The sequence below is a fragment of the Acinetobacter sp. UBA5984 genome (assembly GCF_002429925.1).
In the GTDB taxonomy this organism is placed as follows: domain Bacteria; phylum Pseudomonadota; class Gammaproteobacteria; order Pseudomonadales; family Moraxellaceae; genus Acinetobacter; species Acinetobacter variabilis.
In genome coordinates, this window is the sequence record NZ_DJBE01000042.1 from 1 (window position 1) to 57,421 (window position 57,421).

Below are 57,421 nucleotides of genomic sequence, written 5' to 3' on the forward strand. Positions count from 1 at the left end.
GGTGGTGTATCAAAAAGTATGCTAAAAAAAAGCAGGTTGAATTTTGATAAAATAGAGAAATGCAAATAACTCTAGAAATCAAATGTCCAACCTGCCTCAGTGACAGTATAAAGAAAAATGGCATCAAAGTAGATGGGAAACAAAACTACCAATGCAAAGACTGCAAACGTCAGTTTATTGGTGACCATGCTCTGAGCTATCTAGGATGTAATTCTGGCATTACTCGTAAAATATTACAGTGAATGGTCAGAGGCAGCGGTATACGAGATATCGCTAAAGTTGAGCGCATTAGTATCGGTAAAGTCTTACGGACTTTAACTGAATCGGCCTATCAAATTCAGCCTAAACAAAGTCATTATGAATCTCTCGAAGTAGATGAATTCTGGACTTTTGTTGGAAATAAAAATAATAAACAATGGCTTATTTACGCCTACCATCGAGAAACAGGTGAGATTGTTGCTTATGTTTGGGGTAAGAGAGATTTAGCTACAGTCCAAAGGTTGAAGACAAAGCTTAAACAATTAGGTATTCACTACACCCGAATTGCAAGTGATCATTGGGACAGTTTCATCACTGCTTTTAAAAACTGCAAGCAAAGTATTGGTAAGTTATTTACTGTAGGAATTGAAGGTAATAATTGCAAAATAAGGCATCGAATAAGGCGTGGTTTTAGAAGAAGTTGTAATTTCTCCAAAAAGCTTGAAAACCATTTTAAAGCCTTCGACTTAACCTTCTTTTACATCAATAATGGCTTCATTTAATGTCAGCATACTTTTTAAAACACCACCAAAAACCGATGTATAAACATCGGTTTTTTAATTTTTTACTTAGTTATGCAGGCGTAGCTAGATTTCCGACTTTAAGTAAGCTCACTTGCTCTTGTTGTCTTTGCATAATAATTTTACCATTACACACACTTAAAATAGCTTTTACTTGATTAGCAACAACTTCATAATCATTTTTAGCCGGCATAATTATAAAACTGGCAGGACGTCCGACCTCAATCCCGTATTGATCCCCTAAACATAAAGTCTTGGCTGAATTATCTGAAACAAAATCCAAGCAACGTTGTAAGTCTTCGTAACCCAGCATATGACAGATATGTAAGCCAGCATCCAGAATACGAATAATATTACCGTTTCCTACTGGATACCAAGGATCACGAATTGAATCCTGAGCAAAACAAATATTCATGCCTGCACGGTCAATTTCTGGTACACGGGTCAAACCTCGGCGCTTTGGATAGCTATCAAATCTTCCTTGCAAATGAATACTTTCTGTAGGGCACGAAATAAAGTTAATTTTAGAACGTTTTAGTAAGCGGAATAACTTGTAACAATAGGCATTGTCATAAGATCCCATGGCTGTAGTATGGCTAGCTGTTACACGTTCCCCCATACCTCGTACATGTGCTTCATCTGCCAAAACTTCCAAAAAGCGAGATGCTGGATCATCAATCTCATCACAGTGTACATCCACCAGACAGTTATATTTTTCAGCTAAATCCATCAAGAAATGAACTGAACTTACACCTTTTTCACGGGTATATTCAAAATGTGGAATGCCACCAACTACATCAGCACCAAGCTTTACGGCTTCCTCCATTAAAGCACGACCATTTTTAAATGACTCAATACCTTCTTGTGGAAATGCTACAATCTGCAAATTCACTTTATCTTTGATTTCTTCTTTAACTTCAAGCATAGCTCGCATTGCAGTTAAGCTTGGATCAGTGACATCGACATGTGTACGCACATGTTGAATACCATGCTCAATGAGCATATCTAGCGTTTTTAAAGCACGTAGTTTAGTATCTTCAAAAGTGATCGTGGCTTTACGTTGCCCCCAACGTTCAATCCCTTCAAAGAGTGTACCTGACATATTCCACTCAGGCTCACCCGCAGTGAGTACAGCATCTAAATGAATGTGTGGATCAACTAAAGGAGCCATAACTAATTGTTGTTGTGCATCGATAGTATCTACATCAACTGTTTGAATGAGACTAGCCTGTTTTTCAATGGCTTCAAAGATGCCATTGTTGTAAGTAATACTAAATAGCCCTTCTTGTTGACGTAAAACTGCATTGATAATTTTCATGTTGGTTCCTTTTAAAATAATTAATGACTCATGTGCCAGATCAGTAATGCCATTGAAGCATTTAGACGGAAATTTGCCTCAGTTAAGACCTGATTTGTCAGTGATTCAATTTTTTGAATCCGTTGGTTTAAGGTGTTTCTATGGATACCAAGTCGTTTGGCTGTATCATTTAAGTTGCCATTTTCTTTAAGCCAGGCATCTAACGTTTCGAGTAGTACAAATGGATGCTTTTTATCGCTAATGAGAATACCCAAGGTTTCATGCATGAATTGCTGCAATACGCTTTTGTTCGGAATCGCTTTTAAAAGTTTTAGCACCCCCAAATCACGATATTGGCAAATACTATTTTTCATCTGCATTTCAAAAGCAATTTCCTGAGCTTGGGATGCTTCCCAAAATCCTCGTTGAAATGCCACTGCAGAATTCACTTCATTTGATAACCCTGCAAAGACCTTAAGGTTATTATCAAGTTGACTCATTTGATCGATCACTTCTATGAGTGATTTTTTCCACGCATCGATATCATGATCATCAAGGTTGAGTACCAAACTAAACTGATCCCCCTGACGGATGACTGGAATTTTCTGCTTCCACTGTTTGGACCATTTTTCCAAGGCTTCATAACACTGTTGTTTAATTCTGAAAAAATGATTTTCATGCACAGCATCAGTATCGGTATGAAACAAGGCATGAATATTGTGTAAGCGCAGTACTGTAATCACATGACGTCCAAGTAAGTTAATTTTTAACTGTTTGGCACGAAGTTGAATTGTCTCTACCGATGGAAAATCCCCTGTCAGTAATTGAGAGATTACATCTTCACTCGATTTTTTGACTTGAGAAAACTGAACTAGCTGTGTACCAATCGCATGCGTAACTTCAACCATCTTCAAACTGTAAGGTTGCTCAATTAACGGTAAACCAAGCTCATTTGCGCGTGAAATAAGTTTAGGTGGAATTTCATGGATATATTCCTGACCTGTCATAATGACAAGCGCAGCTACATTTCGTTCATATGCCTGTTCAAGTAAACCTAAGAGATTATTTTCATCACGGGTATAGTTGATTCCCGTAACAAATACAATCTCTCCACCCTCAATCCATTCAGCGATTCCTTCATTTTCTGCTACATAGAACCAGCGGACAGGCCGATGAATATTTTCTGTTCCACCACATAATTTTAGTGGGTAAAGTGAAGGTAGATTAAGGATATCTTGAACGGTCATATTCATCGCATTACTCCACTGCATCTACTATATTTAAGACAGATGATTCCTGACGTAATGGGAATAAATAATTCAACACACTATAAGTGGTACATGCCACCACAATACCCACAATAGGTGCAATCCATGGTGATACATAGGCAACAATTGCGCCTGTGAAATAAGCAATTAAACCAATCCAGTTAAAATTAGGAATATTTGCTTCAGCTAATAATGGATATTTTCCTTTATGACGAATCCAGTAATCCGCCATGATCACACCACCAAGTGGAGGAATAATTGCGCCAAGGAGTAATAAGAACGGAATCAATAGCTCATACATACCAGCAGCAGCTAAAATGATCCCCGCAACAGCAGCTACAAGCACCATGGTTTTACGGCGTTCACTTCTTACCATATGGCAAGCAGCAGTTGAAACACTATAGATTGCTGGGCCTTGGATCGTCCATAAGTTCAGGCAAAGCATCACTACTGCAGCAATAGATAACCCTTGTAAGACTAAGACCTCTACAATATCGGGTTGTTGATAAACGATTGCCATCCAAGCGCCTGCTAGGACCATTAGACCATTACCAATTACAAAGCTCACTAGACATGCCCAAATCGCGATTTTTCCGCTCTTAGACATGCGCGTCCAATTGGTAATTTGTGTTGCACCACTAGCAAAGGTACCAAATACCATGGTAATGGCTGTTGCCAATGTGAGTGTTTCTGTCGGTTGAACACTAGTTAAACCAGTCCATCCACCAATTTCTTTGGTCGCCAAGACAATAGAAGTAACGAGCAAAATAAACATTAAAGGAATCGATACACGGGATAGATATTCAAGTCCTTTAAAGCCAACAATTGCTGTAATGGAAAAACCGAGTCCAAATAGCACCATCAAAGGAATGAGTAAACTGTCAGAAAATCCTAATATTTTTCCAAGTGAAATCGCCAGAGTTGCTGTTCCCCAAGCAAACCAGCCTAATTCAGCAAAACCTAAAATAAAGTCTGATAATTTACTGCCCCAGTTGCCAAAGCAGAAACGTCCCATTAGAACTGTATTTAAGCCACTACGTGCAGAAATAAATCCCAAGGTCGCGGCATAAGTTCCTAATAGCAAGTTGCCTATGGCTACAATCCACAAAATATCAGTGAACTCAAAAGCCACCCCAATTTTTCCACCAGCGAACATAGTTCCTGTGAAAAAAGTAAAACTAAATAACACTAAGGCTATTGGGAAAAAGCCTTTACGTTGTGAAAGTGGTGTTTCTGTTAAAGGCGACTCTGCATGCGCGCTCATATTCAACACTCCTACTATTCAATTAAAATTTTTGAGCGCTGTATTGCAAGAGCTATGCCAATTTTTTAACATTTAAATTTATTTAGGTTAAATTGTTAAATGTGGGCAATTTGCACATATTTTTACTTTTCATGCAGAGTAAATGGGTAAAATACTGTGCTTTAATAACATTCAGTGATTTTATTTTGTGCATTTTAGAAACTGTAAATATTACAGAACATGCTGATATTAACGGACAGATAAGGAGACTATTACAAATGTAAAATTTCGGGTTGTTTTTCTATTTTTGTTTGATCTTACTCATTTCGACGCTCTTGTATGTCAGATGTCATTTTTCTCTTTCTTGAACGCTTTTTTCTTGGCAGTAAATGGATTTTTTGCACAAAGATGTGAAAACTTGTCCCCCATTTTCATAGCAAAAATTTCACTTATTTATTAATACATAGTTTTTAAATAGTTTGAAGAAAAAGCATATGCATGCTTTTGAAGATTCAATTCCAACGCTCATTGAACTTAAAAATCTAGGATACAAATTGGCGATCTGCTCCAATGCAGCGACACCTTATGGTGAAAGAGCACAAGCATACTTCCGCTTTTAGATGCCTATGCATGGAGTTTCAAGGTAGGCACCTATAAGCCTGATTCGATGATATATCAATACTTTTTAAATCAATTGCAATGCCACCCCAATGAAGTTCTGTTCATTGGTGATACTCAAATTGCTGATGTGGATGGGCCTCAAAATTTAGGAATGTCTGCACAAATTATTGATCGTAAAAGTGGTGAAAAGCTTGCCAACGTTCTCAGGGCGTTTATTTAAAAAATTAAAAAAAGTAAGTCATTTTTAAATTTTTTAAGCTGATTCAATAGATACCAAATATGGTACTTAACTCATGATATTGAGGATTTAAGTACCAAATTTTGTACCTAACAAATGGGATTAAATCATTAATTCAGTAAGCATAAATATGATTTTTTTATTTCATAATTTTTTTGAATAACCATTTTTTTGAAGTTTTAAACGAAACGAGTTTTTAAAAAATGTCATGTACTAAGTTTTCCACATGACGATTTATGACTAGGGAAATTTATGCCTAGCCGTGAATAATTTTTAGATCAGCTCAATTGGCTAAGTAATTTTATGCAAAACGAAATTTTAGATGTTCTTTTAGAACTAGGGCTTACAGCTATCGATTGGGTAGATTCTTCAGTGTTCTCAAAGCTTACAGGCATTGAAGAACAAAAACTGACACATCGGCGAAAAAATTGGCCACAAGATTTAGTTTGGACAAAACAAGATGGAAATATTTACTACTCACTTAGAGGTTATAACCAATGGTTGACAGAACAAACTCAAAAACGTTACCAACCGGCGTTAGAATTAGGGAGAATGCACTCGAAATCAACTTCACCTCTAAAAAGCAGCGCTACTACATTACACTCCCACACCCGCCGACTGCGGAAGGTATCCGTACAGCCGCTAAAATTAGAAGTGACTTCATAAATAAAGCCAAATGGGGGATTTTAACTGAGAATGATATAGCACAAGCAAAAGGCCTTGATGTTACAGAAACTGAATCAATGGATGGTCAGCAAGTCTTATTTCAAGATGTTGCACAAAAATTTTTAAAGTTTTCGATTGCCAATAAAGATTCAAAAAATGGCTATCGCAAAATTTTAGAATGTCATTGGATGCCTTATTTTGCATTAACACCAATAGCCAATATCACGACTGAAGATATTGAGGAAGTCATTATCGATCGTAATTTTCAAACAGCGAAAACATTTAATAATTGCGCCACGCCTTTACGTGGAGTTTTCGAGTTGGCTGTTAAGCATAATCAGATTTCTGTAAACCCTATGAATAAAATTAAGAATCGTAAGGTTCAGGTGGAAACACCTGACCCCTTCACACGTAAGGAGATGGAAGCCTTACTAGCTTGGCTCGACAAAAGCTTACATGATGAGGACAAATTTTATCGGTGGTATTTTGAGTTTGCCTTCTGGACAGGCTGTAGACCTTCCGAAATGATTGCTCTTAGAGAAAGTGATATCGATTGGTTCAATGGCACATTCAAAGTTAACAAAAGCCGTGTACGTGGTTTAGAAAAAAAGGTGACAAAAACACATACGTCTCGAGAAGTATATCTGAATGAACGATCAACTCTGGCTTTGAAAGCTTTGCTTCAATTTAAAAAGGATCAAGGCTACCAAACAGACTATGTGATGCTATGTCCCAAGACTAAGGAACCCTTCTTTAATGAAAAACCACCTAGAGAGCGTCTTGTAGAAGCGATGAAAGCGTGTTCTATACGTCACCGCCCTGCATACAATGCAAGGCATACTTATGCGACGATGTTGCTGATGGATGGCGTCAATCCAATGTTTGTAGCCGATCAACTTAGACATGGCCTACAAATGCTGATCAAACGCTATACAAAATGGTTGCATGGGGATAAAAATAAGCAAGAAATTTCGAAACTTAGCGTAACTCGTACAGCCTAAATACGTCGAAATCAAAAGCTCTTGCAATGAAAAATGTGGCAAATGTGTGGCAATAAAAAGATGGCGTCAATTGAACTTACATTTTAAGTTTTTGATTAATATAAATAAATTAATTTAATAAAAATCATATGATACATATTGTGATACAAATCAAGTTTTATAAGACTGAATAATTTCTATTCGATAAGCAAATTATTTTATGCTAAAAATAAAGAATCTTTAAATTTAAACATCTTATAAATATATGAACTTAGAACAAGAAATCATAGATTACCTTAAAGACCATACTGTTTTAGAAGCCGTAGATGAGTTTGCTAGTAAAAATTATGGGGATGTTGAAGTAACTAATGCTTTTGTAAATCTACATAACTCTTCTAAGATTGATCTTTTTAAAGAGTTTTTTAATCTCAAAAATAATAAAGGTTTTAGATTTTTTAGTAGTCGTCATCTTTTGGAGGAAGCATTGCCAAATTTAGAAGTACAAAACATTGGTCAAATGTTAGTTACATTAGATAAGCTGATACAAGAAGCTGGAAATGATATGGCGGCAGGTACACCAGTATCCTCATTTGGAAAGCTTCTAGAAACCAACTTTGAATTTGCCAAGAACGTTTTAAATCATTTAAAGTCACATGATTACTCGACCAACTTTTTAACAAAAACGCTTATATCTATATCCTTTGCAGATTTAGAGTTTGCAATTGATCAATCAGAAGAAATCATCCAAGAGAAATTACCTACCAAAGTTGGTTATGCCATTTTAGCTCTAGGACAAATGAATTATAAAGATAATGATCACTTATGCACTAAGGTGATTAAACTTATTTGTTCGTACCCACATCAAGATGAAGATCATCATACACAAGCTTTAATAATTAAATCGCTTTTGGAAATCTCAAAAAATCAACTTAATTCTTATCAAGAAATTGAACAAAAAATTACCTCAATAATCAAGGGTAACTCTTATGAAGTGAGTTCAATCCATACTTGTATGACTCAACTCTTTTGTGATCATAAAGCTTTGCCAACTGAGATAAAAACTCTACTTTTGGAGATGATTCCATATATTGATTCTTCTGCAAATGGAACTATTCATTATCTCGACTTAGCAATCCCTTATCTCTACGAAGAATCAGAAACAAAAATTATCCAATTGCTAGAAAGTCTTTTTATTCGATCTGATTTTAAAATAGATATTTCACAATTCCCTTCATTGAGAAGCTATCTTTATGACAATTTAGATAAATTATCCTCTTTAATAACACGCTGGTTCCTTTCTAAATCGATTCCATTAAATAGGTATGCATCTGATCTTATAGATAGCAATGAAGTTGAATTAGCTTTTGATATGGCACAACTTACTGAAGCATCCTCTACAGCTCATCTATTTTTAGCCAAAAAAGCATGTGGCTGGTATTTTATGAATCCAACTGTAGCCATCTCTTTGATTCATTCTGTATACAAATCTTGTCCTATAGAGCAAGCCGAAGATATACAAGAAATTATTTTCAATCCTTTAATGATTAGCTACCCTCGAAAAGTTACTGAATTCCTGAATAAACATAAGGACGGATTAGAGCAAGATAAACTTGAAATTATCGAAAATTTATTAAAAAAATTAGAAGATTATCATGATGCTCTTAGAGCTAGTAACAACATTAAAGAGTTAAGAGTTGGGCAAACAGAGGACTTTACATACCGAAGACACCAACAACAAATGATGAATAAAGCATATGCAGAATCTAGAAAAAATTCTTTATTTGGATCTTTGTTTACCGAGAATACTCTTTTATATGGAAAGAATACTGCTTTCATTATCCAAACTGGAGAAGGAAGCCAACGACAGACTATGCCATTACATTCTTTTAGCCATAGTATAGATTTTCCTTCAATGGAAATTTTAGATTCTACCTCATTACATTACGCATTAATCAAATTCAAATTAGAAGGGGCTAGCAAGTGAAATTAATTATTAAAGAATATCTAGCTAGCCTTAAAGAACGAAATGAGCTTGATGCTCTGTTACCAACTCTTCTATCTCAAATGGGGCTTACTATTCTATCCGAGCCTAGTATTGGCAACCGTCAATTTGGAGTTGATATTTCGGCTGTAGGTTCAATTAATAATGAGCCTGAAGCCATCTACTTATTTTCTATCAAAGCGGGAAATTTAGGACGACAAGATTGGAATAGTGGAAATGCCCAAGATTTAAGACCGTCTCTAGATGAAATTTTAGATGTTTATATCCCTACTCATTTACCAAGTGAGTATAAAGATCTTCCAATTATCATCTGTCTTACTTTTGGAGGAGACTTAAAGCAAGAAATTGAAATAAATTTAAGTCAATATACCCAAGCCAAAGAAACAGATCAGATTAAGTTTGCTGTTTGGAATGGTGACCGTATTTCTGGGTATCTAGAAAAATACCTTATTAATGAACAATTATTTTTACAAGATGATTTAAAGTCTTTATTGCGAAAATCATTAGCTATGGTTGATCAACCTGAAATAAGTTTTCAACATTTTTCGAGATTAATCCAAAAGTTATTCCAAGACTTACAAAGTCAATCCATTAAAAATCAATTAACTACTCTACGTCAAAGTTATCTAGCACTAGGCATACTCAATTCATGGTGTTTATCTGAAAATAATATTGAAAGTTCTTACCTGTCAGCAGAAAGATTAATTTTACATAGTTGGCAAGTTGTAAAATCATTCGCATCTAAAAATACTGCTGATGCTAGAAAAATAAAGAATATTTTTAAATCCTTAACTCTACTCTATCTATCTATTTCAGATTCTTATTATCAGAGACTTTTACCTCATTTTTCATCTCTACATGCTATTTCCAATGCGGTACATGGAAACTGTGATGTTGATATCAATCTACGATTATTTGATGTCATCGGAAGGATTTCTCTCTTTGGTATATGGGTCGATTGGGCTTTTGATAGAATGTATCGCAACTCAGCCGATCAAAATATTATTGAAGATGCATCTAGAACTCATGGAGAAATCAGCGAAGCTCTTAAAAAGTTGATCATGAATAATCCATTGCTTTTCCATCCGTATAAAGATGATCAAGCTATTGATATAGGATTAACAGCCTTTTACTGGTTAAAGAACAACGAAAATGATGGAGATCTAGAAGGATGGCTATCAGGAATTACACGAACCATACTTGGAGCATTCACACATAACAAAAGATACCCTTCCAACATACATGACTATTTAGAATTAGTTTTGCATCCTATCGATGATTCTCAAGAGTATAGAGAAAGTGTCACAAAAGGTTCCATCCTTTATCCGCTATTAGGTTTCTTTGCCGAAGTATTTAAAAATTCCGAAATGCATTTGGATATTAAAAAAATCACGACTGAATTTATCCCTAAATGTACCCTACAAATTTGGCATCCTGATGCGGACACCGAAACTCATTTATATTCCAACAGCGATACCCACGGTCTAGGAATCACAGGTATATCGAATGAGACAAGAGAAACTCCATTTAATCAAATCAAAGAGAATTGCTCACTAGATAAATACATCCTTGAACTATCAGCGGTGAAATGTGATCACTTTCCTATTATTTTGACTGCTTGTAGACATTATCGACTACCAATTCCATATCATTTTTATTTTCAACTACTAGGAGTTGACATCTATAAAGATGAGACTAAAGATCAAGAAACTGAACATGAAGTATAAGAGAACTATTTTTGCACCAATTTTTTTAAATGGTATATACACGATACTTTAATGTTTTTCTAAGACTTCGCTCTTTTTGATTCCACTTTAGGGTAAGTTTAGGTTAAGCAATTGTTAAGTAGTCAGTGTCTAATATCCCAATAAAGTATATATAAGTTATTAGGCAGACTCATTTCATATAAAACGCCGTGAACCTTACTATTAAAGGCTACGGCGTTTTTGTAGCTATAAATCAACTACAGCAATTTTACGAGTAATGCCTAAAGTTTTTAGCCAAATTACAAACTGCATTCACCACCAATCTATTCAGTTCGGCATTCATTTCTATATCAGGAGTCAACGTTCTCAAATTCCGATGTGAATCCAAATATGGTTCTTTCTCCATCCCATAGGCATCAATTTTGTTCATATAGACACACACTTGGTGACTCGATGCTTCTGCTTTTAGATGTGTAAATCGAAGCCCTTTAAAGCTATCCAACAACAATTGTCTGATGTTTGAAAATGAGTTATTCAAGCGTTTCAGTATGGACTCTTTAATATTCTTCTCCGCACGAATTCGCCATTCACTCTCTTTCAACGGCGTACAATTTTGATCCGTCTGCTTTTGGTATATATGCCAATACTCATCAGCTAATCTATGATTGATTCCGATATTAAAACCATCTTTTAACTTTCTATGGAGCGCAATTGGATTAACAGGAATAGGGATAAATACGCCTGTTTGCGTTTTAAAGACCCTTAAATTATTTGTAGTACTAGGAAGTCTCAAGGACTTTAAAAGCGCCGTAGCAAGCCCTAGATGCTTGTATCCGTAGAAGTCTAAAGCGACCTCTAACTCTACAATTTTCATACTGTGATGAAGTAACCCAAAATGATCTAAACATCTCAGACGTTCATTTAACAGCTTAAGCGAATTCATGTCGTGCAAACGAATCACATAGCCATTCAAGCTTTCTGTAATGTAATGTCTAATCCCTGTTTTCTCAGTTAAAAACTTTTTAATATCGTGTCGAGTACATGGTTTTGTAATTTCAAAATAAAGATCTAAAAAATCCACTCTCGCTCTGATTTTAATATTCATGGCTTTAAAATCGTAGCTATTAATATTGGAATAGATCTTTGTTTCTAACTCATCAGCATGTTTAGCATTTTCTGCATATCGTTGCTCTAATGCTCTCCATGTATCGAATGACACCACCTCCCCCACATGAAAACTAAATCCACTCTCCCGACACGACTCTTCACATCGGTCAGACCTTGCTTTTAATAAATTCAGCTCAAACCGAATTTCATTTAACTTGGTATAAAAATCCGTAGCGGTAAGTTTCTCTTCATCAATTTGATACAACCGATTCATCAAAGCTTGATAGTCATCACCAACTTTTAAATTCAACATAATGCACAACCTATTTTTTGGATAAAAAAAACGGTTCAATCCATTGAACCGTTTCGCCATCAATATTCCTTAATTAATCAATTAAAGAACTCTCAAGCCTTTTAATTTCCGCATCCACATCCTCGTTTAACTTATCTAACAGACGATTAAATGACTCACTATCTTTAAGAGATCCCGTCATTAATTCATCAAAGTTCGGCTCAGGAATTAAGTGCTCTAACTCCTCCCAATTAATTTCCAAATTAAGATCTTGCCAATGATCCGATGCTTTAACTTTTTCAAGTACAGTCAAAGCAACTTTGGTAGCTACGTTTTTTTCCATGTCCATGATGATCTCCTTAAGGACTTAGTGTTTTGTATGAGTAGTTGACGCCCGAATGAAGGCATCAAGTGTTAATTGGGTATAAGCAACTTTGATATTTCTTAGCTCAAATCGAAGTTTGTAAACTTCTTTTGAAGTCCGATTATTTGCCAAAAATGAATACCACTGTTTCTCAGTTTTAAAAGGCAACTTTTCGGCTAAATACTCTGAAGCTTGTGATCTTGTGAACCATGTCATTTGACCAATCATACTTGCCCCTTTCTTTTATTGTGCCATGCCACTAATTCGTCATAGCTAAAGAAAACTGGAGCTTGTCTCGATTCGCCGTATTTGATCGGCTTGGGAAATAAAGGATCTCTACGAGCAAGTAGTCGCAATGTATCTCTCGATATATCTAACATTTGACATGCTTTCGAATAGGAGATTTGGAGGGGATTCATTTGTTAACTCTCACCTTACTTGATGTGAGAATTCTGAAATATTTTTTTAATCAAGGAAATTTAGTTGCGTGGGAAGTTCCCACGCAATGCCACGTATTATTTTACTTTAGAAAAAAGTTTATCTAACTCTTTCCATTTTCTAATTGTGTCTTCGTTTGGAATAGTAATATGACCTTTGATTCCTAATTGAGATTTATTCTTTTGTATTTTTCCCAACTTCTTAGTTAAGTGAATTTGTATATTCATTCCTAATTCTTTCTTGGTTATAGAAGGATTTTTCTTAATTTCCTTACGTGCAATCCACAAACCAATATCTTTAATCGTTCTTGCTTTTTTAGTATGGCTTACGATTCCTTTAATGTTAGGTTTTCTTAGTGGTGAAGGAATATTTTTAATTTGCTGTAAATCAAAGAGTAATTCTAAAACACTAAGATCTAATCCCAAATTAGTACTATTCAAGACTTCAGCTAATTCAATCGGATTTCCTGAAAAATCATCATTATAAGGTTCATCTAGTAATACATATTCAAAAGTTTCCTTTGGATAGCTTTTCACTGATGTGACCTGAATTTTTCCTTTTATATTCTGAAAACAATTCAGAAGTTCATTGAGATTAATTGAATCAGTGTCTACTTTGTAAATCTTTTGATCATCGTACTCAATTCCTAATACAAAATATTCATCATCGTCACCTAACTGACTGACTTGCAAAAATTGATTTTTATACTTTGAATTAAGCTTAATTAAAACATCTAAATATCCATTGCTAATATAGTGCAGGATAGTGAATTCATTTGAAGTTTGCTTTGTAGCTTTACCTATTTCCGTTATTGCATCCAAAAAGTTTACTAACACTTTTTTAACCTACTTTCTTGCTAAACTGAATCACTTTTATATCCGCCAACTCTTCAAGATAGTCGGCATACCATTGCATCAAACGTGCACGATCTTCTAAATATTGTGCTTTGTTATATACGCCTGCTACGCCATCTTTGACGTGAGCAAGTGCAGATTCAATATGGCGCTCATCAAAGCCTTTATTGTTTAAGATCGTACTGGCAATATGTCTAAATCCGTGTGGTGTCTGACGTCCCTCATACCCAAGACGGCGCAAAGCCATAATAAAGACCGTATCCGATTTAGGCTTATTTTTATTTGATCTACTCGGAAATAGGTAATCTGACTCTGGATGAATGCTTTTAAGTTCTAGAAGCAATTTAACGGCTTGCTTTGATAATGGAATAGTATGTTCACGGCGCTTCTTCATACGAAAGTCAGGAATAGTCCAAAGCGCGTTTTCTAAATCAAATTCTTCCCACTTCGCTTCACGCAATTCACTTGGTCTAGTAAATAACAAGGTAAGCAATTGCAATCCAATTCGACTATCTAACGTAGGATAATTATTTATTGCTCGAAGAAGTGCTGGCAATTCATTTTCCGACACATGAGCCATATTTTCTTTTTTACCTTGAATAAGGTATTTCTGCATTCCTTCTAATGGATTGTAATCAATGCGCCCTGTAACCTTTGCATAGTCATAAATATCACGACACATTGCACACATACGCTTAACTTGCTCATAAATCTTTTGTTCAAGCTGAATGCGCTTTAGATGCTCCATCCATTCAATGGGTCGGATAGAAACAAATAAGCGTTTACCGAACATTGGGAAGATATGCTTTTCTAATGCACCTTTGTTACGTGTCATGGTATCGGCTACCCATTGCGTCTGCTTGGTATCAAGCCACTCACGAGCTAAAGCTTCAAAAGTAGCATTATTGGTTTCAAGCTCTTTTATCTTTCGCTCTTGTTTGCTCACAATAGGATTTTCGCCGTTGCCGATGTCATTCAATAATTCTTGAGCTTTCTTTCGAGCAAGCTTGCCTTTAATCGCAGGATAACCACCTAAGCCAACCCAAGACCACTTCCCATCAGGCTTTTTATATCTTAATTGCCAAGACTTGTTTCCATTCTTCTGTACAAAGAAATACAGCCCATTGCCATCTAACTCCCGATAATCCTTATCTTCAGGTTTTAGATTTTCCAATACGGTATCTGATAAAGGGCGCTTTTTAATATCCGAACGCTTCATTGTGTATCACAGTGGTTTCAATTATTTATCAATGATACACGATGTGATACATGATACAAACTCATATACTCGGTTAAGCTCAATTATGTTTAGGCATAAAAAAAGGCTTAATTCCTTTAGAATCAAGCCTTTTAGTTCTAAAACTTGGCATGTTCCGCCATGTTTTGAAAGGTATTTGGTGGAGATGGCGGGAGTTGAACCCGCGTCCGCCAACACTACGCTCGAGAATACTACATGCTTAGATATCGTCTATTATTTTAACACCAAGAGACCCGACGAACAGGGTTCAAGGTGCGATCCTCTAGATTTGGTATAAAGCCCCGAGGCTTGACTCTATACGGACTTGTGTGCGTTCGCTTCAGTCGGGATCTCTAACCACAAGTATTCAGAGATGCGGACAAGCAGCCCTTAGGCTGCTAGAGCGTAAGTTTCGTCGTTTGCGACTATTAAAATGCAAATTTGATTTACGAGAGAAAATGCGCTCTCGGCATGCATCTATGAGTTTCATCATCGGCGTCGAAGCCAAGAACATCCCCAAAGTACAAGCTCATCATAGCATAACTGGCAAAAAATACGATGCATTTTCTACACAAATACACTTTTGAATGCGCCTAATTAGATAATTGCGCTAATATTTCATAATTCAAGTCAGCATTTAAAAAAATTATGAGCTATTTATTGGCACTCGATCAGGGAACGACATCTAGCCGTGCAATTATCTTTAATGAACACGGACAGATTCAGGCAACAGCTCAACGCGAAACTCATATCCAGACCCCACATTCCGGCTGGGTTGAGCAGGATGCACAGGAAATCTGGAGCTCGCAGATTGCAGTGGTACAACAGGCCTTAGCCACTGCCCGGATTCTGGCCAAAGATATTAAAGCCATTGGCCTGACCAATCAGCGTGAAACGACTGTGGTATGGGATCGCCGTAATGGTAGGCCTCTTGCACCAGCGATTATCTGGCAGGATCGTCGTGCAACAGACTGGTGTAATCAGCTGATTCAGCAAGGCCAGATGGATCAGGTACAACAAAAAACCGGATTACGGATTGATCCTTATTTCAGTGCCGGGAAACTGGTCTGGTTATTAGAACATGTGGATGGCTTACGTGAACTTGCAGAGCAAGGTCATGTCGCTTTTGGCACCATTGATAGCTGGCTGATCTGGAACCTGACTCAAGGGGCTGAGCATATTATTGAAACGAGTAATGCTTCCCGTACCATGTTGATGAATCTGCAGACTCAACACTGGGATGAGGAATTACTCGACCTGTTTCATATTCCAGCCTCAGTCCTACCACGAATCATCAGTTCTGATTGTCATATTGCAGATACGGCACCGGGTTTATTAGGGGCTACGATTCCCATTACCGGTATTCTGGGAGATCAGCAATCTGCCCTGTTTGGTCAGTCCTGTTTCGAACCCGGTATGGCAAAAAACACCTATGGCACCGGCTGTTTTATGTTATTTAATACCGGCCATGACATCCAGCTGAGTCAGAATAAATTGCTTTCTACCCTCGCCTGGCAAGCACAGGAACAGACCAGCTATGCCCTGGAAGGCAGCGTTTTTATGGCCGGTGCTGTGGTGCAATGGTTACGTGATGGGCTCGGCATCATTCAGAAAAGCAGTGATATTGAGAAGCTGGCCTGTAAAGTTGAAGATACTGACGGCGTGGTCTTAGTTCCTGCTTTTACCGGACTGGGTGCACCTCATTGGGATAGTGAAGCGCGTGCCCTGCTTTGTGGTATGTCACGTGGGACCAATAAAGCCCATATTGCCCGAGCTGCACTGGAGTCCATTGCTTTTCAGGTCTCCGATGTACTGACGGCCATGCAGTCCGATATTGCCCATCCTTTAAAAGAGTTACGGGTCGATGGCGGTGCCAGTTGTAATGATATGCTAATGCAGTTTCAGGCTGACCTGCTCAATGTTCCTGTCTTGCGTCCGAAGATGCTGGAATCCACAGCTTGGGGTGCCGCAGCCATGGCAGGCTTAAAATCCGGCGTATTTTCCAGCCTTAATGAAATTGCCCAGTCCTGGCAACTGGAACGTGCCTTTGAACCCAAAATGCAGTCCGATGAACGTGAAGCCCATTTAGCTAAATGGCAAAATGCCTTAAAACGGGCTAAATCAGATTTATAAGATCGAAAAAAACCGCTAAATAGTTAGCGGTTTTTTTATTTTGAAACATATTAATGTGATGGCATTCCACCCACATCCGCTTTCGGTCGTGGTGCCAACCAGACGATGAAGGCAGCAAAAATAAAGACCATCGCCAGTATTAAAAACAGGTGATTGGCAGACAGCGTTAATGCTTCTTTATCCACCAGACTGGAAATATAACCCAAGGCACTGTCCGAACTCATGCCCTGTGCCATTAAGGTATTCTGGGTTTCTTCGACATTCAGTTTACCTACCAGCTCACTGCGGGCCACTTTACTGTGATCATCCCAGATCGTGACTGCAATTGAAGCCCCGATCGCTCCAGCCATAGTTCGCAGAAAGTTCATCAAACCAGCAGCTGAAGCCATTTCCTGCGGCTGTACTGAGGCCAACGCCATATTGGAAAGTGGAATGAAGAAGAATGGCACCGCGAAACCTTGCAGAATCTGCGGCCAGGCCAATGCCATAAAATCCGCATCCGTAGTCCAGAAAGCCCGCATTAAGGTGACCACGGCAAGCAAGGTCAAACCAAAACTGGCCAAAATGCGCTGGTCATATTTGGTTGCCATCTTTGCCACAATCGGTGACATCAATAGACTGCCAAAACCCATGGTCGCGGTTAAATAACCTGCCCAAGTGGCGGTATAGCCGAGATTAATCTGCACCCATTGCGGAATAAGAACAATACTGGAAAAGAAAGCACCGAAGGCAAAGGCCAACGACAGCACAGCAAAGGTAAACCCGCGATATCGGAAAATCCGGATATCTACAATCGGATGCCGTTCGGTCAGTTCCCAAATGGTAAAGATGATTAAACCGACCACAGCAATCACTGCCAATGTGCCGATAAAGGAGCTGCTAAACCAATCATGTTCATGACCGAGATCTAGCATCAACTGTAGCGCACCAATCCAAAGAATCAGTAAGAATAAACCACCCTTATCAATCTTCAATGCATTGGTTTCAGTTTCTGCTGGCTTTAATAGCTTCAATGCAGCCAGGCCACAGAACAGTCCCACTGGTATATTGATAAAGAAAATCCAATGCCAAGACAGATTATCGCTGATGGTACCACCGAGAATTGGACCAAGAATTGGACCAACAACAGTGGTCATCGCCCACATGCCCATCGCCTGAGATTGCTTTTCAGGTGGGAAGATGCGTAGCAATAGAGTCTGACTGAGGGGCATAATCGGGCCGCCAAACAGCCCCTGCCCGATCCGGCAAAACACCAACATTTCCAGACTGGTCGAAATCCCGCACAGAATTGAAAAAATGGTAAAGCCGAGCAAGCAGACACCAAAGAGTCGAACACTACCAAAGCGACCCGCCAGCCAGCCTGTCAAAGGTACACAGATCGCTTCTGCAACTGCATAAGACGTAATGACCCAGGTGCCTTGCGAGCTGGACACTGCCAGACTACCGGTAATATGCGGCACCGAGACATTGGCAATGGTCATGTCCAGCACGACCATGAAATTAGCCAATGCCAGCACAAAGGCCGCCAGCATCAGCTTGCCGCCGGTCAGATTCCCATATGGAACATATTTATTCATCGGGAATTACTTCTTAAATTGGATTTCAGCTTCCATCGACAGACCCACACGTAGCGGATGCTCGGCCAGTTCTTTCGGATCTAGCTGAATACGGACTGGCAAACGCTGTACCACTTTGATCCAGTTGCCTGTGGCATTCTGAGCCGGGATCAAAGCAAAGGCTGAACCTGTACCGCCAGAGAAGCCAACTACGGTGCCGTGGTATTTCACCGATTTACCATACAGATCAGACGTCAGTTCAGCTTTTTGACCGACACGGACGTTTTCCAGCTGGCTTTCCTTAAAGTTGGCATCGACATAGAGCTGATCTACTGGTACGACCATCATCAGCATTGTACCTGGCGCAACACGTTGACCCACCTGAATTGAACGGCGTGAAACCACCCCATCAAAAGGTGCTTTAATTACAGTACGTTCTAAGTCTAGCTCGGCCTGTTTCAGTTTGGCTTCAGCCACGAGTACATCAGGCGTTGAGTTTTCATTCGCACCTTGAATCAAAGCTTCATTCGCCGCTAAATTGCTTTGTGCGGCTTTCTGACTGGATCTTGCTTGTGCCAGACCCGCTTCAGCAGAAGCTACGCCGGCTTTGGCCGTATCCAATGCAGATTGTGCGGTACTGAGTTCTTCTTTAGACACTGCACCGCTCGCACTGAGTTTTTCACGACGCGTATATTCATCTTGTGCTTTATGCAAGGCTGCCTGAGCTTGAGCGAGCTGAGCTTCGGCACTGCGAATTGCATCATCACTAACCCCAATTTGTGAGCTTAAAGCCCCGCTATTGGCCGCAGTCTGTTTGTACTGGCGCTTGGCTTTGGTTAGCTCTGCATGTGCCTGAGCCACTGCAATTTTGGCATCACGGTCATCGATTTTGGCCAGGATATCGCCCTGTTTGACCGCTTGTGTATCATGAACCAATACTTCAGCGACCTGACCACTCACCATAGACGTAATAGAAGCCGTTTCGGCCCCCACATAAGCATTTTCAGTACTGACCGAATTGTTCAGGAAGAATTTCCAAACCAGAAACAACACCAGTGCAATCACCATGAGGAGGGTAACAATACTCAGGGCTTTTTTACGTTTATTTTTTAAAGCTTGATCCGAAGTTGCATCTGATGCGTTTTCTGGCAGGGTGTCTTGTACATCTGTCATTGATTTTTTCCTAAATCCAACAGACTTGGTCACGCAGCCACACTGACCAGCACTGACATGAATGTATAATAGATTCATATCCCGTTTATTGATCAATGGGTAAAATGAGAAAGCCGTATTAATTTAATTTTCATGCATTCTAATAATAAAAATTAGAAAATATGCAAAAAAATATTACTCGGAAGTTTAAAAAGCTAAGCCCCTATTCCAGGAATAAGGGCTTAGTTCGGGCTCAGAGTAAGCCAGGATCGAGGAGATAAACTTAATTAATAGGCATATGAAGCAATCGCTGTAGCAATCGGCTTGTCATTATCATTGACCATGGTCATGCGCATGGTGCAACCCTTACGCCCCAAACGTAAGGTTTCTGCACGGGCAATAAAATATTTGCCACGACCGGGCGCCAGATAATCCACGCGCATATCTACCGTCGCCAGACGTGATACCTTTTTAATCGTATCGGCAATAGTTTCCGGTTCAGCTTTCTTGTACAGCTCACCCATCGCCACAATTCCGCCAATACTGTCGAGTATGGTCGCTGCAAGACCACCATGCAGAATCTGAAATGCCACATTTCCAATCATGAAATCCTGCATTTCAACATATGCTTCGATCTGACCATCGACCACCCGCATGGTCATGCCATTATGCTTAAAAAAAGGAGAGGTATTAAAAGCGTGTACCAACTGGTTTAAGACTACTTCAATATCCACTTTTGCACCTAAATGTATATTACCTGTCCAATTTCTTTCTGTCTTAGTCATAAGTCTGCCCGAAGCTACAACAATAAAAAACCGCTAATTTATGCCCAAAAAATTCAGATAGGGTTACAATAGGGGCCTAGTTTAATACTGATTACTGAGATTTTTATGACCTATACGTTCAATCGTCCCGCGTTTCCTGCAACTCGCATGCGTCGTATTCGTAAAAATGAGCATTTACGTTCTATGGTACGTGAAACCCATCTCAGTGCTGATCACTTGATTTATCCAGTATTTGTGCTTTCGGGACAAAACCAGACCCAAGACATTCCAAGTATGCCAAATGTGCAGCGTTTGTCTGCTGACTTGTTGTTAAAAAAATCAGAACGTTTGCTCGAACTAGGTGTCAATAAGCTGGCGCTGTTCCCGGTTACACCCCAAGAAGATAAAAGCCTGACCGCAGAAGCGGCTTGGCATGAAGATGGTCTGGTACAGAAGACCGTTCGTCTGCTGAAAAAAGAATTACCGGAAATGGTGCTGATCACCGACGGCGCGCTAGATCCTTATACCACGCATGGCCAAGACGGCATCATTGATGAAACCGGCTATGTCCTGAATGATGAAACGGTTGAAGCGCTGATCAAGCAGACTTTAAGCCATGCAGAAGCCGGAGCTGATATTGTCGCGCCAAGTGACATGATGGATGGCCGCATCGGTGCAATTCGTCAGGCCTTTGAACAGAATGGCCATATCTATACCTCTATTATGGCCTATTCAGCCAAATATGCATCTAGCTTCTATGGCCCATTCCGTGATGCGGTTGGTTCTGCCAGCAACCTGAAAGGCGGTAATAAATACAATTACCAAATGGATTTCGCTAACCGTGCCGAAGCATTGCATGAAATTGCACTGGATATCCAAGAAGGTGCAGATATGGTGATTGTTAAACCGGGAATGCCGTATCTGGATGTGGTTCGTGAAGTCAAAGATACCTTCGGTATACCCACCTTTATTTATCAGGTTAGTGGTGAATATGCCATGCTGGCTGCTGCAATTCAGAATGGCTGGTTATCTGATAGTGTAATTCTAGAGTCCCTGATGTGCTGCCGTCGTGCCGGCGCAGATGGTATCTGGACTTACTTCGCGGAAGAAGCGGCGCTCAAACTGAAAGACATGAAATAAAATAGAAGGACCTTGGCGCAATGCATATCGCCATTATCGGAGCAGGCATTACCGGCTTGATGTCAGCTCTGGAATTGCTTGAACAGGGATGTTCCATTACGATTTTTGATCAACAAGCGGCTGGACAGGCAGCCTCTTGGGCCGGAGGCGGCATCCTCTCCCCGATGTATCCTTGGCGTTATCCCGATGCCGTTAATGCCCTCGCCCGCCATGCCAAACCCTTGTATCAAGCCTGGAACCAGAAACTGCAACCGATTACCGGGATTGATTTCCAGATCCATGAAACCGGTATGCTGATTTTTGATGAAACGGATTTTGAAATCGGACTGCGCTATGCCGAGCAATATCAGGATCCACAGCAACATGCCGAATATCTGAATCAGCCTCAAATCCAGCAAATCAATTCCAAAGTAGATCCGAAATTTAAACAGGCGATCTATTTTCCAGAACTTTCCAATATCCGCAATCCGCGACTGTTACAGTCCATTATTGCTTACCTTAAACAGCATCCGCGTGTCACTTGGCAAGAGCATTGCAATATTAGTCAGCTAAATATCCAGCAAGATCATGTACACAGTGTTTCCACTAAAAATGGCCTGAGCTTTAAAGCAGATCAGTTCGTCATTGCCACCGGTGCATGGTCTGCACGCTGGTCTGAACAGCTCGGTCTGGACATTCCAGTTCATCCGGTTCAAGGCCAGATGTTGCTCTTTAAAACGCCAGAAAACTGGCTACCAACCATGTGCATGAACAAGGTCATGTATCTGATTCCACGTCGTGATGGTCATGTGCTGTGTGGTTCCAGCATGCGTCAGGTCGGTTTTGATACTTCGCCTTCTGCTGAAATCCGTCAGAATATTTTGGAAGCCTGTCTGGAGATGGTGCCAGAACTGGCTGATTTCCCAATTGTGAAACAGTGGGCTGGTCTACGACCAAGCTCCCCTGATGGCATTCCTTATATCGGCAAAATTCCGCATCTGAACAATCTCTGGACCAATTTTGGCCAGTTCCGTAATGGCTTATGTATGGGTGCTGCTTCTGGAAAATTCCTGTCTCAGTTAATTCTGGAACAACCGACCATTGTAGATCCACAGCCTTATAGTCCGATACAGCGCTTACAGCTGCATTCTTTAATGGTTTAAAATATCAATTAGCGCTTCTTTCAGGGTTGGATAATTAAATTCAAATCCGGCTTCCTGCAAAGCTCTGGGCTGAACGTATTGACCATTCAGAATCAGTTGTGACTGTTCACCTAGCATCATTTTCATACTACAAGCTGGTAAGGGTAATAAAGGTTTACGTTTCAGCACCTGTGCTGCGATCCGGACAAATTGCGCTTGACTGACTTTTTCAGGTGCAACCACATTAAATACCTGTTGCTGGGTCGGCTGCTGCATCAGGAATTCGATCGCCCGCATGACATCCTGTAGATGTACCCAGGTCACCGGCTGGCGCCCATGGCCAATCCGGCCAAATATATTCAGTTTAATTGGCAATAACATCTGCGGAAGAATCCCGCCCCCTTGACCGAACACCACAGCAAAGCGAACAATTTTGGTGTCCTGCCCGGTATAGGACAAGGCCAGTTTTTCCCACTTCTCACACAGTTCTGACATAAAAATGGATTGTGGTGGACTTTGTTCAGTACATACAGTATCCCAGCGTTCTTGCGGATCGATTCCGTAGTAGCCGACCGCTGAAGTCGAAATAATACGTTTAGGCTTGATCTGATTTTCTTCTAGATAGTCATATAACTGCTTGGTGGTATTTAACCGACTGTCCAGCAATTTCTTTTTCCGTGCGGCTGTCCAGCGACCCTGACCAATACTTTCACCAGCCAGATTAATCACATAGTCAATCTGATGATTTTTCAATTCTTCCAGATCATTAATCCAGTGAAAATCAGGATGCTCTTCTCGCAATTTTTTCTGCCGGGTCAGGCCGATTACCGCATAATCACGAGCCAGTAAAAATTTCACCAGATGGCTGCCAATAAAACCGCTGGCGCCTGTCATGAGGACTACAGGTTTATACATGGTTATTCTGAGCCATTATTATTGTATTGCTCAAATTATACGTCACTCATAAATCAAAATGTTAGATGAAGTAGGCTGGATCGATAAATAAGGAATTGTTATCAGGCTATACAGAAAACGTCTGATTTTCTATCAGCCTGATTTAGCTTTTTGAATTTAATCTCAACGATTTTGATATAAAGAGTTAAAATCTTAGCTAAAAATTTTTGCTGCCATACGCTGTGCCTGTTTGCCGTAAAACCAGTAGGTCAGCAGATAAAGCGGAATCGCGATGAGCAGGAACATGATCACGACAATGCTCATAAATTGTGGCTGTTGCAGATATAGTAAAAAGTCCTGCCAGGCATTCGGATTGGAACGCGTCGCAATAGCAATTCCTAGAATTAAAAACACCAGGTTATAACCCCAATAAATCAGGCTGAATCCTAAGGTAAACTTTTTACGCTCTGCCTGGGTGGGCGCCCGTTGCTCCTTTTTTAAAAATTTAAATAGTACCCAGATCATCGCCACCAGATAAGGCACAATGGTTAATACTGCGCCCATGCCAGTCGGCATTAACGCCGCCACAACCCCGCAAATGCAGGTAAAAATAAAGCATAGGAAGAAAAACCAGAGAAAATAGCGAGTTAGAGACACCATTAGCAGGACTCAAGGACGATTAATCAACTAGTATAAAAAAAATTAATTTTTTTTTCATTTTATTGTCAACCTAAAGCGAGATGCTGACGTTATATAGGGTACAAGGTTCGGAAATTTGGACTGGCATCCACAAATTTTCGTTCTCTTTGCTAAAGCAATAAGTCCAGTGTTTTAGAAAATTTTGAATAGCAGCCAAAATTTTCACTATACACAAATCTTTGACCGACGATTTCATCATCACTCGAATCGTCGGTTTTTATTTTTTGGACGAACCGTTTTTAACAATTCGCCTGCCAATCTTTATTAGCTTCTTATGCAGCATAAAATAATGATTTCCTGTAGTTTTTCAAGTCTGTTTTTAGCAATTTTTATAAAAATATTGGTTCTGCTATTCAGATGTTATGAAATTGCCTGAAGTAAGATTTAAAATAAAAACGCTGTATTCAATACTTTATATATAAACATCATATTTTATTGATTTCACAAGTATTATTCTTATATTCAAAATTACGCTGAAAATAGTTTCAATGAAGTGTAGCAATGAAATAGATCAAAATATTTTTTTCAAGTAGATTTTTAGCTAGGCTTTTTTCTATAGTAAGAAGGCAAAAATAAAGGTGGGTATACATGGCAGTTCATTTTCTACATACTTCTGATTGGCATTTGGGACAATTTTTCCATAACCATGACCGTGAATTTGAACATGCACAATTCCTGAAATGGCTTCTTGAACAAATCAAGGAAAAACAGCCACATGCCCTACTGATTGCTGGTGATATTTTTGATGTCATCAATCCCGCTTCCAGTGCCCAAAGACAGCTTTATCAATTCCTTGCCGATGCCCATGAACTGGCACCGCATATGCAAACCCTGATGATTGCTGGCAACCATGATTCAGGTTACCGGATTGAACAGGTCCAACCTTTATTGACCAAATTCAATGCTAAAGCGGTGGGTATTGTCGGCCGGACTGCGGACAATGCTCTTGATCTGGATCGTTTACTGGTTCCGATTTATGACCAGCAGCTAGAGATTATTGCCTGGTGCCTAACCCTGCCTTATTTGCGTAGTGCCGAGATTACCGGTATTAATGAACATACCCATAATAGCCAGAATGCCATCAGCTATCTGCACCAACAGTTGATTGCCGAAGCCAAAGCACGTAAGCAGCCACATCAGGCACTGATTCTTATGTCACATGCACATATGCAAGGCGGTGAAACTTCCGATTCCGAACGCCCCATTATTGTCGGCAATGAAGAGGCTCTCTCAACGGCGCTATTTGATGAAGTCATTGACTATGTCGCTCTGGGACATCTGCATAAACCGCAGAAAGTCGGTCAGCCGCATATTCGCTATAGTGGCTCCCCAATTCCCCTATCCTTTAGTGAGATCAACTATTCGCATCAGGTTGTTGAAGTCAGAATCGATCCTGAACAAAATGCTGAACAGCGTTTTCAGTTTGAAGCGCTGAAAGTTCCTCGTACTGTCGAGCTATTTAGAATTCGGGAAAATCTGGAAAATCTGCTCAGCAAAGTAAAAGCACAGCCGACTGGGGAAATTGAGCATCTGGCAGCACGACATTTTCTGGAAATTGAATACACTACTGATGCACCGCCACCAGTAGATTTACGTCAGCAGATTGAACAGGCACTGCCGCCAAATCGTTATCGTCTGCTACGCATCAGCCGGATTTATCAACGACAAGCAGAAGATCAGGCCGATAGCTCTAAAATTGACTTGGCACCACCAACGCCTGAATCGCTGTTTTTCAATATCTGGGAAAAAATGGGCTATAGCCAGGATCATTCGGTACAGCAGGATTTTCAGCAGTTACTGGTCGAAGCCCAACATGAACTTGCACAAAAACAACAAGCTTAGGATCAGCCATGAAAATTATCCGTCTGAGCCTAAATAACCTCGCTTCTCTCGCTGGTACGCATCATATTGATTTTGAATCGAATCCACTGGCACATGCTGGCCTGATTGCAATTACCGGAAAAACCGGTGCTGGTAAATCCACCCTGCTTGATGCCATGTGCCTGGCCTTGTATAACGAAATTCCACGTTTAAAGGGCGCCACAGGTAGCCTGAAAGATGCAGGTGGTCAGGATGTCTCAATCAAGGACTCCAAAAATATTCTGCGCCGTGGCTGCGTACAGGGTTTTGCCGAGCTTGAATTTATTGCCCTAGACCAGAAACGCTATACGGCACGCTGGGAAATTCGTCGTGCCCGGCAGAAAGTGGATGGTAATTTAAAGGTCGATCGTGCTATTACCTGTCTGGATGATCAACGCGTGTTGAATCAGAAAATTTCTGAATGCACGCCGCTGATTGAAAAACTGGTCGGCTTGAGTTTTGAGCAATTTACTCGTGCAGTTTTATTGGCACAGTCCGAAGTTGGCGCTTTTCTAAAAGCCAAAGATAATGAACGTGCTGATCTACTTGAATATCTGACCAATTCTCAGATTTTCAGTCTGGTCAGCCAGAAGGCCTTTGAAAAACACAGTGAGGTGAAGCAAAAACGCGCTGATCTGGAAAAATTAATCGGTCATCTGGAATTGTTGTCTGAAGAAGATATTGCTGCTCTACAGCAGCAACACACGACTTTAAAACAGGTGGTTGAGCATCTAAACCAGAGCGAAAAAGTACTGGAAAATGACCTGAAATGGCATCGCCAGCAGCATTATCTCTATACTGAAATTCAGGCCAAAAAAGAAATCTATACGGTTCAGCTAGATGCTGAACAGAAAATGGCACCGCAAAAAAAGTTATTAGATCAACTGGATCAGTTTCAGCAGATTCGGGAACAGTTTGTCCAGCAACATCAGTTCCAGAAGCAGCGTAGCCATTTACTGACTCAGCAACAAAATTTTGTTGCCGAATTCACGTCAGTTCAGCAGCAGCGTGATAGCGAACAGCACAAATTACGGCACATTCAGCAACTGCAACAACAGCAGCAACAAGAGTTCCATAAGATCAAACCTTATCTGGATCAAGGACTCAAACTGGATCATGAAATGCTATCGATTGGCGAGCAGTATAAGCAGCTTTTAGCCGAACAGCAGACCTATAGAACCCAGCAGATTCAGCCTGTTCAGAATCAGCTGGTGCAGACTGAGCAACGTTTACAACAGGTTCAGACTCAGTACCATCAGATTCAAAGGCAACTGGAACAACACAGCTTCTTAGCAGTTTTTGATGACGAGCCACAAGCAACCTTACAACGCTTGCAGGATTATCAGGAACTGCATCAGAAATTCATGCGGCAGCACTCAGCACTTTTCCAATCCAGCCGCACTGAACTGGAACAGCAGCAACAGGCTTTATCTGCCAGCTTGCAGGAATTCACTCAGCGCTATACTCATCTGGACCAGCTTGAACAGCAAGTCCAACAGTTCCAGATCCAACAACAGCAACTCAGTACCCAGCATTCGAAGCTTGAAGCTTTAATGCGAACCGTACAGCAAATGGCTGGCTTAGAAGCTGAAAACCTACAATTAAATTGCGACTTAAAAAGCCATCATGATCGCTTAAAGCAACTAGAAACTGAACTTATTCAATTACAGCAACAACGTCAGGAAGCAGAACAGGCCTTCGAACAATTGCAACAAGTATTGGCTCAGCAACGTTTATTACAGGCACAAAGTGTGCAGGAATTACGTGCACAGCTGAAACCAAATGAGCCTTGTATGGTCTGTGGCAGTCATGAGCATCCTTTTGTACAGCATCAGGAACTGCTAGAAAATGCTTTGCAACAGCTACATGACCAGCAGCTTCAGGAAGCTCAGAAAAAACTACAGCAACTGACTCAGGCATATCAGCAAGCACAAATCCAGCAATCTCAACTACAAACCTTAATTGAGCAACATCAGCAACGCAGCAGTCAGCTCAATACGACACTACAACAGCAGAAGGTTCAATTAAATCAGGATCTTCAGCAATTTGATTTGCTGTTTGATTTAAGCCAGAGTACAGATCATTTGCAGCAACAGCTTGGTCAGCATGTGCTTCAACTTCAACAAGAACAACAGCAGCTAGCACAAACCCTGCAAAATCAGCAAAGTGACTGGAAACAATGGCGTCAGCAACAGCAACAGCTGGATCAGCTACGTTTTAGCATACAGCAGCATTCACAGTTAGAACAAATGATTCAGCCGATTGTTAATTTACTGCCTGAATCCTTGCAGAAATCCTGGATTACTGATGTCTCATCAAGCTGTCAGCAGTTATCTCAACAACTACAACAACGTCAGAAACAGTCTCAGGAATTCAAAACCCTAGAGACTCACATGCAAAGCTTAAATCAGCAGATTGAAAAAGCACGTGATCAGCTCAGCCTGCATCAGCAATATGATGCACAGTTACAGCAAAAGATGAATACGGCACTGAATATGGGTAAAGCGCTACGTGAACAGCTCAACCACCTGACCCTTACCCATGCCGGACAGATTTATCCTAAGGCACAGGAATGGCGTGACCGTTTGGAGCAACAACAACAGGCGTTGGATGAACAGTTACGGGCACAGAGTCTGATGACCCAGCAGCATGATCAGCGTTTACAACAGGCTGAACTGAAAAAACAGAGTTTCATCACTCAGATTCAGCAACTAGAACAGCAGATCAAGCAATGCCAGCAATCTATTCAGGACTGGCAAAATACACATCCTGCGTTTGATGCCGAGCATATCCAGCATTGCCTGAATATTGACTTGCAACAGCATCAGCAAATTCGCCAGCAATTACAGGCACAACATCAGGCGGTTGAAAATGCCAAAACGGCTTGGGACATTCTGGAAGAACAATATCAGCATCATTTGAAGTCCAAGCCTGAACTTAGCTTTGAAGAAGTTGAACTGCGCTTAAGTAGTCTGGCACAGGAAAAAGCTGAACAGGAAAATTCCTGTAATGAAGTAGCCACCAAATTAAGAATACATGCCAATAACCAATCGACCTTACAACGTTACCAGCATCAGATTGAACAGGTCAAAGCTGAAGAATATCGTTGGGGCCGGATCTATGACCTGATTGGCCATAAGGAAGGCACCAAATTCCAGAAAATCGCGCAGGAACATCATCTAGATATTCTGGTCGAATATGCCAATCAGCAATTACAGCCCCTGGCGCCGCGTTATCAGCTGTACCGGATTCCAGACAGTTTAAGTCTGGCGATTATCGATCTGGATATGAACAGTGAAGTACGTCCTGTCCTGTCACTCTCTGGCGGTGAAACTTTCCTGGTCTCTCTGGCTCTGGCCTTAGCGATTGCCAATATGGCTTCCGGCTCTATGAAGCTGGAATCGCTATTTATTGATGAAGGTTTTGGTACTTTAGACCCGGCTTCCTTACATATGGTCATGAATGCTTTAGATCATTTACAAAGTCAGGGGCGTAAAGTGGTGCTGATTTCACATGTACAGGAGATGCATGAACGGATTCCGGTTCAGATTCAGGTTAAACCGGTCGGTGCCGGTGCCAGTACTATTCAGATTATAGGTTAAAGCATGAACTCCACCCCGAACAAGCTCTCGCCCTATTTCAGCTTACAGCTTGAGAGCTTGCGGGGTATCAGTGCCATTGTGGTGCTATTCAGTCATAGTTTTCAGGCTTTTATCGCACCTTTTGATCTGAGCCTATATTCCTGGGTACGTCTATTAGGCCAGGCTGCTGTGATGATCTTTTTTGTGCTCAGTGGCTTTTTAATCGGGACTTCGATTCAGAACAACATCCAAAAACATGAAAATTTTAATCTGCGGCAGTATATACGGCAGCGTTATCGCCGCATTTTACCGCCCTTTCTGTTTGCATCCGCTTTCAGTCTAGTTCTATATGCACTAGCACCTACATTTTTTGCTTCACATAGCCATGAGTTCCAGAACAGTTTTGGCATGATGATCCGGACTGCCTATAACATTGGTACTCAGGATTTTTTGGGTTCTTTATTCTTTCTTAATGGCTTTATTACACCGACGGTATCTGCCAATGCACCGCTCTGGAGCCTGAGCTTTGAAGTCTGGTTTTATGTGCTGGCCGGATTTCTGCCTTTTTTAAAAAATTCTGAAATCGCTAAAATTGGCTTTTTTATCTTGCTTCTAGGGCTTTCCATACTGAACTTTCAGTTTCTGTTTTATTTTCTGCTCTGGCTAGTTGCCTTTGCCAGTTCATTCCGGCAGATCCAGCTGCGCTTTTTGAGTCAGCTACAACCCGTTAAATTAGTGCTCTTTGGTTTGGCGTTTATAATTGCCTGTGCGGATGCTTACCAGTTTCATGTCATTGAACAGGCTGACTTATATCGTGTAAATTATTTTGTGCCGTTTAACCTGTGTATGGGACTCGCCTTTGTCTGCTGGATTGTGCAGCTGCAACATCAGCAAAGCCAATATCAACCAGTTTGGCCTCAATCTGCAAATTTCTCCTATACACTTTATGTCACCCATTTTCCTTTACTACTTTTTATTCTAGGCTGCTTTCCTGCAACGCTTGATTATGGTCTTGAAGGTGCCGTTTTATCCTTGTTTATAAGCATGTGCAGCTTAATTTTCTTTGCCTGGCTTATGGCCCAATGGCTGGAACCCCAAAGAAAAAAAGCGTTATCAACTACTCTGCAATAACGCTTTCCCAAAATTCAATTGTCTGTATACATCAGTCCGCTTTTTTAGGACGTGCACCAAACAAGGCAGTTCCTACACGCACCATGGTAGAACCTGCTGCAATCGCCTCGGTCATGTCGGCAGACATCCCCATACTTAAAGTATCCCAGTCTTCAGGTTTTGCATGATGACTTTTGACCTCTTCGAACAAGGCTTTGGCATCTGCGAAAGCCTGAGTATTTTCTGGTGCAGGAATGACCATCAAACCACGTAAGCGCAAATTCGGTAATTGACTGATCTGTGCTACTAGATCAGCCACTTCCTCAGGCTGACAACCGTCCTTGCTATCCTGCCCATCAATATTGACTTGCAGACAGATATTAAGCGCAGCTTGAGAATCACTACGCTGATTAGATAAACGTTCAGCAATAATCAAACGATCCACCCCATGCACCCAGGCAAAATTTTCTGCCAGATGTTTGGTTTTGTTGCGCTGCACATGACCGATAAAATGCCACTCAATATCCATGTCTTTGAGTGCTGTGATTTTTTCCAGCGCTTCCTGTAAATAGTTTTCACCAAAGGCACGCTGACCAGCCTGATACATTTCTGCCAGCACAGGGCTAGGCTGGGTTTTGGAGACGGCCAGAAGTTGCACCGAATCCGGCTCACGCCCCGCCAGAGCGCAGGCGGACTGGATCTGAGCTAAAACCTGATTTCGTGACTGTTGCAGCATATTCATTGATGGGGTTCTCATTTCGTGCGGGATTTTTTCCCTTGCTCATCAACTAAGTGTTGGTTAAGCTGTGGGAAAGCCTTATTATTCTAGCAAAATAAATAACATTTTAATGAACTCGGGGACCTTATGGATATTACAGAACTGTTAGCCTTTTCTGCTAAAAATGGTGCGTCGGATTTACACTTATCAGCAGGTTTGCCACCCATGATTCGTGTGGACGGGGAAGTACGTCGCATCAACCTGCCTGCACTGGAACATAAAGAAGTACACAAACTGGTGTACGACATCATGAATGACAAGCAACGCCGTGATTATGAAGAAAATCTGGAAACTGACTTCTCATTTGAAGTTCCAGGTGTGGCCCGTTTCCGTGTGAACGCATTTAACCAGAACCGCGGTGCAGGCGCAGTATTCCGTACCATTCCATCTAAAGTACTGACCATTGAAGATCTAGGTATGGGCCAGATCTTTAAAGATATCTGCGAATATCCACGTGGAATCGTATTGGTGACAGGGCCAACCGGTTCGGGTAAATCAACGACGCTTGCGGCAATGCTGGACTATATCAATGACAACCGCTATGACCATATCCTGACCGTCGAAGATCCAATCGAATTTGTACACCAATCGAAAAAATGTCTGATCAACCAGCGTGAAGTGCATCGTGACACGCATGGATTTAATGAAGCATTACGTTCTGCATTACGTGAAGACCCGGATATTATTCTGGTCGGTGAGATGCGTGACCTTGAAACCATCCGTCTGGCACTCACTGCTGCGGAAACCGGTCATTTGGTCTTCGGTACCCTGCATACCACCTCAGCGGCAAAAACCATTGACCGTGTGATTGACGTGTTTCCTGCTGAAGAAAAAGACATGGTCCGTGCCATGTTGTCAGAATCTCTACAAGCCGTTATTTCACAAACCCTATTGAAGAAAAATGGGGGTGGTCGTGTGGCTGCACACGAAATCATGATCGGTATTCCGGCGATCCGTAACCTGATCCGTGAAAACAAAGTGGCACAGATGTACTCTGCGATTCAAACCGGTGCCAACTATGGCATGACCACGCTGGATCAAAGCCTGAAAACGCTGGTATCAAAAGGGATTATCAGTCCGCAAATCGCCCGTACTGCAGCAAAACAGCCTGAATCATTCTTATAAAAATAATTAATTTTTTTTGGGGTTTTATCATGGACTTTAACGGCTTACTCAACTACATGGTAGAGAAAAAGGCCTCGGATCTGTTCATTACAGCCGACGTTGAACCCTCTATCAAAATTAACGGTCAGATTGTACCGATTGGCTCGGTGAAATTACCGGGCGCGGCTGTGGGGCAGTTACTTAACTCAATCATGACCGAGAAGCAGCGCAAGGAATTTGCCGACACACGCGAATGTAACTTCGCCATCAGCAACCCGGACAAATCAGCACGTTTCCGTGTCAGCGCATTCCAGCAACGCGATCAGCCAGGCATGGTACTGCGCCGTATTGAAACCGTCATTCCGACCATGGATGAGCTGAAGTTACCGCCAATTCTAAAAGAACTGGCAATGACCAAACGCGGAATCATTATTTTTGTGGGTGCAACCGGTACTGGTAAATCGACTTCCCTCGCCTCTTTGATTGGTTACCGTAATGAAAATTCCAAAGGTCATATCATTACTATTGAAGACCCGATCGAATTTGTGCACCAGCATAAGGGTTGTATCATTACTCAGCGCGAAGTCGGTATCGATACTGACTCCTTTGAAGTCGCATTGAAAAACACCCTGCGTCAGGCACCAGATGTGATTCTGATCGGTGAGATCCGTTCTCGTGAAACCATGGACTATGCGATTGCCTTTGCGGAAACCGGTCACCTGGTTTTTGCGACCCTGCACGCCAACAACGCCAACCAGGCCATCGACCGTATCATTCACTTCTTCGAAGCCGACCGTCACAGCCAGTTGTTTATGGATCTGTCCCTGAACATGAAAGCCATTGTGGCACAGCAGCTAATTCCAACTATCGATGGCAATGGCCGCCGCGCAGCGATTGAAATCCTGATCAATTCGCCATTAATTGCGGATCTGATCCGTAAAGGCGATGTGCATGAAATCAAGGATTTGATGAAACGTTCACGTGAACTGGGCATGCAAACCTTCGACCAGGCATTATATGACCTGTATAAGGCCAAGCAGATTAGTTATAAAGATGCACTAAAACATGCTGACTCACCAAACGACCTGCGTCTGCAAATCAAACTGTCAGAAGAAGGTGGCGAGCATTTATTACGTGCGCATTCCAATATTACTTTTGATGGTCAAACCTGATCATTTTCAAAGCATAAAAAAAACAGGCTTTTAATAAAGCCTGTTTTTATTTCAGCCTAAAGCTAAATTATTTCTTACGGTAAGCTTCCTGACATTCAGGCGCGTCACAATAACCATAAAGATTAAGTGAATGACCAGTCAATGCAAAGCCAAATTTCTTCGCAACTTCGTGTTGTTCATGTTCAATAACATCATTCGTAAATTCAACGACTTTGTTGCAATTTTGACAAACCAAGTGATCGTGGTGATCTTCCTGCATAATTTCAAAAACTGAGTGATTATTTTCAAAATTATGACGCTCGATAATCCCTGCTGCCTCAAATTGTGTTAACACACGATACACAGTTGCAAGACCCACATCTTCCCCTTGTTCGAGTAAAGTCTTATAAATGTCTTCAGCGCTAAGGTGATGCCGTCTAGAGTTTTCTAATAGTTCTAATATTTTAATTCGTGGAAGGGTAACTTTCAGTCCAGCTTTTCGTAAATCTTGGTTTGAAATAGGCATGTAAAAAGGTCTCTCAACAAAATCAAAGTTGGAATAGGCAACAAAGTTTAGATGCAGTATGATCTATCCTTGGATCAAATGCATCATAATTAATTTGGGATAGTGTAGCAAAATGCAAAAAATCATGCTGACGTTATTCGTCACTTCATTGCTTGTCGGCTGTTCGACATTAGGTGTGTACAAAGTTGATATTCCTCAAGGAACACCTTTAACTCAAGCACAAGCCTCTAAAATTCAGGTAGGAATGAGCCACCAACAGGTGCGTTTCCTGCTCGGTAGTCCAACAGTATCTGATCCGCTCAATCCGCTACGCTGGGACTACATCTACAACTATACCCCAGGAACCTATGCTAAAAAAGCCAAGATCCCAGCAGCCCAAGGCCAGCATCTAAAAATTTACTTTAATCAGTCTGGTATCGTAGAACGTATTGAAGGTCTGGAAACCATTCCAGAATCTCAGCCAGGTCTACCAGGTTCCAAAGAAGCGATCTTAAATGCCCCACCACTATAATCGGTTTTGCATAAAAAAACCCCTGTATGATCAGGGGTTTTTTTAATTAAATAGATTGATTTATCAAATAATCAGACCATCTGTTCAATAAAGCCACATTCCACTAATCGGAACATTTATTTTGCTTGAAACGGTTACCTTTGGCATAACGGCCCACCGGATTCTTTTCAGCGCGTTTACGGCGAATATCCTTGGGATTAATGGTTAAAGCACGATAAATCTCTACCCGATCCCCTACTGCCAATGGCTGGGTGTGATCCTGTAGCTTAACGCCAAAAATACCCAGACTCAGAGGTTCAGGCAATTCCACCTGTGCACGGATTCCGCTTTGCTCAATTGCATCCAATGCGGTCATGCCGGGCTGGAAAGGTACGGCAATATGAAACTGTTGTTCCGGGGTAGCATAGGCCACCCAGATCATTGCCTCAGTCATCAAAAAAATTGTCCTAGTACAGCAACAATGGCCAAAATAATTGAAACTGGCAAGACAATACGAACTGCGATACGCCAGATGTTATACACCGCTTCTGAGCTGAAGTTCATCGATTTACGCAAATGGCTGATTTTCATGATCCAGCCAGCAAACAAGGCATAAATCAGACTGATCACCAGTCCCCAAAGAATCAGCAGATTATTGAAAATTGGAGCAACATTTGAAATTAACCAGACCAAGGTGGCAGCGATCACAATCGCCCACTGAATGATGATATTCATTTGACGTTGCTGTAATTGCTCACGTGCCATTTGCATAAGCAAAGCAGCGGCTGCGACAATGGCTGCGATTAAAGCAAATGCAGGGATTTCAGCTTTTACTGCAAAGAAACCAAAGGCGATGATAGCTAATAGCTGCGCCACCCAAATCGGTAAGGCTGTTTTAGTCGCAACATCCTGCTGTTTTACGACAGCCAGACTTGATTGCCAATACAGCCCCATACCTAGACCACTCGCCACCAAAGCCAATACAGTGGCATTGCCCCACTCTACGAATTGGACGGGTGTTACTTGCCAAGCCGGTAATTCAGTTCCCATCACATTCGCCATAATCAAAGATGCAAGTACGCCGATCGCAGTGATCCCAACCAGAATTAAACGTGGCACCAGCGATAAAACAAATGCAGCAATTGCCAGCACCGCAAAAATCACTGGCTGCTGAACATCAAGATTGGCAACTGCAATCACATTAGAAGCATGATTGAGCATCGCACCCGCAAGGAATGGAATAAATACAACCGCCAGCCAGCCGACGATCCGCCAGCGCTGAGAACTATCAGCTTCACGGGTAAGGCTCGACAATGCCTGTAGTGCAGTGGTTTTTGAGCGTTTCGCCAGCGCTATTTCCAGATAACAGACTGGAAGGGCCAGTATTAGCATGGTCGCTAACCACAACATCCAGAAATCAAGCTGACGGTCAATCTGAATACCTGTTATCGGTGCGAGTGTCGCAATAATAAGAAAGGATAAACAGAAAGCCATCAGAGGCGATAACCATTTTGACATAGCATTGTCCTGCATGATGTATTCCTATAAAAATCTAGCGCTATTTTGCCTTGTGAGGCGATGAAAATCAAAAACAAAAAAGCAAACCACCATGCCCGTGATTTGCTGCGCAAATTTATTATTAAGCTTTATTTTTTATTTTCCCGATTTGTTTTTATTTTAAGAACAATCGAGTTATGAGAAGAAACGGGCAAACCAGTTTTTACCCTTTTTCTTTTCTTTATCTTTAATGATTCCCATCATATTTTCTTTTACCGCACCGACATAATCTGCATCATCGTGCTGAATATGATTGATCAGCCATTTAGATAATACTTCATGTAATTCCGCTTCAATAGATTGGCCCAATTCAAAACGGTCACGATAAGATTCAATCTTTTTAATAAACAGGTTATGCACACGTTTATGCGGCACACGATATTTATAACCCGCTTCTTCCTGAAGTGATTCTTCAAAGGTAAAATGTGACTGGGTATAATCAATAATATTTTCTAGAATCTGTTTAATACGAGCACGATCGGTATTGGCATCAATTCCATCAATCTCATTGATATAATCGAGAATTCGTTTGTGCTGATCGTCAATCACATCGATGCCAGTATTATAATCTGGAACCCATTTCATTTTCATTACGACCACCTATTGATATTAATGATTTATCGCTTGAAAAAGATCATATATCTAATTGATTTAAATAAAAATGAAGTAAATCGGTTGGTTTTCAGCTTATTTTCTATTTAATTAATGTAAATCCTTGTTTATCCAATCAATTATATTTTAAACCCGACCACAAGAATAAAGTATTTTTTGATCGATTTTATATTTCATGGTTTATTTATTTTAATGATTTCACTATAAAATAAATATCAAATTCAAAAAAAACAGGAGCGATGTCCTGTTTTTTAATATCGGATTTTAACCAGATTTAATATAAATCTGCTTTAGTCACCCGTTTTAGCGAAGGATCCAGACGCTCTCTTTCCAGACGGGCGACATGTGTCAATTGAGAACGATATTTGGCCCCATCTCTGAACAAAATCATTTCACCTTCTTGAAATGCTGTCCATTCTTCATTCTGCGTTAGCGGTTCCGTAGTAATCACAGCGACCCGATCTTCAGGCGTGGTGACCTGACTAAAATCCACTTCAACTTCAATATCAATCAGTTGGGCTGGCTTAAATGGATATTCACGCACCAGCCAATGCAGTTTAGTCGTTGCATAGGTAAATAGTGCCTGACCATTGGACAGACAGAAATTAAAAGTGCCATGCTCTGCAATGGATGGAGAAATATCAGCCAGCAAATCAAAAACCTGATCCAGTTTTGGTTCATCATAACCAAAACATTTCACCAGCTGATCCAGCAAATAACAGAAAGCACGCTCACTGTCAGTGTTACCGACTGGCGTAAAACGTCCCGAAAGTTCAGGTAAAAAATCTTTTAAATCACCATTATGAGCAAAGATCCATTGTCGTCCCCATAATTCACGGCTAAACGGATGCGAATTTTCCAGATGAATTTTCCCCTGTGTCGCCTTACGGATATGCGCAATCACATTACGGGATTTGATCGGATAATTACGCACCAATTCTGCAATCGGTGATTCAACAGCTGACTGATTATCAACAAATAATCGGCAGGCCTTATCCTCAAAGAAAGCAATTCCAAAACCATCAGAATGATCTGAGGTAATCCCCGCCCGCTGAGAAAAACCTCGAAATGAAAAGGTAATATCTGTTGGTGTCGCACAATTCATTCCCAGTAGCTGGCACATAATCTTCATTCAGGTCACAGAGTATTCTTAAGGTTATTGTGCATCACAGGCTGGACCTTTTCAAATGTCGATCATTGCAATGCTATGCGCTAAAAATGCTAATAAACTATTTTTTTATATTTAATTTAGCAAAAGGAGTTTAAGCTTCAAAGCTCAGCTTAAAAATGAATACTTTAGATTTAACTTTCATATTTCGAGTGATCAACATCTTAAAATAAAAGAAATAAAAAAGAGTCTCAAGTGAGACTCTATGATATTCAATTTATCTTTATGGACGATGTGGATTGGAACGGTTGGTAATTAAGGTTCCCACACCATGATCAGTAAAGATTTCTAACAAGCTGGCATGTGGTACGCGACCATCCACGATATGCGCACTGATCACGCCACCTTTTACTGCATCAAGCGCACAGCCGACTTTAGGAATCATACCACCATAGATCACACCTGTTTCGATCAGACGATCAACTTCCTGAGTCGTTAAACCGGTCAGCAGATTTTTATTTTCGTCCAGCACACCGGTAATATTGGTCAGCAAAATCAGCTTTTCTGCCCTTAAGGCTTCTGCCACTTTACCCGCGACCAGATCGGCATTGATATTGTAGGTGTTGCCTTCTTCATCGACACCAAGCGGCGCAATCACTGGAATGAAATCACTATTGGTAAACATTTCCAGTACATCAGTTTTCACCCCAACGACTTCACCCACCATACCCAGGTCTACTTTCTGGATTGAACCGTCTTCAGCCGTCTTTTCCATTAACAGCTTTTTGGCGCGTAACAGATTACCATCTTTACCGGTTAGGCCAATTGCACGGCCACCATGTTTGTTGATCAGGTTCACGATCGATTTGTTTACGCTACCACCCAGAACCATTTCAACCACTTCCATGGTTGCCGGATCTGTCACGCGCATACCATCAATACGGTCAGATTCACGGCCTAGCTGTTTCAGCATAGAATCTACTTGTGGACCACCGCCATGTACCACGATCGGGTTTAAACCCACTGTTTTTAATAAAACGATATCACGTGCAAAAGAGCTTTCCAGCTCAGGATCCGTCATCGCGTTGCCACCGTATTTTACCACCAGGGTTTTACCCGCAAAGCGTTGGATATACGGCAAAGCTTCAGTCAAAATTTGTGCTTTGTCGATGCCTGTATGCTGATTTGGCATTCGCCTCTCCTTATTGAGCATCTAAAATGTCTTGAGCGATCTGTGGATAACGGTCACGCAATATGGATACAAACAGATGTCGAATTTCAGTCAGGCCTTGTGCATCATTGGCATCAAAGCGCACCGTGAAATATTCACCCGTATTGGATGCTCGAATGATGCCAAAACCATCATCAAAATCAAGACGTATCCCGTCAATTTTACTGATTCGTGCATTTAATTGCGTAGATTGCTGCTCAACAAAGTTTAAAAGCTCAACAGGCTGCACCTGATGAGTAGAAATATATAAGTCTTCAGTTCCATGACGTTTTGGATAAGCACGTAAGGCTTCACTTAAAGTCATACCTTTCTGATCCAGATATTCCATGACCCGAAGCGCCGCATAGAGGCCATCATCATAGCCCCAGCCACGTCCGTCATTAAAAACATAATGCCCCGCATATTCACCACCAAAAATGGCCTGATGCTGGGACTGCGCCAGATATTTTCGCAGGAATGAGCTGCCAGTACGAATCATCACCGGTTTTCCGCCCAGACGTTGGACTGTATCGCGAATCAGGGTTGAACATTTAACGTCATAAACAAACTGACATGCTTCTGTACCAGTCATACAAATTTCTGCGAATAAACAGAGAAGCTGATCAGCACTAATAATGACACCCTGCTCATCCACTAGTACCAACCGGTCTCCATCCCCATCTAAGGCAATACCCAGATCCGCCTGCTGTTGCATGACGACCTGACGCAAGGTTTGTAAATGTGCTTCCTGAGAAGGATCAGGCGCATGATCAGGAAAATGCCCATTGGCTTCACAACGTAAGGCGGTAACTTCACAACCTAGTTTTTGCAGTACCAAATTGGCACAGCGTCCTGCTGAACCGTTCAGGCCATCCAACACCACTTTAAATGGGTGCTTCAGCTGAATATCTTCAAGCATTTCCTGCTGATATTGCAGACAAAATTCGGGAATAATTTGGTGAGGCAAATCATTCAGGTACGATAAAGAACTATTTACATGAAGTTTTGCTTTTTGTGCGACCTGCTGAATCATCTCGGGACAAGGCGGCTCCCCTGCAATAATCCATTTAATTCCATTATCTTCTTTAGGATTATGGCTGGCCGTGACCATCACACCATTGCCATCAAACTGGCGCGCTGTATAGTACAGCATCGGACTAGAACAACAGCCGATGATGGCGGCTTCAATAGCATAGTCCTGAAAAATACGGCGAATGGTTTCAGCAAAAGCCGGACTGCTGATGCGGGCATCATAGCCAATCGCAACCCGAGTCTGTCCCGCAGCTTGATATTGCTGAGCCAGACCATGCGCAATAGCATCAATCACACCTGTACTGAGTAAACTGACTTTACCCCGGATATCGTAGGCACGAAAAATGTGAGCTGGAAAGGGTTGATTCATGGATCCCATAAACTGTTCTTTTCACTATTGAATGTAAGGAGATAAAATAATGATTAAGCAATCATCATGACTTTAAACATTTGTTTTTGTTTTAAGACTCTGTATTTTTATATGAATTGAATGTGACAATCAATTATAAAAGTATAATTATTAATCTTTTATGTATTTAATTTGTATAACTAGTAAAATAAATAAACCTGACTAAAAATGACTTCTTGCATTATTTATCATCTATTTTCTTAAATTCTGAATGATTTTATTTTTCTATTTAAATGATACTAAAAATTTATTTAAATATTTTTCATTAAAATAAAATTCAAGAATAAAGTTTATTAAATAGCTCTGTCATTTTTTTATTATTTTTATGATTAAAACTACAAAGAAGATGACTTAACTCAGAACATCCAAGTTAAGTCATCCTTTAATTTTAGTTTTTACCGGTATGACCGAAACCGCCCGCGCCACGCTCGGTTGCTTCAAACTCATTCACTAGATCAAACTCGGCCTGTACCACAGGAACTAATACATATTGGGCTAAACGCTCACCAGGTTCCAGGCTAAATGCAGTTTGACTACGGTTCCATACAGAGACCATAAGCTCGCCTTGGTAATCCGAATCGATCAGGCCAACCAGGTTACCTAAAACGATCCCATGTTTATGACCTAAACCAGAACGTGGCAAGATCAAGCCAGCAAATGCTGGATCTTCAATATAAATTGCCAAACCAGTTTTTACTAAAACTGTTTGACCTGGTTCAATTACAGTCGTTTCGTTGACACATGCACGAAGATCGAGTCCTGCTGAGCCAGTCGTTGCATAAGTCGGCAATGGCCATTCCTGACCCAGACGTGAATCAAGGACTTTCACCTGAACTTTCATGTATTTATTCCTGTTGTTTAATATCAAAAAATTTAAAGAATCAAAATCGTAGCGTTCTGTTACTTTTACCGTTTAATCAAGGCGCGTAAATTATCCAGATAATGCTGAGCCTGCTGTTTCGGGTCGATATTACCAGCCAGTTTTTTCTTACGGCCCAACCATTCCAATTCATCTTCTGGAAGCTCATCTAGGAAGCGGCTTGGGGTCATCTGTTTCATCTGTCCACCCGCCTTACGCTGTTCCGCCAAGGTAATAGTCAAGCCCTGACGCGCACGAGTAATCCCCACGTACATTAGACGGCGTTCTTCCTCGACTGTTGCGGCAGCAATCGAGTTTTTATGTGGCAGAATTTCTTCTTCCAGGCCAATCAGATAGACATACGGGAATTCCAGACCCTTGGATGCATGCAAAGTCAGCAAGTTTACTTTATCGGTATCTTCTTCTTCCTGCTGCTGTTCCAGCATATCGAGGAGCACCATCTTACGGATGACACTTTCGATATTTTTCTCATCAACATCTTCAGCACGATTGATCAGGCTCTGAATACTGCTGTAGAGCACTTCAATATTATCGAGCTTAGTTTTTTCCTGTGCCGGTGTCGCTGCGGATTCCTTGATATAGTCAATATAGCCAGCTTCCACCATCATCTGACGGATGATTGGTACAGGTTCATCGTCTTCCAGCAAGTTACGGGTAAAGTTATTGATGAAATCTGAAAATTCTGCCAGTTGTGTCGTTGCTTTCTTTGGAATGACCATGGTTAGACGTTGATCGCCTGCTGCTGACAGTAGAGACAGATTATTTTCCTGGGCAAACAGACCGAGTTTTTCCAGCGTTACCGGGCCAATGGCACGTTTCGGCGTGTTAATAATCCGCAGGAAAGCGCTGTCATCTTCTGGGTTAATGATCAAGCGCAAGTAACTCATGATATCTTTGATCTCTGCACGCGCAAAGAAAGACTGGCCACCTGAAAGTTTATAAGGAATCTGCATCTGGCGCAGCTGGGTTTCTAGAATACGTGCCTGGAAATTACCACGATACAGAATCGCGTAATCTTTCCAGTTTTTACCATTCATCAGCTTATGCGTGATCAGGTCTTTGACTACGCGTTCTGCTTCATCATCATCATTACGACAGGTGATAACCCGAATCACTTCACCATAGCCTTTATCTGACCAGAGCTTTTTATCAAAGATATGCGGGTTGTTGCCAATCACGGTATTGGCAGCTTTCAGAATACGACTGGTAGAACGATAGTTCTGTTCCAGCTTGATCACTTTCAGATTCGGGAAATCCTGTTGTAACAGCGCCATATTTTCAGGTTTAGCACCACGCCAGGCATAAATCGACTGATCATCATCCCCTACCGCAGTAAACTGTCCCATGACCCCAACCAGTAATTTCACCAGAATATACTGTGCAGTGTTGGTATCCTGATATTCGTCCACTAACAGATAACGCACGCGGTTCTGCCATTTATCACGCACCTCTGCATTTTCCTGTAACAGACGCGTTGGCATCACAATCAGGTCATCAAAGTCGACAGCATTATAGGCACGCAGATTTCGCTCATAAAGTTGGTATAAATGCGCGAACTGAACGTCTTCCGGGGTTTCACAGGTGGTATGTGCCTGCTCTGGCGGAATCAGGTCGTTTTTCCAGTCGGAAATCATCTTCATCGCTTTAGCAATCAGTTCTTTGCTTTCAGCACCTGAAAGATTATCGCGATGCATCAGATCCATCAGAATCCGCTTACAGTCATCGGCATCCAGAATCGAGAAATTATTTTTTAGCGGTGTGTGTTTGAGCTCTAAACGCAGCAGGTTCAGACCAAAAGTATGGAAAGTTGAGACTGAAAGGCCTTTGGCTTCTTCTCGGGTCAGCAATTTGGTGACACGCTCTTTCATTTCACGTGCTGCCTTGTTGGTAAAGGTCATTGCCGTGATCCGGTGGGCCGGAATCCCGCAATGCTTGACCAAATACGCGATTTTTCTTGTAATTACCGAGGTCTTGCCTGAACCCGCTCCGGCAAGTACTAACAAGGGTCCTTGAGTATATTTCATGGCTTCAAGTTGCTTGTCATTTAACTGACTGGCGAGTGACATATGGCTTCCTCTTCTAGATTCGGCTCCGATTATAGTCATCTCATGCCCAGATGCCTAATTGAAAATTCATTTTCCTGCGTCATCTTTCAGACATAAAAAAACCACCCGAAGGTGGTTTTTCTGCAAAATCAGTGATTACTGAACGGCATATACTGCGATTTCAACACGACGGTTTTGTTCTTTACCAGCCGCAGTTGAGTTGTCTGCGATAGGGTTCGCTGAACCAAGACCTTGTGCATTAATACGAGTACGTGCTACGCCTTGACCAGCAAGGTAGTTCGCAACAGATTGTGCACGTGCTTGAGACAATGGAATGTTGATTGAGTCATTACCAGTGCTGTCTGTATAACCAGTTACCAAAATACCACTTTGGCTATCTTCAGTCAGAACTTGAGCAACTTTGTTCAATGTTGCATAGAAGTTTGGCTTGATATTTGACTTGTTAGTGTCAAATGTAATTGCGCCAGGCATTACCAGGTTGATTGAACCATCTGGATTACGGTTAACGTCTACACCTGTACCGGCAGTTGCCTGACGTAATTTTTTCTCTTTATTGTCAAGATAAACACCAGCACCACCACCTACAACTGCACCAATTGCAGCTGCACGGTTGTTTTGACGGCTAGTATTGGCATTACTTTTAGAAATACCATAACCTGCAGCAGCACCAATTACTGTACCCAAAGCTGTTTTGTCGTACTCAACACCACCCAGGTTATTGCCAGTAGTTTGACAACCTGTAAGTGCTACTGCCCCTGCTACAGCTGCTGAAATTAATAGTGCACGCATTGCATGCCTCCTTTGTAGTGTAATTTATATCTTAGGTCAGATAATGATTTAAAAATAATGGGATAACCATTGATTTTTTGTTAATAATAAATCTTTTAGTAATATTTTGTAATGTTTATGTGTAACCAATTTCCTGAATTTCATCATAGTTTCTTCACAGTTTAGTGATCAGACTTTTCTATTCGCTCAACTCCCTCTATATTGTTCAAAATGTGATGAAATTTAGACGATTATTCTCTGGGACTGTTTTTATATGTCATCTAAAAGCAAGCAACAAACGACTTTAAAAAAACTTACCCGTGGCCTCACGGTGACATCCGTCATGACTGGCAGTACTTTTTTCCATGGGCCACCTGTACTGGCTTTGGGGCTGACCAAACTTTTTAAGAAATCTTCTAAGATTGATGAAACCAATATCAAGATTACCAATAGCTGGTTAAGCGTAAATAACTGGCTGATTGACAATGTCCTCAAAAATACCAAATGGCAAATCAGCATTGACGAATCTCTGGATCTGAACATGCAGGGTCGTTATTTAATGACCTGTAATCATCAGAGCTGGGTAGATACCACAGTAAACCAGTATTTCGGTTTAACGCGTATGCCTCTCACCCGCTTCTTTACAAAATGGGAACTAATTTTTATTCCATTTGTAGGTCAAGCCTTTAAAATTCTGGGCTTCCCGATGATGAAACGGCATAGCAAGGAACAGATTGCCAAAAACCCTGCCCTGAAATACCGGGATATGGAAGAAGCACGTAAGGCATGTGAACAACTGGTTAGCCAGCCATTTACCTTGCTGAATTATCTGGAAGGCACACGCTTTACCCCAGAAAAGCATGAACAGCAAAAATCGCCTTATAAGCATTTGTTGAAGCCTAAGGCGGGCGGTCTTGCGCTGGCACTGAACATTCTGGGAGACAAAATTGATGCACTGGTGGATATGACTATTGTTTATCCTGATGGCGTGCCAGGTTATGGGGAGTTCTGGTTAGGCGAAGTTCCGCGTATTGCCGTGAACTTAAGAAAAATTGACATTCCAGACTGGGTGCTCGGCGGCAATTATGAAGATGATGCAGATTACCGTGCGCGTTTCCAGCAATGGGTAGACCAGATCTGGACTGAAAAAGACCAATTAATTGAGCAAATGCAGCAGAACCTGATTTCTGCTTCTGCCTGACATTTGCCAGAGAGACTATGAAGAACGACAACCCGGACCTCGTGTCCAGCTCATTTAAGTTTATTCGCAAAGGCACCTGGGGCTGGAAAATTGCACTGATTTACGACATTTTCATGATGGTTGTCATCATCATCAATTTGTTCTGTCTCTGTGCCAATGCCATTCTGATGAGCGATTTTGGGCACTGGTTGTTTGACTTTATTCGTCTGCCTGATGTCTTACAGTTTTATAAGAGTGAATTACGTCCCTGGGTAATGATTACCGAGGGATGGTTTACAACCTTTCTAATTATTGAACTCATCGTTCGCTGGTTCATTGCCATTGTTATGCGTCACCATGCCCGCTGGTGGTTCTTCCCCTTTGTGCACTGGTATGAAATTTTATCCATCATCCCACAGCTACGTTTCCTGCGTTTGTTACGTGCAGTTGCGATTGGCTACAACCTGCATAGCCATGGATACAAAGTCATACCGGCAAGCTGGTACAGACGGGGCAATTTCTACTATAACCTGCTGATGGAAGAACTCTCGAGCCGTGTAGTATTGACGGTACTGGATGGGATTAAACGAGAACTCAGCACCAGCACATCACATAAACAATTAATTGATGATTTGGTGGAACATCACCGTAAATTACTGGCTGTTGCTTTGGCAGATATCTTGCAAGAATCTTTGGGCAAGGAATTACAGGCACAGCGCTTCATGATTTCAAAAAATGTCGGGCAAGTCGTCAATCAGGCCATTGAAGATACACCTGAACTCACCCAGCTTCTACGTCTGATTCCCATTGTGGGTGGGCGGCTGGAGCGGCAGATCCAGAGTATTGGTCAACGTTTGGGAGAAAATATCACCCAAGGCTTGATCGATCCTTTTACACATAGCGGATCACAAGAAAACCCGACTTTTGCCATGATTTCAGATAAGATTAGCCAGATTCAGATTGAACATAATCCACATATTGATAAATTGGTCGAATCGGCTGTTTTTGAAACACTTGAAGCCATTCAAAAACAGGTCAAAGTGAAACAGTGGCAACAGATTTTAGAAGAACACGAACAAAATCAGGGCTCAATCGATAGATGAGTTTTCATTTGCAGACTCGGCTAAGATAAGTGGATTCTATTCGTATAAAAAAATAACTTGGATCGCTAGAGAATTAACGAAATTTGTTCTAGGATTTGCACTATTTACAACATTGCTTCGACATAAAACAGCAAGTCAGAAGTATTAAGGAAAAATTATGGCTGACATACGGATAAAAGGCAGAATGGTCAATGCGCTACGCATTAGCCTCGATACCAATGATCATGATGCAATCCGCCAGCAACTGAAACCAAAATTACAAGCGGCTTTTCCGCCAGGCACATTGGCGGTGATTGAAAGTTCAGTCGACCAGGAACTGATTGCCCTGATCCAGTTACTGATTGATCTCGAAGTTCAGCCTATGGCGGTAACTGAAGGGATTCTGGGTGATCAGGCTCGCGCGATTCAGTTCCCTGTTCTACCACCCGACCGTCAGTTACAGGAAATTAAGGCGACCAAAGAACAGGTCGTGGAAGTCAAACCCGAATCTGCTGCTGATGATGAAAAAGCTGATGCTGCACCGATCGTCGCGCATGTGACTTCTTATCATGATGAAATTCTGCGCACCGGCCAATGCATTGTGCAGAATCAGGGTGACATTATTATTACGGCCGGAATTAACAGTGGTTCAGAAGTGATTGCCTCAGGCAATATCCATATTTATGGCAGCGCGCGTGGCCGTGTGATTGCAGGTGCGGGTGGCAATACTGCAGCGCGTATTTTCTGCCATGCGCTGGAAGCCGAACTGATTTCTATTGCAGGTACTTACTGTGTGGCCGACGACATTCCACCGAATGTTGTGAAAAAACCCGTGCATATTTACTTGAATGATCAACAAGAGCTTGTATTTGAAGCTCTACAATTTTAATGTATAAATAAACACCAAAAACCCCATTTTATAGGGGATTTGAACCATAACAGGAGTGGATTCGGTGGCGAAAATTGTTGTCGTAACATCAGGCAAAGGTGGCGTAGGTAAGACTACAACAAGTGCATCTTTTGCAACAGGTTTAGCCCTACGTGGCCACAAAACTGTGGTAATCGATTTTGATGTAGGCTTGCGTAACCTTGATTTGATTATGGGCTGTGAACGCCGTGTAGTATATGATTTTGTAAATGTTCTCAATAACGAAGCACGATTACAACAAGCACTGATTCGCGATAAAGATATTGAAAATTTATATATTTTACCTGCTTCACAAACACGTGATAAAGATGCTTTAACTGATGAAGGCGTAGAACGTGTAATGGATGAGCTTTCACAGGAATTTGATTATATCGTGTGTGACTCACCTGCAGGTATTGAACGTGGTGCCATTTTAGCCATGTACCATGCAGATGAAGCTATCATTGTGACTAACCCTGAAATTTCTTCAGTACGTGACTCTGACCGCATCATTGGCATGTTAGATAGTAAAACTAAAAAAGTAGAACAAAACGAAGGTCGCATCCGTAAACACCTGTGTATTACCCGTTTCAATCCGGAACGTGCCGATAAACAGGAAATGTTAACGATTGACGATATTTCTAAAGATATTTTACGTGTTCCAACCTTAGGTGTTATTCCTGAGTGTCCAAGCGTTCTACAGGCATCGAATGAAGGTAAACCAGTGATTCACTTTACCGAATCTGCCGCAGGTCAGGCTTATGATGACCTTGTAGCACGTTTCCTGGGTGAAGAGCGTCCTTACCGTCATATCGAAGTAAAACCTAAGGGCTGGTTAGCACGATTATTTGGAGCGTAAACATGGCTGGATTCTGGAGTAAACTTTTTAGTAGCGAGGATAAACCATCAAGCGCACAAACCGCGAAAGACCGTTTGAAAGTCATTGTTGCTTCTGAACAGGGTTTGGGACGCCGTTTGAGTCAGGATAAAATTGACCAGATGAAGACAGAAATCATGCAAGTGGTCAATCGCTACGTCCGCGGAGTTGATGAACAGCACATTCAGATGCAGGTACGTTCTGAAGCAAATATTGAAATGCTTGAAATGAATATCAATTTACCTGAAGAGCGATAATCTGAATTTTGATTAGTCAAGTAAATTGATTCAAGGCAAAATATGAGCCTCAACAAAGCGTTGCTTTGTTGAGGCGCAAGACAAGAAGCTTGGCTTCGCGTAGATTTGATAGTAATTATTATTTTATCTAGTCTCAAAACGTGAAGTGATACTTCGAATGGACAAAGTGCATGATAAGACTTTGCCTCTTGCGAACTCATATTTTGCCTTTTTTCATGCCGAAGAATTACATCAAGGAGATTGCGATGGCATTATCTCAACCAGCGACCTTTAACGAAGAATGGTCAGATGAGCGTGTATATGCCTACCTGAATCAGCTTCCTCCTGCAGGCGTCAATGCAGATTTTCATGTGCTTTATCATGCATTCAAGCATATGCGTCCTTTTGACTATGAGCGCCTGTTAACCAAATTTGTCGCAGACGGTCGCGATCTTAACGCCACCAATCCAGAAGGACAGCGCATTCATGACGTGATTGCCACTTATCCACGTCAAAGTGCCGAGTTCCTGGCAGTATTAGAAAAATTTGCATAAATTGAAATGCATAAAAAAGCCTGCTTTAAGCAGGCTTTTTTTATCACTCGAGATTCTGGATTTAAACCAGAATCTCACGCTTACCATTGGCACCCATTGAGCTGACAATGCCATTTTCTTCCATCTGGTCAATGATCCGTGCAGCACGGTTATAACCTAGACTGAACTTACGCTGCAAAGATGAAGTTGATGCTTTACGGGTTTCCAAAACAAAAGCCACACACTGATCATACAGCGCATCTCGATCTGATCCGCCATCTCCACCATCTTCAAAACCACGACTAGACGGTTCTTCATCATATGGAGTCAGGATCTCATCCACATAGTTAGGCGCCCCACGTTCACGCCATGCATCACAGATCCGGTTCACTTCATCATCGGCAATAAAGGCCCCATGTACGCGCTCAGGCTCAATTTTACCCGGGCCAAGGAACAGCATATCACCATGACCGAGCAGGTCTTCTGCACCACCTGCATCGAGAATAGTACGTGAGTCAATTTTTGAGTTCACACGAAGTGCGACACGTGTTGGAATATTGGCTTTGATCAGACCAGTGATCACATCTACTGAGGGACGCTGAGTTGCCAGTAACAGGTGAATACCAGCAGCACGGGATTTCTGTGCCAGACGGGTAATCATTTCTTCGGCTTTTTTACCGACCTGCATGATCATATCCGCAAACTCATCCGCCACAATCACAATCGATGGCAATGGCGTTAAGCGTGGTGCACGTTCACCAGCGACTGATTCACTCGCTTTCCAGGTTGGATCAAATAGCTCTTCACCATTGGCAAGCGCCTCTTCTACCTTACGGTTATAGTCGCTGAGCTTACGGATTTTCAGGAAGGACATCAGCTTGTAACGGCGTTCCATTTCATTCACACACCAGTTCAAGGCACTGACTGCATCTTTCATATCAGTTACAACTGGGGTTAACAGGTGTGGAATATCGTTATAGTTGGCCAATTCAAGCTGTTTTGGATCGATCAGGATCAGGCGTAACTGGTCTGGTGTGTACTTCAATAACATCGATAGAATCATCGAGTTAACTGCCACCGATTTACCAGAACCTGTAGTCCCTGCTACCAGCATATGCGGTGCCTTGCCCAATTCAGTAATCACCGGATTGCCCGAAATATCCTTACCCATGGCCATCGATAAAATGCCATCGGGATCATTGAATTTTGGAATCTGTACCAGTTCAATCAAACGCACCATTTCACGGCTACTGTTCGGAACTTCAATGCCGATATAAGGCTTACCTGGAATAACTTCGACTACACGTACTGAAGCCATTGACATCGAACGGGCCAAGTCACGTGAAATATTAGTGACTTTGGAAGCTTTCACACCAGGCGCAAGGTCCAGTTCAAAACGGGTCACGACTGGGCCTGGTTGAGCCTCGACCACTTTGGCTTTAACGTTAAACTCCTGAAGCTTGATTTCCAGAAGTTCTGATAAACGGGATAATTGCTCTTCAGTGAAATTCACTTTTTTGTTCGGATCAACTTTATCCAGCAATTCCAGACCCGGCAATGGTGACAGGTCTTTACGGCGCTCAGCGACCTGCATAGCACGTGACATTGGACGACCAGCGGCATCCGTCAGTGGTGCATCGAAGTCAAACTCGTCTTCATCCTGAGGCTTACCGGCAGTTTCATGCCAAGCTTCAATAAATTCTTCTTTGGACAATGCTTCCCGAACTGCTGCATTAGTCGCTGCGGTTTGAGCTGTTGTCTCTACACGCTGAATCGGTGCCTGAACAAAAGCAGAAGACTGGGCATAGCTTGATGCACGTACAGGTGCGGGTTTTGGCTCATCAGCTTCAACCAGCAAGTCATCCAGATCATCAAAGTCCGCTTCCAGGCTGGTATTTTTAATCGCATGTGCAGCCATGAGCGGAGCAGCAGTGGAACTGACCGTTCCAGCATCTTCTACAATTCTGAGGGATTTTTCAGCTGCTGCTGAATTGAACGGGCTATGCACATCCGTTGCGGTTTTACCTTGCGGAACTGCTGCCAATAACTCATCAAAAATTTCATCATCATCCCAGTCCAGATTATTCTTAGCTGTAGCGGATGATGTCACTTCATGAGCACTATGATTCGTTGGTGCAGCTGCAAATGCATCAGGAGAAAAATCAGCTTGCTCTTCTTCTGCAGCTTTAAGCAAAGCATCAATATCCTGCTTATGACGCTGGTCTTCATTGGAATGTAATGCACGCCACACCTCCCCTGTTGCCACCACACGATCCGGCTCTGCTGTTCGCGGTGCTTCCTGAACAGGTTCTGTAACTGATGCCTGTACAGGTTCAGAAATATCTTCTTCATAGTGGTGAAGCTGGTGCGATTCTTTATCTGCAAAATCCTCAAACAGGCGTTCAGCGACATGATCGCGAACTACAGGATCGACTTCTACCAGATCATGTTCAGGTGCGGCAGTGACTGGTACTGTCACTTTTTTGACAGCTGCTTTTATCGCTTCTTTTTTAATTACAGGTGCAGTACGGTCAAAATCCGACATACCTTCTGGCACATTACGGTAGAACAGGTCTTGCAGATAAGCAGGCGTTGCCTTGAGGCTGCTCCAGGTCTTGTTCCATTTCACACCAAATGCCAAGGTAAACAGAACTACCCAAAGCACCAGCAAGAAGAAAGCCGCCCCATAGACGGTTAGCAGTTGTTCAAGACTTTGGCCCAGCTCATAGCCAATAATGCCGCCTGAAGAATTATCCAGCGTATCAGCTGGAACTTGCCAGAACAGAAACAACAATGCTGATGTGGTCAATAACAGGAAGAATTGGGCAGCATAGCGGAATGGACGGTTCAGGAAGCTGCGCGGCCACCAGACCTGGATTGCTTCCATAAACAGATACACAGGGATCAGCAGGCTTGCCCAACCGAGAAAACCAAATAACAGGTCTGAAATCCAGGCCCCCGCAACCCCACTCGCATTTGAAACTGTCTGCGTATCACTAGAGATATGCATCCACCCCGGATCAAATGGTGTATAGGTCACTGTTGCAAGAAACAGATAAATCCCAAATGAGACTAAAAATAATGTCATTACTAAGCGCTGTGCATAGGCACTCGACACCGCTGTCATATACTGTCCTGTAACCAATTCTTCATGAATATTCTTTTGCTGGTATGCTTCAAAAAAAGCGTCGCAATAAAATGCATATTATGCACCTGTTGCATCAAAAAAGATGCATTATTGTGTACTTCTTCTATATAGCCCAAATCGATTTCGATGATCAATAATATCGACTTTAATCTCACACCACTGTTATACAGTTTCACGTATAATTCAATAAATTTCTAAATAAAAAAGGATACAGCGAATGAGCGCACGTCACTCACGACTGATTATTTTAGGTTCTGGCCCTGCTGGCTACAGCGCAGCAGTCTATGCAGCGCGTGCAAACTTAAAACCGACCCTGATTGCAGGTCTGCAACTGGGTGGTCAATTAACCACAACGACTGAAGTAGATAACTGGCCTGGCGATCCTGAAGGTCTGACTGGTCCAGCTTTAATGGAACGTATGCAGGCTCATGCAGAACGTTTTGGTACTGAAATTGTTTATGATCATATCAATGAAGTTGACCTTAACGTTCGTCCATTCGTCCTGAAAGGCGATATGGAAGAGTTCACTTGTGATGCCCTGATCATTTGTACTGGTGCAACTGCGCAATACCTGGGTCTGGAATCAGAAGCTGCATTTATGGGTCAAGGCGTGAGCGCTTGTGCAACCTGTGACGGTTTCTTCTATAAAGAACAAAAAGTGATGGTTGTGGGCGGTGGTAATACCGCTGTTGAAGAAGCGTTATATCTCTCTAACATCGCTTCNNCATCTTTTTGAAAAAGAAAAAGAAGGCAAAATCAGCATTATCTGGAATCATCAGGTAGAAGAAGTGTTGGGTGATACCACTGGCGTCACTGCGGTGCGTTTAAAATCTACTCAAGATGATTCAACTCAGGATGTTGAAGTTTCGGGTCTATTTGTTGCTATTGGTCATAAACCTAATAGCACCATGTTCGAAGGCCAGCTAGAACTGCGTGATGGCTATATTCAGGTGCAAAGCGGTACCGCAGGGAATGCCACTCAAACCTCTATCCCGGGTGTATTTGCTGCAGGCGATATTGCAGACAGTATCTATCGTCAGGCGATTACTTCTGCAGGTTCAGGCTGTATGGCGGCACTGGATGCAGAAAAATATCTCGATGCAATGGGTAAATTAGACTAAGCAGCGAAAAATAAAAAGACCGTCCATCATGGGCGGTTTTTTTATGTATGATAAAAACAGTCTATTACAAGATCAGGGTTCTGCATGCATCTTCTTCCTCCTTCACAGTACATTTTCCCCAATCCTGAAGAAGCGGATCTTGAGGGCGAAGGCCTGATTTGTATTGGTGCAGACCTCTCCCCTTCTACTTTGTATGAGGCTTATACTCATGGTCTCTTCCCCTGGTTCTCTGAAGGTGATCCGATCTGCTGGTGGAGCCCGGAACCACGCTGCATTATTCGGCCAGAGGATTATCATCCCAGCAAATCCCTGCTTCGAAGCATGAAAAAACAGGATTATAAAATTACGGTAAATCATGCTTTTGAAAGAGTAATCCGTTCCTGCTCCTTACCTCGCGCTTATGCAGATGAGACCTGGATTAGTGAAGAGATCATTCAAGGTTATTGCAATCTGTTCGACGCAGGCTATGGCTATAGTATTGAGGTTTGGGATGAAGATCGCCTAGTAGGTGGACTCTATGGGGTGACTATCGGCAAGGGCTGTTTCGGTGAATCTATGTTTAGTACCCAAACCGATGTTTCTAAAATGGCTTTCTATACATTAATGCTGATTGGCAGAGAAAATCAGTTGCCCTGGATTGACTGTCAATTGGTGAATGATCACTTGATGAGTCTAGGTGCCTGTACAATTTCTCGCCACACATATCTTAAATCGTTACAAGATGTGATAAAACAGCCTGCGATCAATTGGAAAAAGTATCAAGACGGTGTATTTTCAAGTAAAACAATAGCGCAGTCTGCGCGATTAAGTGAATGAAAATAACAGAGGGCACTTGTTATGAACTCTTATCAACCACAGTCCCTGCTGAACGATTTACAGTATTATATTACGCCGCCGCATGACTGTAGCTATCTGCCGAACAAGTCCGCGCGCATGGTTTTTCTTGATCCAGCGCACCGTATTGATGTAGTGACGCTGTCCGAGCTTTCTCGTACCGGCTTCCGTCGTAGTGGTGATTTTGTCTATCAGCCTGAATGCCACCTGTGCCGTCAATGTTTATCTTCACGTATTCCTGTTCATGGATTCCAAATGAACAGCTCGCAAAAAAAAGCCTGGAAACGTAATCAGGATTTGACAGTTAAAATTACCCATCCTGAACAAGCCACAGATATACATTACGCCCTCTATGAACGTTATATTAATGAACGCCATGCAGATGGCGACATGTATCCACCTAGCCGTGACCAGTTTGAAAAGTTTTTACTACAAAGTTGTACCGATAGTTTCTTTCTAGAATTATGGAAAGATGACCGTCTGATCAGCGTATCGACCTGTGATCTGCTCGATGATGGCGTTTCAGCGGTGTATACTTTTTTTGATCCTGATAAGAACCGCCGTTCCCTTGGTGCCTTTGCGATTCTGAAACAGATTGAGCACACTCAAAAACTTGGTTTGCAGTTTGTCTATCTAGGCTACTGGGTTCCACATTCAGCCAAAATGAACTACAAGTCTCAATACCTGCCACTTGAATTATTAATTGACGGACAATGGCGTCGTTTAAACCGCACCCTTACTCCGGTAGAGATTGAACATCTGGGAAACTCCTTGATGACGACTTTGCCTAGCGGATGGAATAATCCCATAATCAAGTAAGTTAGTCGTCAAATAAGAGCCGGAATATTATTTAAATAGGCTGGCAAAATCATCAGTACAGGACTTCACCATGATAATGGCATGTTCCCGAGTACCATTCGTATTCGGATAATAGTTCTTGCGCAGGTCAATCTGATGAAAACCAGTTTTTTCATACAGTTTAATCGCAGCAGTATTGCTTTCACGTACTTCCAGAAAGATTTGTACTGGACTATTTTTCAGCAACTGGATGGATTCATCTAACAGCTGATAACCCAATCCCTTACCCTGTTGTGCAGGATCAATCGCCATCAGTAATAAATTGGCTTCATCCAGCACCGGCTGTAAAATGCAGAATCCTACGACTTGCCCCGCCTGTTCAATCACAGTGCTTTGGTAAGCAGTAACAGCCTCTTCAAATTGTTTAAAGGTCCAAGGATGGGATTGTACTTTGGTTTCAATCTTGGCAACGGCTGGTACATCCGCAGCCTGCATCAAACGAATCATCTTCGTTCATCTTATCTGGAATTAACCTCCGCATTATAGAAACTTTATTTAAAAAATCGAGCAAAAAAAAGAGCAACTTAGGTTGCTCTTCAGTCTTTTAATCTAGTTTTAAATTAAAGGCCCAGTTTTTGTTTCCAGCTTTGTAATAAGCTATGGGTGTCATGATCATTTGGATGAAAACCAGGTTTAAAGTACATTAGCATTTCTTTACCCATACCAGTAATAATTCCTTTAGATGGGCTATAACCATAAGTATAAATTTCTTTCAAAGATTGAAGACTTAACTGACGGTCTTCTTTCAATAAACGCAATACGAAGTAGCTTTGTACAAAGAATAGGGTGACCATTGCAGCGACTAATGAAGTGGTACGCAGCAGATAAGATTTTAAGCCTTTACCGAAAACACCTTCGAATACATCATAGGCTACGGCCTTATGTTCATTCTCTTCAATTGCATGCCAGAGCCACATGGTTTTCATGGTGTCATCTTTCATCAGTTCCTGAATATGATTATTGGTCAGTAACTGAGATGCAATGGTCGCAGTAAAATGTTCTAGAGCAGTCGTCGCAGTGAGGTCGACCATTTCTTGAGTAATACCGACTGGTTTACCAACTGCCGCAAAGATTTTACGTGCTGTTTGAATGACTCGGTCAGTATAACGATCTAGTGTATCAACATCATGGCCATAGCGTTGTGCTGAAGCATTAAAACCCACATGTTCCTGGGTATGCATGGCTTCCTGACCAATAAAGGCAGAGATTTCTTTTTGCAGCGCTTCATTGTCTTTAATTGCCGGGTGCTGACGTACAGCTCGAACAGAATCAATAAAGAATTTTTCGCCTGCGGGAAATAGTGCAGAGAGTGCAGTCATAAAGTGTGTCAGTCCTGCTGAACCATTCATCCAGTACTCTGGCACTTGATCAAAATCAAAACTCATACGACGTACCGGAAAACTTGCGCCTGCACGATTGGTAATTTTCACTTGAGCATTCATATACTTACTCCAATCAGTTCTATATAGAGCTGAAATCTAATTATTAAAATTCTTATAGTTATATTACTGCTTTGAATTTTTCACATAAGGGCAGATAAGGTCAGTGAAATATCACTTAAGGACAGCTTGTAAATATATTGTTAGACAATTTAAATATGCTTGAAAATGAGTAAGTTGAATTTACAGATATAAAAAAAGCGTCCCAAAGGGACGCTTTTTTCACGCAATCAGCGATTATGCAGTTACTTTAGCAACTACACCAGCACCAACTGTACGACCACCTTCACGGATCGCAAAACGTAGACCTGGGTCCATTGCGATTGGATGGATTAGTTCTACTGACATTTCTACGTTGTCACCAGGCATAACCATTTCAACGCCTTCTTTTAAAGAAATCGCGCCAGTTACGT

48 protein-coding genes, 1 other RNA gene and 3 pseudogenes are annotated in these 57,421 nt (G+C 41.6%); 23 read left to right on the plus strand and 29 right to left on the minus strand.

The features are described from left to right. Nucleotides 1–59: 59 nt before the first annotated feature. Nucleotides 60–761, plus strand: a pseudogene (locus B3J29_RS06105) (IS1 family transposase). Nucleotides 762–831: 70 nt separating this feature from the next. Here the strand turns inward: B3J29_RS06105 and codA are convergent. From codA to codB, 3 genes are read right to left on the minus strand one after another with little or no spacing between them, the layout of a single operon-like run. Then, nucleotides 832–2,097: a cytosine deaminase gene (gene codA, locus B3J29_RS06110; RefSeq protein ID WP_261634944.1), complete on the minus strand. Its 1,266-nt coding sequence runs from the start codon at nucleotides 2,095–2,097 to the stop codon at nucleotides 832–834. Between the two features lie 20 nt (nucleotides 2,098–2,117). Next, nucleotides 2,118–3,329, minus strand: coding sequence for a PucR family transcriptional regulator (locus B3J29_RS06115; protein WP_179992956.1), 1,212 nt, complete (start codon nucleotides 3,327–3,329; stop codon nucleotides 2,118–2,120). A gap of 4 nt (nucleotides 3,330–3,333) precedes the next feature. Continuing rightward, on the minus strand, nucleotides 3,334–4,608 hold the full coding sequence (codB, locus tag B3J29_RS06120) for a cytosine permease (protein ID WP_261634945.1): 1,275 nt from the start codon (nucleotides 4,606–4,608) through the stop codon (nucleotides 3,334–3,336). 646 nt (nucleotides 4,609–5,254) lie between these two features. On the opposite strand from codB, the gene B3J29_RS06125 reads away from it, so the two are divergent. The 4 genes from B3J29_RS06125 (at nucleotide 5,255) to B3J29_RS06140 (ending at nucleotide 10,821) form a co-directional block, all read left to right on the plus strand. Next, nucleotides 5,255–5,428 carry an HAD hydrolase-like protein gene (locus tag B3J29_RS06125; RefSeq protein ID WP_261634946.1) on the plus strand — a complete coding sequence of 58 codons (174 nt, stop codon included), beginning with the start codon at nucleotides 5,255–5,257 and terminating at the stop codon, nucleotides 5,426–5,428. A 515-nt stretch (nucleotides 5,429–5,943) separates the two neighbouring features. Beyond that, entirely contained in the window at nucleotides 5,944–7,113 is a 1,170-nt protein-coding gene (locus tag B3J29_RS06130) for a site-specific integrase (protein WP_261634947.1), read from the plus strand. A 244-nt stretch (nucleotides 7,114–7,357) separates the two neighbouring features. After that, nucleotides 7,358–9,076 (plus strand): hypothetical protein, encoded by a 1,719-nt coding sequence (locus B3J29_RS06135; RefSeq protein WP_261634948.1) that lies wholly within the window; start codon nucleotides 7,358–7,360, stop codon nucleotides 9,074–9,076. Beyond that, entirely contained in the window at nucleotides 9,073–10,821 is a 1,749-nt protein-coding gene (locus B3J29_RS06140; RefSeq protein WP_261634949.1) for a hypothetical protein, read from the plus strand. Before B3J29_RS06135 ends, B3J29_RS06140 begins: the two co-directional genes overlap by 4 nt. Before the next feature lie 247 nt (nucleotides 10,822–11,068). Here the strand turns inward: B3J29_RS06140 and B3J29_RS06145 are convergent, their stop codons facing one another. The 6 genes from B3J29_RS06145 to ssrA all read right to left on the minus strand — a co-directional run bounded on the left by B3J29_RS06145 (nucleotide 11,069) and on the right by ssrA (nucleotide 15,610). Beyond that, nucleotides 11,069–12,280, minus strand: a complete 1,212-nt coding sequence (locus B3J29_RS06145) for a hypothetical protein (RefSeq protein WP_286964609.1) — start codon at nucleotides 12,278–12,280, stop codon at nucleotides 11,069–11,071. 13 nt (nucleotides 12,281–12,293) lie between these two features. Then, nucleotides 12,294–12,548: a hypothetical protein gene (locus B3J29_RS06150; RefSeq protein WP_075175178.1), complete on the minus strand. Its 255-nt coding sequence runs from the start codon at nucleotides 12,546–12,548 to the stop codon at nucleotides 12,294–12,296. Nucleotides 12,549–12,566: 18 nt separating this feature from the next. Then, nucleotides 12,567–12,791 carry a hypothetical protein gene (locus tag B3J29_RS06155; protein WP_261634952.1) on the minus strand — a complete coding sequence of 75 codons (225 nt, stop codon included), beginning with the start codon at nucleotides 12,789–12,791 and terminating at the stop codon, nucleotides 12,567–12,569. 287 nt (nucleotides 12,792–13,078) lie between these two features. Beyond that, nucleotides 13,079–13,837 carry a hypothetical protein gene (locus tag B3J29_RS06165; protein WP_261634954.1) on the minus strand — a complete coding sequence of 253 codons (759 nt, stop codon included), beginning with the start codon at nucleotides 13,835–13,837 and terminating at the stop codon, nucleotides 13,079–13,081. Nucleotides 13,838–13,841: 4 nt separating this feature from the next. Next, nucleotides 13,842–15,074, minus strand: coding sequence for a tyrosine-type recombinase/integrase (locus B3J29_RS06170; RefSeq protein WP_261634955.1), 1,233 nt, complete (start codon nucleotides 15,072–15,074; stop codon nucleotides 13,842–13,844). 176 nt (nucleotides 15,075–15,250) lie between these two features. Then, nucleotides 15,251–15,610, minus strand: a transfer-messenger RNA (tmRNA) gene (gene ssrA / locus B3J29_RS06175). A gap of 130 nt (nucleotides 15,611–15,740) precedes the next feature. Here ssrA and glpK point away from each other — a divergent pair. After that, nucleotides 15,741–17,225, plus strand: coding sequence for a glycerol kinase GlpK (gene glpK / locus B3J29_RS06180; RefSeq protein ID WP_261634956.1), 1,485 nt, complete (start codon nucleotides 15,741–15,743; stop codon nucleotides 17,223–17,225). 50 nt (nucleotides 17,226–17,275) lie between these two features. Here glpK and B3J29_RS06185 read toward each other — a convergent pair whose 3' ends face one another. The 3 genes from B3J29_RS06185 to B3J29_RS06195 form a co-directional block, all read right to left on the minus strand. Next, entirely contained in the window at nucleotides 17,276–18,802 is a 1,527-nt protein-coding gene (locus B3J29_RS06185) for a DHA2 family efflux MFS transporter permease subunit (protein ID WP_261634957.1), read from the minus strand. Between the two features lie 6 nt (nucleotides 18,803–18,808). After that, nucleotides 18,809–19,954 (minus strand): HlyD family efflux transporter periplasmic adaptor subunit, encoded by a 1,146-nt coding sequence (locus B3J29_RS06190; protein WP_261634958.1) that lies wholly within the window; start codon nucleotides 19,952–19,954, stop codon nucleotides 18,809–18,811. A gap of 266 nt (nucleotides 19,955–20,220) precedes the next feature. After that, a complete protein-coding gene (locus B3J29_RS06195) occupies nucleotides 20,221–20,718 on the minus strand; it encodes a thioesterase family protein (RefSeq protein ID WP_261634959.1) in 498 nt (165 codons plus the stop codon). 105 nt (nucleotides 20,719–20,823) lie between these two features. Between B3J29_RS06195 and hemB the strand changes: the two genes are divergently transcribed. Further along, nucleotides 20,824–21,837, plus strand: a complete 1,014-nt coding sequence (hemB, locus tag B3J29_RS06200; RefSeq protein ID WP_261634960.1) for a porphobilinogen synthase — start codon at nucleotides 20,824–20,826, stop codon at nucleotides 21,835–21,837. Between the two features lie 20 nt (nucleotides 21,838–21,857). Then, entirely contained in the window at nucleotides 21,858–22,979 is a 1,122-nt protein-coding gene (thiO, locus tag B3J29_RS06205) for a glycine oxidase ThiO (RefSeq protein WP_261634961.1), read from the plus strand. Here the strand turns inward: thiO and B3J29_RS06210 are convergent. Both B3J29_RS06210 and B3J29_RS06215 read right to left on the minus strand, forming a co-directional pair. Beyond that, nucleotides 22,968–23,873: a TIGR01777 family oxidoreductase gene (locus B3J29_RS06210; RefSeq protein WP_261634962.1), complete on the minus strand. Its 906-nt coding sequence runs from the start codon at nucleotides 23,871–23,873 to the stop codon at nucleotides 22,968–22,970. The genes thiO and B3J29_RS06210 overlap by 12 nt on opposite strands. A gap of 192 nt (nucleotides 23,874–24,065) precedes the next feature. Then, the gene (locus B3J29_RS06215; protein ID WP_261634963.1) at nucleotides 24,066–24,512 is read right to left on the minus strand and encodes an ABZJ_00895 family protein; all 447 of its coding nucleotides are present in this window, start codon (nucleotides 24,510–24,512) and stop codon (nucleotides 24,066–24,068) included. A gap of 627 nt (nucleotides 24,513–25,139) precedes the next feature. Here B3J29_RS06215 and B3J29_RS06220 point away from each other — a divergent pair. From B3J29_RS06220 to B3J29_RS06230, 3 genes are read left to right on the plus strand one after another with little or no spacing between them, the layout of a single operon-like run. Beyond that, nucleotides 25,140–26,393, plus strand: coding sequence for an exonuclease SbcCD subunit D (locus B3J29_RS06220; protein WP_261634964.1), 1,254 nt, complete (start codon nucleotides 25,140–25,142; stop codon nucleotides 26,391–26,393). Nucleotides 26,394–26,401: 8 nt separating this feature from the next. After that, the gene (locus B3J29_RS06225) at nucleotides 26,402–30,013 is read left to right on the plus strand and encodes an AAA family ATPase (protein ID WP_286964616.1); all 3,612 of its coding nucleotides are present in this window, start codon (nucleotides 26,402–26,404) and stop codon (nucleotides 30,011–30,013) included. Between the two features lie 3 nt (nucleotides 30,014–30,016). After that, nucleotides 30,017–31,123, plus strand: coding sequence for an acyltransferase family protein (locus tag B3J29_RS06230; protein ID WP_286964617.1), 1,107 nt, complete (start codon nucleotides 30,017–30,019; stop codon nucleotides 31,121–31,123). Between the two features lie 31 nt (nucleotides 31,124–31,154). Here B3J29_RS06230 and B3J29_RS06235 read toward each other — a convergent pair whose 3' ends face one another. After that, the gene (locus tag B3J29_RS06235; RefSeq protein WP_286964619.1) at nucleotides 31,155–31,844 is read right to left on the minus strand and encodes a YggS family pyridoxal phosphate-dependent enzyme; all 690 of its coding nucleotides are present in this window, start codon (nucleotides 31,842–31,844) and stop codon (nucleotides 31,155–31,157) included. 123 nt (nucleotides 31,845–31,967) lie between these two features. On the opposite strand from B3J29_RS06235, the gene B3J29_RS06240 reads away from it, so the two are divergent. Both B3J29_RS06240 and B3J29_RS06245 read left to right on the plus strand, forming a co-directional pair. After that, complete coding sequence (locus tag B3J29_RS06240) at nucleotides 31,968–33,005, plus strand: type IV pilus twitching motility protein PilT (protein WP_286964620.1); 1,038 nt, start codon at nucleotides 31,968–31,970, stop codon at nucleotides 33,003–33,005. A 29-nt stretch (nucleotides 33,006–33,034) separates the two neighbouring features. After that, a complete protein-coding gene (locus tag B3J29_RS06245) occupies nucleotides 33,035–34,156 on the plus strand; it encodes a PilT/PilU family type 4a pilus ATPase (RefSeq protein WP_004783234.1) in 1,122 nt (373 codons plus the stop codon). Nucleotides 34,157–34,223: 67 nt separating this feature from the next. On the opposite strand, the gene fur is transcribed toward B3J29_RS06245, so the two are convergent. Next, nucleotides 34,224–34,661, minus strand: coding sequence for a ferric iron uptake transcriptional regulator (gene fur / locus B3J29_RS06250; RefSeq protein WP_004783237.1), 438 nt, complete (start codon nucleotides 34,659–34,661; stop codon nucleotides 34,224–34,226). Nucleotides 34,662–34,773: 112 nt separating this feature from the next. On the opposite strand from fur, the gene B3J29_RS06255 reads away from it, so the two are divergent. Continuing rightward, nucleotides 34,774–35,172, plus strand: coding sequence for an outer membrane protein assembly factor BamE (locus B3J29_RS06255; RefSeq protein ID WP_004783238.1), 399 nt, complete (start codon nucleotides 34,774–34,776; stop codon nucleotides 35,170–35,172). A gap of 103 nt (nucleotides 35,173–35,275) precedes the next feature. Here B3J29_RS06255 and B3J29_RS06260 read toward each other — a convergent pair whose 3' ends face one another. From B3J29_RS06260 to B3J29_RS06300, 9 genes are all read right to left on the minus strand, one after another. Continuing rightward, nucleotides 35,276–35,605, minus strand: coding sequence for an RnfH family protein (locus B3J29_RS06260; RefSeq protein WP_214001515.1), 330 nt, complete (start codon nucleotides 35,603–35,605; stop codon nucleotides 35,276–35,278). Beyond that, on the minus strand, nucleotides 35,605–36,684 hold the full coding sequence (locus B3J29_RS06265; RefSeq protein ID WP_286964623.1) for a hypothetical protein: 1,080 nt from the start codon (nucleotides 36,682–36,684) through the stop codon (nucleotides 35,605–35,607). Before B3J29_RS06265 ends, B3J29_RS06260 begins: the two co-directional genes overlap by 1 nt. 159 nt (nucleotides 36,685–36,843) lie before the next feature. Then, nucleotides 36,844–37,299, minus strand: a complete 456-nt coding sequence (locus B3J29_RS06270; protein WP_214001517.1) for a bacteriohemerythrin — start codon at nucleotides 37,297–37,299, stop codon at nucleotides 36,844–36,846. 295 nt (nucleotides 37,300–37,594) lie between these two features. Then, nucleotides 37,595–38,443 carry a class II glutamine amidotransferase gene (locus tag B3J29_RS06275; protein ID WP_214002321.1) on the minus strand — a complete coding sequence of 283 codons (849 nt, stop codon included), beginning with the start codon at nucleotides 38,441–38,443 and terminating at the stop codon, nucleotides 37,595–37,597. Between the two features lie 268 nt (nucleotides 38,444–38,711). Continuing rightward, entirely contained in the window at nucleotides 38,712–39,620 is a 909-nt protein-coding gene (gene argB / locus B3J29_RS06280) for an acetylglutamate kinase (RefSeq protein ID WP_214001518.1), read from the minus strand. Between the two features lie 10 nt (nucleotides 39,621–39,630). Further along, nucleotides 39,631–41,049 carry a phosphomannomutase/phosphoglucomutase gene (locus B3J29_RS06285; protein ID WP_286964625.1) on the minus strand — a complete coding sequence of 473 codons (1,419 nt, stop codon included), beginning with the start codon at nucleotides 41,047–41,049 and terminating at the stop codon, nucleotides 39,631–39,633. A 418-nt stretch (nucleotides 41,050–41,467) separates the two neighbouring features. Continuing rightward, on the minus strand, nucleotides 41,468–41,920 hold the full coding sequence (gene dut / locus B3J29_RS06290) for a dUTP diphosphatase (protein WP_004783254.1): 453 nt from the start codon (nucleotides 41,918–41,920) through the stop codon (nucleotides 41,468–41,470). A 65-nt stretch (nucleotides 41,921–41,985) separates the two neighbouring features. Beyond that, complete coding sequence (locus tag B3J29_RS06295) at nucleotides 41,986–44,025, minus strand: UvrD-helicase domain-containing protein (RefSeq protein WP_286964627.1); 2,040 nt, start codon at nucleotides 44,023–44,025, stop codon at nucleotides 41,986–41,988. A gap of 135 nt (nucleotides 44,026–44,160) precedes the next feature. Beyond that, a complete protein-coding gene (locus B3J29_RS06300) occupies nucleotides 44,161–44,814 on the minus strand; it encodes an OmpA family protein (protein ID WP_286964629.1) in 654 nt (217 codons plus the stop codon). A gap of 253 nt (nucleotides 44,815–45,067) precedes the next feature. On the opposite strand from B3J29_RS06300, the gene B3J29_RS06305 reads away from it, so the two are divergent. The 6 genes from B3J29_RS06305 (at nucleotide 45,068) to B3J29_RS06330 (ending at nucleotide 49,629) form a co-directional block, all read left to right on the plus strand. Further along, nucleotides 45,068–45,994: an acyltransferase gene (locus tag B3J29_RS06305; protein WP_180130115.1), complete on the plus strand. Its 927-nt coding sequence runs from the start codon at nucleotides 45,068–45,070 to the stop codon at nucleotides 45,992–45,994. 17 nt (nucleotides 45,995–46,011) lie between these two features. After that, nucleotides 46,012–47,076, plus strand: a complete 1,065-nt coding sequence (locus B3J29_RS06310; protein WP_166137962.1) for a preprotein translocase subunit SecA — start codon at nucleotides 46,012–46,014, stop codon at nucleotides 47,074–47,076. A gap of 157 nt (nucleotides 47,077–47,233) precedes the next feature. Further along, nucleotides 47,234–47,944: a septum site-determining protein MinC gene (gene minC, locus B3J29_RS06315; protein WP_286964631.1), complete on the plus strand. Its 711-nt coding sequence runs from the start codon at nucleotides 47,234–47,236 to the stop codon at nucleotides 47,942–47,944. Between the two features lie 64 nt (nucleotides 47,945–48,008). Further along, entirely contained in the window at nucleotides 48,009–48,821 is an 813-nt protein-coding gene (minD, locus tag B3J29_RS06320) for a septum site-determining protein MinD (protein WP_166137968.1), read from the plus strand. A 2-nt stretch (nucleotides 48,822–48,823) separates the two neighbouring features. Next, complete coding sequence (gene minE, locus B3J29_RS06325; protein ID WP_004783265.1) at nucleotides 48,824–49,096, plus strand: cell division topological specificity factor MinE; 273 nt, start codon at nucleotides 48,824–48,826, stop codon at nucleotides 49,094–49,096. A gap of 245 nt (nucleotides 49,097–49,341) precedes the next feature. Next, a complete protein-coding gene (locus B3J29_RS06330) occupies nucleotides 49,342–49,629 on the plus strand; it encodes a PA4642 family protein (RefSeq protein WP_004783267.1) in 288 nt (95 codons plus the stop codon). A 61-nt stretch (nucleotides 49,630–49,690) separates the two neighbouring features. Here the strand turns inward: B3J29_RS06330 and B3J29_RS06335 are convergent, their stop codons facing one another. After that, nucleotides 49,691–52,735, minus strand: coding sequence for a DNA translocase FtsK (locus B3J29_RS06335; RefSeq protein ID WP_286964633.1), 3,045 nt, complete (start codon nucleotides 52,733–52,735; stop codon nucleotides 49,691–49,693). Nucleotides 52,736–52,973: 238 nt separating this feature from the next. Between B3J29_RS06335 and trxB the strand changes: the two are divergent. From trxB to B3J29_RS06350, 3 genes and pseudogenes are all read left to right on the plus strand, one after another. Beyond that, nucleotides 52,974–53,877: pseudogene (gene trxB, locus B3J29_RS06340) on the plus strand (thioredoxin-disulfide reductase). Nucleotides 53,878–53,961: 84 nt separating this feature from the next. Beyond that, on the plus strand, nucleotides 53,962–54,693 hold the full coding sequence (aat, locus tag B3J29_RS06345; RefSeq protein WP_286964634.1) for a leucyl/phenylalanyl-tRNA--protein transferase: 732 nt from the start codon (nucleotides 53,962–53,964) through the stop codon (nucleotides 54,691–54,693). A gap of 21 nt (nucleotides 54,694–54,714) precedes the next feature. Next, nucleotides 54,715–55,530 carry an arginyltransferase gene (locus tag B3J29_RS06350; protein WP_286964635.1) on the plus strand — a complete coding sequence of 272 codons (816 nt, stop codon included), beginning with the start codon at nucleotides 54,715–54,717 and terminating at the stop codon, nucleotides 55,528–55,530. Nucleotides 55,531–55,557: 27 nt separating this feature from the next. On the opposite strand, the gene rimI is transcribed toward B3J29_RS06350, so the two are convergent. From rimI to B3J29_RS06365, 3 genes and pseudogenes are all read right to left on the minus strand, one after another. Further along, nucleotides 55,558–56,016, minus strand: a complete 459-nt coding sequence (gene rimI, locus B3J29_RS06355; RefSeq protein WP_286964636.1) for a ribosomal protein S18-alanine N-acetyltransferase — start codon at nucleotides 56,014–56,016, stop codon at nucleotides 55,558–55,560. Between the two features lie 113 nt (nucleotides 56,017–56,129). Next, on the minus strand, nucleotides 56,130–57,011 hold the full coding sequence (locus B3J29_RS06360; protein ID WP_286964637.1) for a metal-dependent hydrolase: 882 nt from the start codon (nucleotides 57,009–57,011) through the stop codon (nucleotides 56,130–56,132). 234 nt (nucleotides 57,012–57,245) lie between these two features. After that, a pseudogene (locus tag B3J29_RS06365) lies at nucleotides 57,246–57,421 on the minus strand (elongation factor Tu); the annotation flags it as partial.

What these genes read in the sequence shown, in the direction of transcription:
- codA (WP_261634944.1), bottom strand. Translation starts at nt 2,097, where the DNA reads ATGAAAATTATCAATGCAGTTTTACGTCAACAAGAAGGGCTATTTAGT.
- B3J29_RS06115 (WP_179992956.1), bottom strand. Translation starts at nt 3,329, where the DNA reads ATGAATATGACCGTTCAAGATATCCTTAATCTACCTTCACTTTACCCA.
- codB (WP_261634945.1), bottom strand. Translation starts at nt 4,608, where the DNA reads ATGAGCGCGCATGCAGAGTCGCCTTTAACAGAAACACCACTTTCACAA.
- B3J29_RS06125 (WP_261634946.1), top strand. Translation starts at nt 5,255, where the DNA reads ATGATATATCAATACTTTTTAAATCAATTGCAATGCCACCCCAATGAA.
- B3J29_RS06130 (WP_261634947.1), top strand. Translation starts at nt 5,944, where the DNA reads ATGGTTGACAGAACAAACTCAAAAACGTTACCAACCGGCGTTAGAATT.
- B3J29_RS06135 (WP_261634948.1), top strand. Translation starts at nt 7,358, where the DNA reads ATGAACTTAGAACAAGAAATCATAGATTACCTTAAAGACCATACTGTT.
- B3J29_RS06145 (WP_286964609.1), bottom strand. Translation starts at nt 12,280, where the DNA reads ATGGCGAAACGGTTCAATGGATTGAACCGTTTTTTTTATCCAAAAAAT.
- B3J29_RS06150 (WP_075175178.1), bottom strand. Translation starts at nt 12,548, where the DNA reads ATGGACATGGAAAAAAACGTAGCTACCAAAGTTGCTTTGACTGTACTT.
- B3J29_RS06155 (WP_261634952.1), bottom strand. Translation starts at nt 12,791, where the DNA reads ATGATTGGTCAAATGACATGGTTCACAAGATCACAAGCTTCAGAGTAT.
- B3J29_RS06170 (WP_261634955.1), bottom strand. Translation starts at nt 15,074, where the DNA reads ATGAAGCGTTCGGATATTAAAAAGCGCCCTTTATCAGATACCGTATTG.
- glpK (WP_261634956.1), top strand. Translation starts at nt 15,741, where the DNA reads ATGAGCTATTTATTGGCACTCGATCAGGGAACGACATCTAGCCGTGCA.
- B3J29_RS06185 (WP_261634957.1), bottom strand. Translation starts at nt 18,802, where the DNA reads ATGAATAAATATGTTCCATATGGGAATCTGACCGGCGGCAAGCTGATG.
- B3J29_RS06190 (WP_261634958.1), bottom strand. Translation starts at nt 19,954, where the DNA reads ATGACAGATGTACAAGACACCCTGCCAGAAAACGCATCAGATGCAACT.
- B3J29_RS06195 (WP_261634959.1), bottom strand. Translation starts at nt 20,718, where the DNA reads ATGACTAAGACAGAAAGAAATTGGACAGGTAATATACATTTAGGTGCA.
- hemB (WP_261634960.1), top strand. Translation starts at nt 20,824, where the DNA reads ATGACCTATACGTTCAATCGTCCCGCGTTTCCTGCAACTCGCATGCGT.
- thiO (WP_261634961.1), top strand. Translation starts at nt 21,858, where the DNA reads ATGCATATCGCCATTATCGGAGCAGGCATTACCGGCTTGATGTCAGCT.
- B3J29_RS06210 (WP_261634962.1), bottom strand. Translation starts at nt 23,873, where the DNA reads ATGTATAAACCTGTAGTCCTCATGACAGGCGCCAGCGGTTTTATTGGC.
- B3J29_RS06215 (WP_261634963.1), bottom strand. Translation starts at nt 24,512, where the DNA reads ATGGTGTCTCTAACTCGCTATTTTCTCTGGTTTTTCTTCCTATGCTTT.
- B3J29_RS06220 (WP_261634964.1), top strand. Translation starts at nt 25,140, where the DNA reads ATGGCAGTTCATTTTCTACATACTTCTGATTGGCATTTGGGACAATTT.
- B3J29_RS06225 (WP_286964616.1), top strand. Translation starts at nt 26,402, where the DNA reads ATGAAAATTATCCGTCTGAGCCTAAATAACCTCGCTTCTCTCGCTGGT.
- B3J29_RS06230 (WP_286964617.1), top strand. Translation starts at nt 30,017, where the DNA reads ATGAACTCCACCCCGAACAAGCTCTCGCCCTATTTCAGCTTACAGCTT.
- B3J29_RS06235 (WP_286964619.1), bottom strand. Translation starts at nt 31,844, where the DNA reads ATGAATATGCTGCAACAGTCACGAAATCAGGTTTTAGCTCAGATCCAG.
- B3J29_RS06240 (WP_286964620.1), top strand. Translation starts at nt 31,968, where the DNA reads ATGGATATTACAGAACTGTTAGCCTTTTCTGCTAAAAATGGTGCGTCG.
- B3J29_RS06245 (WP_004783234.1), top strand. Translation starts at nt 33,035, where the DNA reads ATGGACTTTAACGGCTTACTCAACTACATGGTAGAGAAAAAGGCCTCG.
- fur (WP_004783237.1), bottom strand. Translation starts at nt 34,661, where the DNA reads ATGCCTATTTCAAACCAAGATTTACGAAAAGCTGGACTGAAAGTTACC.
- B3J29_RS06255 (WP_004783238.1), top strand. Translation starts at nt 34,774, where the DNA reads ATGCAAAAAATCATGCTGACGTTATTCGTCACTTCATTGCTTGTCGGC.
- B3J29_RS06260 (WP_214001515.1), bottom strand. Translation starts at nt 35,605, where the DNA reads ATGACTGAGGCAATGATCTGGGTGGCCTATGCTACCCCGGAACAACAG.
- B3J29_RS06265 (WP_286964623.1), bottom strand. Translation starts at nt 36,684, where the DNA reads ATGCAGGACAATGCTATGTCAAAATGGTTATCGCCTCTGATGGCTTTC.
- B3J29_RS06270 (WP_214001517.1), bottom strand. Translation starts at nt 37,299, where the DNA reads ATGAAAATGAAATGGGTTCCAGATTATAATACTGGCATCGATGTGATT.
- B3J29_RS06275 (WP_214002321.1), bottom strand. Translation starts at nt 38,443, where the DNA reads ATGTGCCAGCTACTGGGAATGAATTGTGCGACACCAACAGATATTACC.
- argB (WP_214001518.1), bottom strand. Translation starts at nt 39,620, where the DNA reads ATGCCAAATCAGCATACAGGCATCGACAAAGCACAAATTTTGACTGAA.
- B3J29_RS06285 (WP_286964625.1), bottom strand. Translation starts at nt 41,049, where the DNA reads ATGGGATCCATGAATCAACCCTTTCCAGCTCACATTTTTCGTGCCTAC.
- dut (WP_004783254.1), bottom strand. Translation starts at nt 41,920, where the DNA reads ATGAAAGTTCAGGTGAAAGTCCTTGATTCACGTCTGGGTCAGGAATGG.
- B3J29_RS06295 (WP_286964627.1), bottom strand. Translation starts at nt 44,025, where the DNA reads ATGTCACTCGCCAGTCAGTTAAATGACAAGCAACTTGAAGCCATGAAA.
- B3J29_RS06300 (WP_286964629.1), bottom strand. Translation starts at nt 44,814, where the DNA reads ATGCGTGCACTATTAATTTCAGCAGCTGTAGCAGGGGCAGTAGCACTT.
- B3J29_RS06305 (WP_180130115.1), top strand. Translation starts at nt 45,068, where the DNA reads ATGTCATCTAAAAGCAAGCAACAAACGACTTTAAAAAAACTTACCCGT.
- B3J29_RS06310 (WP_166137962.1), top strand. Translation starts at nt 46,012, where the DNA reads ATGAAGAACGACAACCCGGACCTCGTGTCCAGCTCATTTAAGTTTATT.
- minC (WP_286964631.1), top strand. Translation starts at nt 47,234, where the DNA reads ATGGCTGACATACGGATAAAAGGCAGAATGGTCAATGCGCTACGCATT.
- minE (WP_004783265.1), top strand. Translation starts at nt 48,824, where the DNA reads ATGGCTGGATTCTGGAGTAAACTTTTTAGTAGCGAGGATAAACCATCA.
- B3J29_RS06330 (WP_004783267.1), top strand. Translation starts at nt 49,342, where the DNA reads ATGGCATTATCTCAACCAGCGACCTTTAACGAAGAATGGTCAGATGAG.
- B3J29_RS06335 (WP_286964633.1), bottom strand. Translation starts at nt 52,735, where the DNA reads ATGACAGCGGTGTCGAGTGCCTATGCACAGCGCTTAGTAATGACATTA.
- aat (WP_286964634.1), top strand. Translation starts at nt 53,962, where the DNA reads ATGCATCTTCTTCCTCCTTCACAGTACATTTTCCCCAATCCTGAAGAA.
- B3J29_RS06350 (WP_286964635.1), top strand. Translation starts at nt 54,715, where the DNA reads ATGAACTCTTATCAACCACAGTCCCTGCTGAACGATTTACAGTATTAT.
- rimI (WP_286964636.1), bottom strand. Translation starts at nt 56,016, where the DNA reads ATGATTCGTTTGATGCAGGCTGCGGATGTACCAGCCGTTGCCAAGATT.
- B3J29_RS06360 (WP_286964637.1), bottom strand. Translation starts at nt 57,011, where the DNA reads ATGAATGCTCAAGTGAAAATTACCAATCGTGCAGGCGCAAGTTTTCCG.